Annotated in this window: 51 protein-coding genes, 2 tRNA genes and 1 other RNA gene (1 of these 54 running past the window's edge); 39 read left to right on the plus strand and 15 right to left on the minus strand. The window is 58.7% G+C overall.

The features are described from left to right. Window positions 1-253 precede the first annotated feature (253 nt). From AO388_RS05780 to AO388_RS30190, 3 genes are all read left to right on the plus strand, one after another. Entirely contained in the window at window positions 254-889 is a 636-nt protein-coding gene (locus AO388_RS05780; protein ID WP_153003970.1) for a GNAT family N-acetyltransferase, read from the plus strand. A 211-nt stretch (window positions 890-1,100) separates the two neighbouring features. After that, on the plus strand, window positions 1,101-1,313 hold the full coding sequence (locus tag AO388_RS29565; protein WP_236713900.1) for a hypothetical protein: 213 nt from the start codon (window positions 1,101-1,103) through the stop codon (window positions 1,311-1,313). 74 nt (window positions 1,314-1,387) lie between these two features. Next, a complete protein-coding gene (locus tag AO388_RS30190; protein ID WP_083515772.1) occupies window positions 1,388-1,696 on the plus strand; it encodes an AlpA family phage regulatory protein in 309 nt (102 codons plus the stop codon). 87 nt (window positions 1,697-1,783) lie between these two features. Here the strand turns inward: AO388_RS30190 and ssrA are convergent. From ssrA to smpB, 3 genes are all read right to left on the minus strand, one after another. Then, window positions 1,784-2,175: a transfer-messenger RNA gene (ssrA, locus tag AO388_RS26765) on the minus strand. A 110-nt stretch (window positions 2,176-2,285) separates the two neighbouring features. Further along, window positions 2,286-2,570: a hypothetical protein gene (locus tag AO388_RS05790; protein ID WP_003364180.1), complete on the minus strand. Its 285-nt coding sequence runs from the start codon at window positions 2,568-2,570 to the stop codon at window positions 2,286-2,288. A 306-nt stretch (window positions 2,571-2,876) separates the two neighbouring features. Beyond that, window positions 2,877-3,359, minus strand: coding sequence for an SsrA-binding protein SmpB (smpB, locus tag AO388_RS05795; protein ID WP_003313649.1), 483 nt, complete (start codon window positions 3,357-3,359; stop codon window positions 2,877-2,879). Window positions 3,360-3,472: 113 nt separating this feature from the next. Between smpB and AO388_RS05800 the strand changes: the two genes are divergently transcribed. Genes AO388_RS05800 through AO388_RS05810 form a run of 3 tightly spaced genes read left to right on the plus strand, consistent with a single transcriptional unit; the run spans window position 3,473 to window position 5,625 of the window. Beyond that, on the plus strand, window positions 3,473-4,876 hold the full coding sequence (locus tag AO388_RS05800; RefSeq protein ID WP_024648070.1) for a sodium-dependent transporter: 1,404 nt from the start codon (window positions 3,473-3,475) through the stop codon (window positions 4,874-4,876). A 7-nt stretch (window positions 4,877-4,883) separates the two neighbouring features. Continuing rightward, window positions 4,884-5,318: a type II toxin-antitoxin system RatA family toxin gene (locus tag AO388_RS05805; protein ID WP_003431552.1), complete on the plus strand. Its 435-nt coding sequence runs from the start codon at window positions 4,884-4,886 to the stop codon at window positions 5,316-5,318. Next, window positions 5,311-5,625, plus strand: a complete 315-nt coding sequence (locus AO388_RS05810; RefSeq protein ID WP_054082028.1) for an RnfH family protein — start codon at window positions 5,311-5,313, stop codon at window positions 5,623-5,625. Before AO388_RS05805 ends, AO388_RS05810 begins: the two co-directional genes overlap by 8 nt. Window positions 5,626-5,689: 64 nt before the next feature. On the opposite strand, the gene bamE is transcribed toward AO388_RS05810, so the two are convergent. Beyond that, window positions 5,690-6,211 (minus strand): outer membrane protein assembly factor BamE, encoded by a 522-nt coding sequence (gene bamE / locus AO388_RS05815; RefSeq protein WP_003431549.1) that lies wholly within the window; start codon window positions 6,209-6,211, stop codon window positions 5,690-5,692. A gap of 98 nt (window positions 6,212-6,309) precedes the next feature. On the opposite strand from bamE, the gene fur reads away from it, so the two are divergent. Further along, window positions 6,310-6,717, plus strand: coding sequence for a ferric iron uptake transcriptional regulator (gene fur, locus AO388_RS05820; RefSeq protein ID WP_003313643.1), 408 nt, complete (start codon window positions 6,310-6,312; stop codon window positions 6,715-6,717). A 44-nt stretch (window positions 6,718-6,761) separates the two neighbouring features. On the opposite strand, the gene recN is transcribed toward fur, so the two are convergent. Further along, entirely contained in the window at window positions 6,762-8,435 is a 1,674-nt protein-coding gene (gene recN, locus AO388_RS05825; protein ID WP_003431547.1) for a DNA repair protein RecN, read from the minus strand. Window positions 8,436-8,705: 270 nt separating this feature from the next. Here recN and grpE point away from each other — a divergent pair, with 270 nt between their 5' ends. The 7 genes from grpE (at window position 8,706) to greA (ending at window position 18,775) form a co-directional block, all read left to right on the plus strand. Beyond that, window positions 8,706-9,269 carry a nucleotide exchange factor GrpE gene (gene grpE, locus AO388_RS05830; RefSeq protein ID WP_003313642.1) on the plus strand — a complete coding sequence of 188 codons (564 nt, stop codon included), beginning with the start codon at window positions 8,706-8,708 and terminating at the stop codon, window positions 9,267-9,269. A 111-nt stretch (window positions 9,270-9,380) separates the two neighbouring features. Continuing rightward, a complete protein-coding gene (gene dnaK / locus AO388_RS05835; protein WP_003431542.1) occupies window positions 9,381-11,297 on the plus strand; it encodes a molecular chaperone DnaK in 1,917 nt (638 codons plus the stop codon). Window positions 11,298-11,623: 326 nt separating this feature from the next. Beyond that, entirely contained in the window at window positions 11,624-12,766 is a 1,143-nt protein-coding gene (gene dnaJ, locus AO388_RS05840) for a molecular chaperone DnaJ (RefSeq protein ID WP_003395180.1), read from the plus strand. Window positions 12,767-12,787: 21 nt separating this feature from the next. Next, window positions 12,788-13,591, plus strand: a complete 804-nt coding sequence (gene dapB / locus AO388_RS05845) for a 4-hydroxy-tetrahydrodipicolinate reductase (protein ID WP_003431540.1) — start codon at window positions 12,788-12,790, stop codon at window positions 13,589-13,591. A 216-nt stretch (window positions 13,592-13,807) separates the two neighbouring features. Continuing rightward, window positions 13,808-14,944, plus strand: a complete 1,137-nt coding sequence (gene carA, locus AO388_RS05850; RefSeq protein ID WP_058416179.1) for a glutamine-hydrolyzing carbamoyl-phosphate synthase small subunit — start codon at window positions 13,808-13,810, stop codon at window positions 14,942-14,944. Window positions 14,945-15,080: 136 nt separating this feature from the next. Beyond that, window positions 15,081-18,302, plus strand: coding sequence for a carbamoyl-phosphate synthase large subunit (carB, locus tag AO388_RS05855; protein ID WP_003431538.1), 3,222 nt, complete (start codon window positions 15,081-15,083; stop codon window positions 18,300-18,302). After that, window positions 18,299-18,775, plus strand: coding sequence for a transcription elongation factor GreA (greA, locus tag AO388_RS05860; protein ID WP_003400161.1), 477 nt, complete (start codon window positions 18,299-18,301; stop codon window positions 18,773-18,775). The genes carB and greA overlap by 4 nt, the downstream gene beginning before the upstream one ends. Before the next feature lie 78 nt (window positions 18,776-18,853). Here the strand turns inward: greA and AO388_RS05865 are convergent, their stop codons facing one another. Further along, complete coding sequence (locus tag AO388_RS05865; protein WP_003340569.1) at window positions 18,854-19,165, minus strand: YhbY family RNA-binding protein; 312 nt, start codon at window positions 19,163-19,165, stop codon at window positions 18,854-18,856. 103 nt (window positions 19,166-19,268) lie between these two features. On the opposite strand from AO388_RS05865, the gene rlmE reads away from it, so the two are divergent. The 16 genes from rlmE to AO388_RS05945 all read left to right on the plus strand — a co-directional run bounded on the left by rlmE (window position 19,269) and on the right by AO388_RS05945 (window position 35,268). Then, window positions 19,269-19,919, plus strand: coding sequence for a 23S rRNA (uridine(2552)-2'-O)-methyltransferase RlmE (gene rlmE, locus AO388_RS05870; RefSeq protein WP_003313635.1), 651 nt, complete (start codon window positions 19,269-19,271; stop codon window positions 19,917-19,919). Window positions 19,920-20,112: 193 nt separating this feature from the next. Continuing rightward, window positions 20,113-22,017, plus strand: a complete 1,905-nt coding sequence (gene ftsH, locus AO388_RS05875; protein ID WP_003364143.1) for an ATP-dependent zinc metalloprotease FtsH — start codon at window positions 20,113-20,115, stop codon at window positions 22,015-22,017. A gap of 13 nt (window positions 22,018-22,030) precedes the next feature. Further along, complete coding sequence (gene folP / locus AO388_RS05880) at window positions 22,031-22,864, plus strand: dihydropteroate synthase (protein ID WP_058416180.1); 834 nt, start codon at window positions 22,031-22,033, stop codon at window positions 22,862-22,864. 16 nt (window positions 22,865-22,880) lie between these two features. Then, window positions 22,881-24,224, plus strand: coding sequence for a phosphoglucosamine mutase (gene glmM, locus AO388_RS05885; RefSeq protein WP_058416181.1), 1,344 nt, complete (start codon window positions 22,881-22,883; stop codon window positions 24,222-24,224). Window positions 24,225-24,290: 66 nt separating this feature from the next. Continuing rightward, window positions 24,291-25,046, plus strand: a complete 756-nt coding sequence (gene tpiA, locus AO388_RS05890) for a triose-phosphate isomerase (protein ID WP_003364135.1) — start codon at window positions 24,291-24,293, stop codon at window positions 25,044-25,046. A 4-nt stretch (window positions 25,047-25,050) separates the two neighbouring features. Next, window positions 25,051-25,431: a preprotein translocase subunit SecG gene (gene secG / locus AO388_RS05895; protein ID WP_003313628.1), complete on the plus strand. Its 381-nt coding sequence runs from the start codon at window positions 25,051-25,053 to the stop codon at window positions 25,429-25,431. Window positions 25,432-25,477: 46 nt separating this feature from the next. Beyond that, window positions 25,478-25,563 (plus strand) — tRNA-Leu (locus tag AO388_RS05900). A 96-nt stretch (window positions 25,564-25,659) separates the two neighbouring features. Then, window positions 25,660-25,736: transfer RNA gene (locus AO388_RS05905), tRNA-Met, on the plus strand. Window positions 25,737-25,866: 130 nt separating this feature from the next. After that, window positions 25,867-26,325 carry a ribosome maturation factor RimP gene (gene rimP, locus AO388_RS05910; RefSeq protein ID WP_002555126.1) on the plus strand — a complete coding sequence of 153 codons (459 nt, stop codon included), beginning with the start codon at window positions 25,867-25,869 and terminating at the stop codon, window positions 26,323-26,325. Between the two features lie 59 nt (window positions 26,326-26,384). Then, a complete protein-coding gene (gene nusA / locus AO388_RS05915; RefSeq protein ID WP_003364132.1) occupies window positions 26,385-27,866 on the plus strand; it encodes a transcription termination factor NusA in 1,482 nt (493 codons plus the stop codon). Between the two features lie 27 nt (window positions 27,867-27,893). Then, the gene (gene infB, locus AO388_RS05920; protein WP_003431531.1) at window positions 27,894-30,419 is read left to right on the plus strand and encodes a translation initiation factor IF-2; all 2,526 of its coding nucleotides are present in this window, start codon (window positions 27,894-27,896) and stop codon (window positions 30,417-30,419) included. Between the two features lie 159 nt (window positions 30,420-30,578). Next, on the plus strand, window positions 30,579-30,995 hold the full coding sequence (gene rbfA, locus AO388_RS05925; protein WP_003364128.1) for a 30S ribosome-binding factor RbfA: 417 nt from the start codon (window positions 30,579-30,581) through the stop codon (window positions 30,993-30,995). Window positions 30,996-30,998: 3 nt separating this feature from the next. Then, on the plus strand, window positions 30,999-31,916 hold the full coding sequence (gene truB, locus AO388_RS05930; RefSeq protein WP_003431529.1) for a tRNA pseudouridine(55) synthase TruB: 918 nt from the start codon (window positions 30,999-31,001) through the stop codon (window positions 31,914-31,916). 159 nt (window positions 31,917-32,075) lie between these two features. Next, entirely contained in the window at window positions 32,076-32,345 is a 270-nt protein-coding gene (gene rpsO / locus AO388_RS05935) for a 30S ribosomal protein S15 (RefSeq protein WP_002555121.1), read from the plus strand. 175 nt (window positions 32,346-32,520) lie between these two features. After that, complete coding sequence (pnp, locus tag AO388_RS05940) at window positions 32,521-34,626, plus strand: polyribonucleotide nucleotidyltransferase (RefSeq protein ID WP_003431526.1); 2,106 nt, start codon at window positions 32,521-32,523, stop codon at window positions 34,624-34,626. Window positions 34,627-34,914: 288 nt separating this feature from the next. Further along, the gene (locus tag AO388_RS05945; protein WP_002555119.1) at window positions 34,915-35,268 is read left to right on the plus strand and encodes a BON domain-containing protein; all 354 of its coding nucleotides are present in this window, start codon (window positions 34,915-34,917) and stop codon (window positions 35,266-35,268) included. Between the two features lie 150 nt (window positions 35,269-35,418). On the opposite strand, the gene AO388_RS05950 is transcribed toward AO388_RS05945, so the two are convergent. The 3 genes from AO388_RS05950 to AO388_RS05960 all read right to left on the minus strand — a co-directional run bounded on the left by AO388_RS05950 (window position 35,419) and on the right by AO388_RS05960 (window position 39,878). Beyond that, the gene (locus AO388_RS05950; RefSeq protein WP_003364124.1) at window positions 35,419-35,757 is read right to left on the minus strand and encodes a DUF2845 domain-containing protein; all 339 of its coding nucleotides are present in this window, start codon (window positions 35,755-35,757) and stop codon (window positions 35,419-35,421) included. Beyond that, window positions 35,754-38,738: a DUF748 domain-containing protein gene (locus AO388_RS05955; protein WP_058416182.1), complete on the minus strand. Its 2,985-nt coding sequence runs from the start codon at window positions 38,736-38,738 to the stop codon at window positions 35,754-35,756. Before AO388_RS05955 ends, AO388_RS05950 begins: the two co-directional genes overlap by 4 nt. 123 nt (window positions 38,739-38,861) lie before the next feature. Beyond that, window positions 38,862-39,878 carry a class I SAM-dependent rRNA methyltransferase gene (locus AO388_RS05960; protein WP_058416183.1) on the minus strand — a complete coding sequence of 339 codons (1,017 nt, stop codon included), beginning with the start codon at window positions 39,876-39,878 and terminating at the stop codon, window positions 38,862-38,864. 157 nt (window positions 39,879-40,035) lie between these two features. On the opposite strand from AO388_RS05960, the gene AO388_RS05965 reads away from it, so the two are divergent. Beyond that, window positions 40,036-41,619, plus strand: coding sequence for an alkaline phosphatase D family protein (locus AO388_RS05965; protein WP_003431520.1), 1,584 nt, complete (start codon window positions 40,036-40,038; stop codon window positions 41,617-41,619). A gap of 107 nt (window positions 41,620-41,726) precedes the next feature. Then, window positions 41,727-42,668 (plus strand): AEC family transporter, encoded by a 942-nt coding sequence (locus AO388_RS05970; RefSeq protein WP_058416184.1) that lies wholly within the window; start codon window positions 41,727-41,729, stop codon window positions 42,666-42,668. Here the strand turns inward: AO388_RS05970 and AO388_RS05975 are convergent. The 6 genes from AO388_RS05975 to gatC form a co-directional block, all read right to left on the minus strand. After that, a complete protein-coding gene (locus AO388_RS05975; protein ID WP_044308971.1) occupies window positions 42,665-43,048 on the minus strand; it encodes a carboxymuconolactone decarboxylase family protein in 384 nt (127 codons plus the stop codon). The two genes, AO388_RS05970 and AO388_RS05975, sit on opposite strands and share 4 nt — an antisense overlap. Window positions 43,049-43,081: 33 nt before the next feature. Beyond that, the gene (locus AO388_RS05980; RefSeq protein WP_003364111.1) at window positions 43,082-44,113 is read right to left on the minus strand and encodes a calcium/sodium antiporter; all 1,032 of its coding nucleotides are present in this window, start codon (window positions 44,111-44,113) and stop codon (window positions 43,082-43,084) included. A 78-nt stretch (window positions 44,114-44,191) separates the two neighbouring features. After that, entirely contained in the window at window positions 44,192-44,560 is a 369-nt protein-coding gene (locus AO388_RS05985; protein ID WP_003307318.1) for a septal ring lytic transglycosylase RlpA family protein, read from the minus strand. A gap of 353 nt (window positions 44,561-44,913) precedes the next feature. Continuing rightward, window positions 44,914-46,359, minus strand: coding sequence for an Asp-tRNA(Asn)/Glu-tRNA(Gln) amidotransferase subunit GatB (gene gatB / locus AO388_RS05990; protein ID WP_058416185.1), 1,446 nt, complete (start codon window positions 46,357-46,359; stop codon window positions 44,914-44,916). 10 nt (window positions 46,360-46,369) lie between these two features. Then, complete coding sequence (gene gatA, locus AO388_RS05995) at window positions 46,370-47,821, minus strand: Asp-tRNA(Asn)/Glu-tRNA(Gln) amidotransferase subunit GatA (protein ID WP_058416186.1); 1,452 nt, start codon at window positions 47,819-47,821, stop codon at window positions 46,370-46,372. A 14-nt stretch (window positions 47,822-47,835) separates the two neighbouring features. Further along, window positions 47,836-48,123 (minus strand): Asp-tRNA(Asn)/Glu-tRNA(Gln) amidotransferase subunit GatC, encoded by a 288-nt coding sequence (gatC, locus tag AO388_RS06000; protein ID WP_002555109.1) that lies wholly within the window; start codon window positions 48,121-48,123, stop codon window positions 47,836-47,838. Between the two features lie 205 nt (window positions 48,124-48,328). On the opposite strand from gatC, the gene mreB reads away from it, so the two are divergent. From mreB to AO388_RS06035, 7 genes are all read left to right on the plus strand, one after another. Further along, window positions 48,329-49,366, plus strand: coding sequence for a rod shape-determining protein MreB (gene mreB / locus AO388_RS06005; protein WP_002555108.1), 1,038 nt, complete (start codon window positions 48,329-48,331; stop codon window positions 49,364-49,366). Window positions 49,367-49,597: 231 nt separating this feature from the next. Further along, window positions 49,598-50,665 carry a rod shape-determining protein MreC gene (mreC, locus tag AO388_RS06010; RefSeq protein WP_058416187.1) on the plus strand — a complete coding sequence of 356 codons (1,068 nt, stop codon included), beginning with the start codon at window positions 49,598-49,600 and terminating at the stop codon, window positions 50,663-50,665. Beyond that, on the plus strand, window positions 50,658-51,149 hold the full coding sequence (gene mreD, locus AO388_RS06015) for a rod shape-determining protein MreD (protein WP_003364106.1): 492 nt from the start codon (window positions 50,658-50,660) through the stop codon (window positions 51,147-51,149). The genes mreC and mreD overlap by 8 nt, the downstream gene beginning before the upstream one ends. A gap of 67 nt (window positions 51,150-51,216) precedes the next feature. Continuing rightward, window positions 51,217-51,819 carry a Maf family protein gene (locus tag AO388_RS06020; RefSeq protein ID WP_003431505.1) on the plus strand — a complete coding sequence of 201 codons (603 nt, stop codon included), beginning with the start codon at window positions 51,217-51,219 and terminating at the stop codon, window positions 51,817-51,819. Next, window positions 51,816-53,273: a ribonuclease G gene (rng, locus tag AO388_RS06025; protein ID WP_058416188.1), complete on the plus strand. Its 1,458-nt coding sequence runs from the start codon at window positions 51,816-51,818 to the stop codon at window positions 53,271-53,273. The genes AO388_RS06020 and rng overlap by 4 nt, the downstream gene beginning before the upstream one ends. A 180-nt stretch (window positions 53,274-53,453) precedes the next feature. After that, window positions 53,454-57,269 carry a YhdP family protein gene (locus AO388_RS06030; RefSeq protein WP_058416189.1) on the plus strand — a complete coding sequence of 1,272 codons (3,816 nt, stop codon included), beginning with the start codon at window positions 53,454-53,456 and terminating at the stop codon, window positions 57,267-57,269. A 48-nt stretch (window positions 57,270-57,317) separates the two neighbouring features. Beyond that, window positions 57,318-57,671: the 5' end (the start) of a carbon-nitrogen hydrolase family protein gene (locus tag AO388_RS06035; protein WP_058398011.1), read on the plus strand. The gene runs 492 nt beyond the window's last position; only the first 354 of its 846 coding nucleotides appear in the window; the start codon lies at window positions 57,318-57,320; its stop codon lies beyond the right edge, outside the window.

Consider the following 57,671-nt stretch of genomic DNA (forward strand, 5'->3'; position numbering starts at 1 on the left):
GCTGCAGCGCCAGCCTACGGAGAGCTAAAAAATCCGTATGGTTTCCGAAATTTTCTGGTAAAGATCCGGTCTACACTGCAGATACACTGTCACAACCTGCATGATTTTCTCATTCCTTAGGTCTGAGAGGTCACGCTACCAACGTAAAGAGGCTATAGCATGGCTGCTAAACCAATCATCGAATCTTCGCCTGCACTTTCAGTAGATGAAAGTCGCGTGCTCGTAGCGCGATTGGGCACCGTGGGCCTTACGCATGAACGCAAAGCAACGCTTTGCTCCTATGCGTCAGCTGCTCAAAAAGCTTTTCAAAAGCGAATCGTCGAACGGAATTGACCACTGCGTGAATCTTGATGACTTCATCCTTGCACCTGTTGACGATGTCGATCAAGGTACCTTGGACTGCTTTACCTCGGGCGATGCAGAGCTTGACGTTTTCCTAAGGGATGATGCCAACTCATACGCTAAGCACGGTATAACTTCCACTACGGTCGTTTTTATCGAGCAATGCCTTACTCCTATAGGCTTTTTTAGCCTCTCTTGCGATAGTTTAAGGCTGGAGGGGGTAGAGCTGACTGAGCTGGGTCTTCCGTTCAGCGCTGCGATAGATTTCTTTCCTGCTGTGAAAATTACGAAGCTCGCAGTTGCGGAAGGCTTTCAGTCTCAGGGCATTGGCGAGGCAATCATCAATCTGATCCAAGGCATATCCTTTACGCCGCCATTCTCCGCACGACTTTTGACAGTCAACGCGGTTAACCGTGAAAGGACGCTCAATTTCTATCGCAAGCTTAATTTCTTAGAGAGCAGCCGCAATGCTGCCGCAGCTGGCCAGCGAAAGCGCGGTGAAGAGGCTGCAACAATCTTGATGTATCGAGACTTGTACCAGTCCTGAAGCCCCGCTGTGGTCAGCACGTCACGTGTTCCAAATCCTCATTATCAATCCCTATCCGTCTAACGGTGTTAGCAAAGCCAACCGCTGGATGACAATCGGCAGCTCTCAATCCGCTGCAGTTGGGTTTGCGCTGGACAAATGTCAGCTTCAGCTTCAGCTGCGCGGAGATCAGTTAGAGTCCTAGCCCTGAATGAACACCGGCTTCTTGCTTATGGCTCAATACGGTGTCAAGGCAATCATTCTGTTTGGGCGGGTGTGCGGCGATTGCTTAAGCCGCCCGGCACCGGCGAAACTGAGATTAAAGATAGTGGCCGACGATATCGATCTTCCTTTGAACCAGTCAGACTATAGCCAAGGAGCGGAGAGCGGCGTGGGCCTTCAGGGATCTGGCCGCATATTTGGACGCTCAGCGTGCGAGGGCTAAATCGGAGCAGCGAGGGCAGCCCCTGAGCCTGCTGTGCCTCGCCTGTTTACTCGCCTTCGACGAGAACCGCCGTTTTGCGTGCCTTCGTACCGAGTAAGTCGGCGTCAGCCCTGATCAGGCTACTCAAGGTCGTAAAGCTAACCGGTGTCAGTGCTTCGAAAGTTTATCAAATGATCAGCACTGGCGAGTTTCCTTGCTTGGTCAAGCTAGGAGGTCGAGCGGTTACCTGGGGCAACGGGGGGGGCGGAGTGGCGGCATATACGAATTGCGGCTCGACGCATGGGTCCTTAGCAATTCCTTATTGTAAGACTCCCGCCGCCCTGTTTGCCCTTGGTGGAGAGCATATGCGCAGCACCATAAATCAATACAAAAGCTGTCATTAAGCTGGCATTACCGAGCCAATACGGCACAAAAAGGCACAAAAAAAGCACTTGCGATAAACGCTAAGTGCTTGATTTGTAACGCTTGTATGGTGGAGCCGGGGGGATTTGAACCCCCGTCCGCCAGTACTCCGCTGTCGGTACTACATGCTTAGCCGTGTCTATTAAGTTAACCCTCAGCGACCCGACGGGCAGGGTGCTTTGGGCGAGTTGTGTAAGTTTTAGTCGCTTCGTCCACAACGTACTAGGCGACGATCCTGTTCTATATGACAATCATTTCGGGTTTACAGGCATCCCCTGATGATTGCTGGAGCCGAAGCTACCAGAAGGAAGGCTAGCACCGCTTACGCGGCGAGAGCGTATTCCCCGTAGGTTTCGTCATTGGCAACTATAGAAAGTTGCAACAGTGGATTTACGAGTTCTGTTACCAACTCGGCATGCACCTAAAGTTTCATCACCGGCGTCGAATCCAAATCGGCCCCGAGACTGCTTTCGCAATCGCTGGGGCGCAGTGTACGCCAATTGGCGTGGCACGTCGACCCGTCTGCTGCAATCGTTCAGGCCAGCCTGAGTGGCTGGCCTGCTCGAAGGTTTACTTGGTGCCTTCGCTGCCCGAACCGGTGTTTTTCAGGGAAGTGATGGTCTTGGTGGTGATCTCAACGCACTTTTTCTCGTCATTCTGCGCTTGGGCCGCTTTGGCGTTCTTCACAGTGGTCTCGAGCATAGTCTTGTTTTCGGGACTCAAGTTGGTGCTGGACGAGGTGTTGGCGTTTTCGATGGTCTTGATGTTTGCAGCGCACAAATCATCGGCGGCAAAAACCGGCGAAGCCAACAGGGCGGCGCTGAGGAACAATCCAGTGAGGGCGGTACGCTTCATGTGTGTCTCCTTATAACCTGTGGACTCGGTATGGCCGGTATTTGAGGCCGTCGCCCGAGGGTTTGAAAGCCCGTTTAGCAGTTGGGCCTAAAGGATTGACTGTGGTGTGACGCAGGCGTTCTATTTTATTTTCGGAATACTGCGAAATAGCCACATTGCGCATTCAAGCACCAAAATGAGGCGATCTTCGCTTTGGGGTATCGAACGGGTTGAAGCGGGGGAGTGGAGAGGGGGGAGGGATAAAGGGGTGGATACGAAGTGCCAAATGTCCGGGTCAGGACATTTGGCACACGCCAGCGCCAGGGGCTAGTCTTCCTTGCCTTTGGAGCGCACGGCACGCTGCAGCTCACGGTCCGAATCGCGTTCACGTTCGGTGTGGCGCTTGTCGTATTCCTTCTTGCCTTTACCCAGCGCAATTTCGCACTTCACCAGGTGCTCCTTCCAGTAAACGGAAAGGGCTACGCAGGCATAGCCTTTCTGCTGAACCGAGCTGGTGAGCTTTTCGAGCTCGCGCTTGTTCAGCAGCAGTTTGCGGGTGCGTGTCGGGTCAGCGATGACGTGCGTGCTGGCAGTCTTGAGAGGCGTGATGTGGCAACCCATCAGCCAGGCCTCGCCATCCTTGAGCAGCACATAACTGTCGACCAGCTGTACCTTGGTGGCACGCAGGCTTTTTACTTCCCAGCCAGACAGGACCAGACCGGCCTCGAACTTGTGTTCGATGAAGTAATCGTGACGCGCTTTCTTATTTTGCGCGATGGTCCCTGTAGGGTGTTTCTTGAGCTTAGCCATAGGGGGCGCATTATAGGCAGTTGCATCAATGTCGGCTACGGGAAAGCGCGTGCTTGAGCACAAAGGTTGAATCCCGGACAATGCGCGATCTTTTTTGGCTGGGCGTTTCGATAATGTCGACGGACAAGGTTTCGGTCCACGGTAGCTGGGCAAGTCGCTGGGTGTTCATCCTGGCTGCTACCGGCTCTGCTGTGGGGCTGGGCAGTATCTGGAAATTTCCGTACATGGTCGGTGCCTATGGCGGCGGTGCATTTGTACTGGTTTTTCTGGCGTGCATCGCGCTGATCGGTATTCCGGTCATGATCGCCGAGACGCTGATTGGCCGTCGTTCCCGGCTCAGTCCTGCGAATGCGCTCAAGACGCTGGCGCAGGAAGCCGGGCATTCGCCGCGCTGGTCCTGGGGTGCGTTTGCCGGGATGATCACGGCGCTGCTGATTCTCTCCTTTTATAGTGTGGTGGGCGGTTGGTCGCTGGATTACATCATCGACATGGGGCGCGGCGACTTTCAAGGCGTGTCGCCGGATCAGGTCGGTGCGTATTTCGGTGCGGTGATTGCCGACCCATGGCGTCTGATTCTGTGGCACACCATTTTCATGCTGCTGTCGGCGGTGGTGATCGGCAAGGGTGTCGAGGCCGGGCTGGAGAAAAGCCTGCGCATCATGATGCCGATGCTGTTCCTGCTGATGCTCGCGCTGTTGGGCTATAGCCTGACCACGGGGCATTTCATGGAAGGCGTGCATTTCATGTTCGACTTCAACCCGGAGAAGGTGCTGGATGGCTTGCTGCCCGCGATGGGCCATGCGTTCTTTTCCCTGAGCGTCGGTGTCGGCTCGATCATGGTTTACGGCGCGTACATGACCAAAGGCGCGTCGATCAGCAGTACGGTCGTCGGTATCGCGTTGCTCGATACCTTCGTTTCGCTGCTGGCCGGCCTTGCGCTGTTCCCGATCGTGTTTGCTGCGGGCCTGAACCCAAGCGAGGGGCCGGGCCTTATGTTCGTTACGCTGCCTTACGCGTTCGGCAACGTCGCATTCGGCCAATTGATGGGCATCGTGTTCTTCGTGCTGGTGGCCGTCGCAGCCTGGAGTTCGGCGATTTCGTTGCTAGAGCCAATGGTCGCCTACCTGGTCGAGCGCACCCGTATTCGCCGCGCCTGGGTGACGTTCTGGCTGGCCTTTACCTGCTGGTTTGTGGGCCTCGGCACGGTGTTCTCGTTCAATATCTGGCAAAAAGCCAAGTTTTTCGTGAACGATGGAGGCGCATTCCACCTCTATCAATGGGGCGCATCGACTGGCCTGGACTTCTTCGGAGTTATTGATTTCTTCACTTCGCGGATCATGTTGCCGCTGGGTGGGTTGTGTTTTGTAGTATTCGCTGGTTGGGTGATGGGCCGTGAGACGGTGCGCGACGAATTGTCGATTCGCAGTCCGCTGCTCTTCAACCTGACGTACTTTTTGATGCGCTACGTGGCGCCGCTCGGCATTCTTGTGGTGTTTGCCGCTCAGCTCTGGAAATGACGCTCACATGACTACGCATATACAACGCTCTGCTTTACTGCCTTACCCGGCCGGGTTCCTTTATGACCTGGTCAATGATGTGGCTCGTTATCCCGAGTTCCTGCCGTGGTGTTCGTCCGCTACCGTGGTTGAAGCCAGTGAGGCGCAGATGCGCGCCAGCCTGGAGATCGCCAAGGGCGGTCTGAGCCAGAAGTTCATGACGCGCAACACGCTGGTTCCCGGTGAGTCGATCGTGATGGACCTGGTCGAAGGGCCTTTCGAACAGTTTCACGGCGTCTGGACGTTCAAGCCGCTGGGCGAGAAAGCCTGCAAGATCAGTCTGGATCTGTCTTTCGATTATGCCGGCACCCTCGTTCGCGCCACACTAGGGCCACTGTTCAATCAGGCAGCCAACACGCTGGTGGATGCGTTCTGCCAGCGAGCGAAAGAGCTGCATGGCTGACGCATCGATTCAGATAGAGGTGGTCTACGCCTCTGTACAACGCCAGGCATTGAAGACGATCGATGTCCCGGCCGGATCTTCGGTACGTCAGGCGCTGGCACTCAGCGGTATGGACAAGGAGTTTCCCGAGCTGGATCTTGGTCAGTGTGCCGTGGGTATCTTCGGCAAAGTGGTGGCTGATCCTGCTGCGCGGGTGCTCGAGGCGGGTGAGCGGATAGAGATTTATCGCCCGTTGGTGGCCGACCCCATGGAGATCAGACGCCTGCGTGCCGCCAAGGCGCGTGAGAAAAGAACGCCTCCCGGCTGAACGCTGGCTGAATGGAAGGCACAAAAAAGCCCGGCATGCCGGGCTTTTTGTTGGGCGCTTTGGACTACCGGGTGTTGGTGTCCAGCGGCTCCTGGGTCGGGACCGGTACGGTCTCGACGCTGTCCACGTCCTTCTGGATTGTATCCAGCAACGAACCTGGCTTGGCCGGTTCTTCAGGCTGCTGCACTGGCTGGTTCTCTGCAGGGACAGTGGTGTCGCTGCCCTTGCCGAGAATGGCTTCATCGCGGCTGACGCCGGGCATGAAGTCGCCAGACAGGCTCACAAGCTGGTCATTGCCGTTGAATATAAGGCTGACACGCTCCTGCTGGCGTTCACCGCCACCTGGTTGCAGGCTGTACAGGTAATCCCACCGATCGGAGTGGAAAGTGTCGGTCAACAGGGGGTTGCCCATGATAAACCGTACTTGCCGCCGGGTCATTCCGGGGCGTAACTGGTCTATCATGTCCTGCGTGACGACATTACCCTGCTGGATGTCGATTTTGTAAACCCCGGGGAATGAACAACCGGCGAGTGCGAGCAGTCCCACGAAGGTGAAACTGGTTAGCAAGAGCTTGGTGTTTTGCATCGGTGGGCGACTTCCACTATCTTGGCTGGGACAACGTAAACTCCGATCATACCTGCATTAAGAGAAGCTGCGAAGCAGCGTCTGCGAGAAAGCTGACCATGGTTGAAAATAACGAACTACGTAAAGTAGGACTCAAGGTAACCTTACCGCGGGTCAAAATACTGCAAATGCTCGATTCTGCAGAGCAACGCCACATGAGTGCCGAGGATGTCTACAAGGCTCTGATGGAGGCCAGCGAGGACGTCGGTCTGGCCACGGTTTACCGTGTTCTGACTCAGTTCGAGTCCGCTGGACTGGTGGTGCGCCACAATTTCGATGGCGGTCATGCGGTATTCGAGCTGGCTGATGGCGGCCACCACGACCACATGGTCAACGTGGAGTCGGGTGAGGTGATCGAATTCTTCGACGAAGAAATCGAGAAGCTTCAGAAAGCCATCGTCGAAAGACACGGCTTTGACCTGGTGGACCACAATCTGGTGCTCTACGTCCGCAACAAGAAGGCGTAATCAGCAACAGGGGCGACCGCGGTCGCCTTTGTGCTTTCTATGGCTCAGCTTTTAGCCGTAACGACCATCTTTTTGGCGTGCGCCAGAGATTCCTTGGTCAGGTCGATGCCGCCCAGCATTCGCGCGACTTCCTCTATACGTTCAGTCTTGCTGAGCTTGGACACGGCGGTGCGCGTTGCGTCGTTGTCCCGCACCTTGTGCACGAACAGGTGCTGATGGCCCTGCGCCGCGACCTGCGGCAGGTGAGTGACGGTCATGACCTGACCGCGCTCGCCTAGGCGACGCAGCAGTTGCCCCACGATCTCGGCGGTCGGCCCGCCAATCCCCACATCCACTTCATCGAATACCAGCGTCGGCACCCGAGATGTTTGTGCGGTGATGACCTGAATCGCCAGGCTGATGCGCGACAGTTCGCCACCCGACGCGACTTTCGCCAGCGCTTTCAATGGCTGGCCGGGGTTGGCGCTGACCAGTAGCTCTACCTGCTCCAGGCCGTGAGGCGAGGGTTCTACGCTGGCGTTGGCTTTGAGGTCGATCTGGAAACGGCCGCCGGGCATGCCCAGACGATGAATTTCCTGTTCTACAGCGCTGGCCAGTTTCGTCGCCGAATTGTGGCGCAGGTCGCTCAGCTCCCGGGCTTTATCCTGGTAGTGCCTGGCAAATGCCTGCACTTCATGCTCCAGCCGTTCGATGGATTCGTCGTTGGCATTCAGTGTTTCTATTTCATCCAGCAGCTTTTGTTGCAGTGTCGCGACTTCGCCCGGCTGGATGCGGTGTTTGCGCGCCAGTGTGTAAATGGCATCGAGACGTTCTTCAAGCTGTTGCAGTCTGGCCGGATCGGCATCGAAGTGATCCAGAAAACGATTCAGTTCGCCTACGGCTTCTTCTACCTGTATCTGCGCGCTGGACAGCAGCCCTGTGGCTTCGCTGAGGGCGGAGGGTGAATGGTCGACGCTGCCAAGACGATGCAGGCTGGCGGTCAGGGCATTGAGTACGTTGCCGGAATCGCTTTCGCTGCACTGCTCGACCACTTGTCGGCAAATGCTCAGCAGGCTTTCGGCGTTGGTCAGGTCCTTGTGTTCCTGTTCGAGCTGTTCAAGCTCGTTTTCACCCAGGCTCAGGCTTTCCAGTTCTTCGAGCTGATAGCTCAGCAACTGATGCCGTGCGCGTTGCTCGTCACCCGAGTTGGAGAGGCGTTCGAGCTCCTGCCGCGTCTGCCGCCAGCGCTGTGCAGCGAGATGGACCTGACGGGCCAGATCGGTCGCACCCGCGTATTCGTCGAGCAGGCGTCGATGTGTATCGGTCTTGAGCAGCGACTGGTGCTCATGCTGGCTGTGAATATCGATGAGCAGTTCGCCCAGCGCTTTAAGGTCGCCCTGAGGGCAGGGCGAGCCATTGATATAAGCGCGTGACCGGCCTTCGGCGGTGATGACCCGGCGCAGGATGCAGGGGCCGTCGTTGTCCAGGTCGCGCTCTTTGAGCCAGGTCTGTGCCTCGGGAATGTCGCCCAGGTCGAACGTGGCCAGGATGTCGGCCTTGTCGGCGCCTGGCCGGACCACGCCGCTGTCGGCACGGTCGCCCAGGGTCAGGCCGAGGGCGTCGAGCATGATCGACTTGCCCGCGCCGGTTTCGCCGGTGATGACGCTCATGCCTCGATCCAGTTCAAGGTCAAGGTGTTCGACGATGGCGTAGTTGTGTACGGAAAGGTGCACCAGCATTGAGCGGCTCCCGGGCTGTTTGTCTGGTTATTTATACAGTGTTTTATTTGTGGCTGACAATGCCCTTGCTTAGCTCGATTTGATCGGTCTGTAGTGGTTTTTAGTCCCTCTTGTGTCAAGTCGCCATTTTTTGTTGGGCTGGAATCCGGATTATTTGTCAGGGAATGCGTATCTCGATCACATGAAACCCTTGAAGCCGGAAAATCCGATCCCATATAGGTGGGCAGAAGCGCGAATCGGGATCGCGGACGTCTTTAGAGGAGAACATGTATGGCTGACGAACAGAATCTGGATGCGCAGGCGCAGGATCAGGCTGCCGAAGCGGGCGCGGGTGATGAACTGACAACTCGCGTGCAGGTGCTCGAAGAGCAACTGGCTGCTGCGCAGGACCAATCCCTTCGCGTGGCTGCGGATCTGCAGAATGTCCGCCGCCGTGCCGAACAAGATGTTGAAAAGGCGCACAAGTTTGCGCTGGAAAAATTTGCCGGTGATCTGTTGCCGATCATCGACAGTCTGGAGCGAGGCCTTGATCTGTCCAGTCCGGACGATGAAAGCATTCGCCCGATGCGTGAAGGCATCGAGCTGACCTTGAAGATGTTCCAGGACACCCTCAAGCGTTATCAGTTGGAAGCCATCGATCCACACGGTCAACCGTTCAGTGCCGACCAGCACCAGGCTATGGCCATGCAGGAAAGTGCCGACGTTGAGCCCAATACGGTGCTCAAGGTATTTCAGAAGGGTTATCAGCTTAATGGTCGCCTGCTGCGCCCGGCCATGGTCGTGGTCAGCAAGGCACCGTCGCCTGCAACGCCGTCAATCAACGAGCAGGCTTGAAATCAGCTGTAAGGCCCCCATTTAAAGGTCAAGCGTTTAAGAGCTACCGCACGGTGTAAACGCACTGGCGGCAACCCAATCCAAGTTTTGCAAGTTTCGGGAGAGTCAAAGATGGGCAGAATTATCGGTATCGACCTGGGGACTACCAACTCCTGCGTCTCCATTCTGGAAAACGGTAACGTCAAGGTTATCGAGAACGCCGAAGGTACTCGTACTACACCTTCGATCATTGCTTATGCAAATGATGGCGAGATCCTGGTCGGTCAGTCCGCCAAGCGTCAGGCGGTCACTAACCCGCACAACACCCTCTATGCGGTAAAGCGTCTGATCGGTCGCAAGTTCGAAGAGGAAGTCGTTCAGAAAGACATCCAGATGGTCCCTTACAAGATCGTCAAGGCTGACAACGGTGATGCCTGGGTTGAAGTGAATGGCCAGAAAATGGCGCCTCCTCAGATCTCCGCTGAAATCCTGAAGAAAATGAAGAAGACTGCCGAAGACTATCTCGGTGAAGCGGTTACCGAAGCGGTCATTACCGTTCCGGCCTACTTCAACGACAGTCAGCGTCAGGCTACCAAGGACGCTGGCCGTATCGCCGGTCTGGACGTCAAGCGCATCATCAACGAACCTACCGCAGCTGCACTGGCTTACGGTATGGACAAGGCCAAGGGCGACCACACTGTCATCGTTTATGACCTGGGTGGCGGTACCTTCGACGTCTCGGTCATCGAGATCGCTGAAGTCGATGGCGAGCACCAGTTCGAAGTGTTGGCCACCAACGGCGACACGTTCCTGGGTGGTGAAGACTTCGACATTCGTCTGATCGACTACTTCGTCGACGAATTCAAGAAAGAAAGCGGCATGAACCTCAAGGGTGATCCGCTGGCGATGCAGCGTCTGAAAGAAGCTGCCGAAAAAGCCAAGATCGAGCTGTCTTCCAGCACCCAGACCGAAGTCAATCTGCCGTACATCACTGCAGACGCAACCGGTCCTAAGCACCTGGTAGTGAAGATCTCCCGCTCCAAGCTGGAATCGCTGGTTGAAGACCTGGTTCAGCGCACCATCGAGCCTTGCCGCATGGCGTTGAAAGACGCGGGTATCGATATCAGCAAGATCAACGACGTGATTCTGGTCGGTGGTCAGACGCGTATGCCGCTGGTGCAGAAGCTGGTGACCGAGTTCTTCGGCAAAGAAGCACGTAAAGACGTCAACCCTGACGAAGCCGTTGCCATGGGCGCTGCCATTCAGGGCGCAGTATTGGCCGGTGATGTCAAAGACGTTCTGCTGCTGGACGTCAGCCCGCTGACCCTGGGTATCGAAACCATGGGCGGCGTGATGACTGCGCTGATCGAGAAAAACACCACGATTCCTACCAAGAAATCCCAGGTGTTCTCGACTGCCGATGACAACCAGAACGCGGTAACCATCCACGTCCTGCAGGGCGAGCGTAAGCAAGCCGGTCAGAACAAGTCGCTGGGCAAGTTCGACCTGGCCGAGATTCCACCTGCTCCACGTGGCGTGCCACAGATCGAAGTGACCTTCGACATCGACGCAAACGGCATCCTGCATGTTGGCGCGAAAGACAAGGCCACCGGCAAGCAGCAGTCCATCGTGATCAAGGCCAACTCCGGTCTGTCCGAGGAAGAAATTCAGCAGATGGTTCGTGATGCTGAAGTCAACTCCGAAGAAGATCGCAAGTTCGAAGAGCTGGCCTCTGCCCGTAACCAGGGTGATGCGCTGGTCCACTCGACTCGCAAGATGATCGCTGACGCGGGTGACAAGGTCACTGCTGAAGAGAAGACTGCGGTAGAAGCTGCACTGGTTGCTCTGGAAGCCGCTATCAAAGGCGACGACAAGGCCGCCATTGAAGCCAAGGTTGAAGAGCTGTCCAAGGTTTCCGCGCCAATCGCTCAGAAGATGTACGCCGAGCAGGCTGAAAACCCGGACGCTGCGGCCAAGCCAGCTGAAGAAACTGCCAAGGCTGACGATGTTGTCGACGCCGAGTTTGAAGAAGTAAAAGACCACAAGTAAGCGCAGGCTCACTTGAAAGCCGGTTGACCTCTTTCGAGCGCTGACTGGTAGGATGTCGCCGCGCGGGAGCTTGCTCCCGCGTTGGCGTGTCTGGAACAAGCAAAAATTTCGGCGTGCGGAGTTGCTCCGCAAGCCACGTGGCAAGATCGCGACGCTCCTGCGTGGCGAATCATTCTGCCGCTTTCTCGGCCGGATGCATCTGGCTCTGAACGAAGACCAGGATCGTTGAATCGACGTGAGTTGGGTCCGGGCCTGTATGGGGCTCAACGAGTTTGGTGTGGCTCAGGAGAGCTTTCGCCGAACGTCCTCAAGAGTGCGGAAGAATTATGGCAAAGCGTGATTATTACGAAGTGTTGGGAGTGGAGCGAGGCTCCAGCGAGGCGGACCTGAAGAAGGCTTATCGCCGTCTGGCGATGAAGCATCACCCTGACCGCAACCCTGATGACAAAGCATCGGAAGAGCTGTTCAAAGAGGCCAACGAGGCCTACGAAGTGCTTTCCGACGCCAGCAAACGCGCGGCCTACGATCAGTATGGCCATGCCGGTGTCGACCCGAGCATGGGTGGCGGCGGTGGTTTTGGTGGCGGTGCCGGTGGCGCCAACTTCTCCGATATCTTCGGCGATGTGTTCAGCGACTTCTTTGGCGGCGGCCGTGCCGGTGGCGGCGGTGGTCGTGGCGGCGCTCAGCGCGGCAGCGACCTGCGCTATACGCTGGAGCTGAATCTGGAGGAGGCAGTTCGCGGTACTAACGTGAATATCCGCGTTCCGACGCTGGTCAACTGCAAGCCATGCGACGGCAGCGGTGCCAAGAAGGGTTCTTCGCCTGTCACATGCCCTACGTGCGGTGGTATTGGTCAGGTGCGCATGCAGCAGGGTTTCTTCTCTGTGCAGCAAACCTGCCCGCGCTGCCACGGCCACGGCAAGATCATTTCCGATCCGTGCGATTCCTGCCATGGCGAAGGCCGCGTCGAAGAGTCCAAGACGCTTTCTGTCAAAGTGCCGCCAGGTGTCGATACCGGTGACCGCATTCGTCTGTCTGGCGAAGGCGAGGCGGGTACCCAGGGTGGCCCGACCGGCGACCTGTATGTTGTGATCAATGTGCGCGAACACGCGATCTTCCAGCGTGACGGCAAGCACCTGTTCTGCGAAGTGCCTATCAGCTTCACCGATGCAGCGCTGGGCGGCGAGCTTGAAGTGCCGACGCTCGACGGTCGCGTCAAACTGAAAATCCCCGAAGGCACCCAGACCGGCAAGCAGTTCCGCTTGCGTGGCAAGGGCGTCGCTCCGGTGCGTGGCGGTGGTGCGGGTGACTTGATGTGCCGTGTTGCAGTCGAAACCCCGGTCAACCTGAGCAAGCGCCAGCGCGAGCTGCTTGAAGAGTTCCGCACCTCGCTTGAAAACGACGAGTCTCACTCTCCGAAAGCCAGTGGCTGGTTTGAGGGTGTGAAGCGTTTCTTCGGCGATCTGTAAGGCTATCAACGGGAGCAGGGCATGCGACGTATTGCTGTAGTAGGCGCCGCCGGGCGTATGGGCAAGACCTTGATCGAGGCGGTTCAGCAGGCACCGGGCGCCGGCTTGACCGCTGCTATTGATCGTCCTGACAGCACGCTGGTGGGCGCTGATGCGGGCGAACTGGCTGCGCTGGGTCGTATCGGCGTGCCGCTGTCGGGTGATCTGGCAAAGGTGGCGGACGAGTTCGACGTTTTGATCGACTTCACTCATCCTTCGGTGACGCTGAAAAATCTGGCGTTCTGTCGCAAGGCGGGCAAGGCGATGATTATCGGTACCACCGGTTTCAGCGCGGAAGAAAAGCTGCGTCTGGAAGAGGCGGGTAAAGACATTCCGATCGTCTTTGCTGCCAACTTCAGCGTCGGTGTGAATCTGTGTCTGAAGCTGCTCGACACCGCTGCGCGCGTTCTGGGTGATGAGGTTGATATCGAAATCACCGAGGCGCACCATCGGCACAAGGTCGACGCGCCGTCCGGCACCGCCTTGCGCATGGGTGAAGTGGTTGCCAATGCGCTGGGTCGTGATCTGGAAAAGGTTGCGGTCTACGGTCGTGAGGGGCAGACCGGTGCGCGTGATCGCCAGACCATCGGGTTTGCGACCATTCGTGCCGGTGACGTGGTGGGTGATCACACCGTGCTGTTCGCCGCGGACGGTGAGCGGGTCGAGATCACGCACAAGGCATCCAGTCGCATGACCTTCGCCAAGGGGGCCGTTCGGGCTGCAATGTGGCTCGACGGCAAGGCACCTGGGCTTTATGACATGCAGGATGTGTTGGGTCTGCATTGATTTCATACAGGGCCATTCGTGGCCCTGTCGCATTTCCCCGCATTTCAGGCTCATTGGTGGTAGACCAAAATGGGCCTTTTCTGTAAGCTACAGCTTTAGTGTGTCCACTAAAAGCGCGCAGATGATTCCATAAGAAAGCGGGGTGACGTAACTACGTCATTCCGCTTTTTTGCAGCCTGCGATCGCCCTTTCAGGTTTTATTTACGGGAGGTCTTCTTGACTAAGCCAGCCATACTCGCCCTTGCTGATGGCAGCATTTTTCGCGGCGAAGCCATTGGAGCCGACGGTCAGACCGTTGGTGAGGTGGTGTTCAACACCGCAATGACAGGCTATCAGGAAATTCTTACCGATCCTTCCTACGCCCAGCAGATCGTTACCCTGACTTACCCGCATATCGGCAACACCGGCACCACCCCTGAAGACGCAGAGTCGGATCGCGTCTGGTCCGCCGGCCTGGTCATTCGCGACCTGCCTCTGGTAGCCAGCAACTGGCGTAACAAGCTGTCCCTCGGTGATTACCTGAAAGCCAACAACGTCGTTGCCATCGCTGGCATCGACACGCGTCGCCTGACCCGCATCCTGCGTGAGAAAGGCGCCCAGAACGGCTGCATCCTGGCCGGTGATAACATCACCGAAGAGGCGGCCATTGCCGCTGCTCGCAGCTTTCCGGGCCTCAAGGGCATGGATCTGGCCAAGGAAGTCTGCACCAAGGATACCTACGAGTGGCGCTCCAGCGTCTGGGATCTGAAAACCGACAGCCACCCTGAAATCGCCGCGTCCGAGCTGCCTTATCATGTGGTCGCCTACGATTACGGCGTCAAGGTCAACATCCTGCGCATGCTGGTCGAGCGCGGTTGCCGCGTAACCGTGGTGCCTGCACAAATGCCTGCCAGTGAAGTGCTCGCCTACAAGCCGGACGGCGTTTTCCTGTCCAACGGCCCGGGTGACCCGGAGCCGTGCGATTACGCCATCAAGGCGATCAGGGAAGTGCTGGAAACCGACATTCCGGTGTTCGGCATCTGCCTGGGCCACCAGTTGCTGGCGCTGGCCGCGGGTGCCAAGACCGTGAAGATGGGCCACGGCCACCACGGTGCCAACCATCCGGTCCAGGATCTGGACGCCGGTGTGGTCATGATCACCAGCCAGAACCACGGTTTTGCGGTGGATGAGGCGACCCTGCCGAGCAACGTTCGCGCCATTCACAAGTCGCTGTTCGACGGCACCCTGCAGGGTATCGAGCTGACCGACAAGAGCGCATTCAGCTTCCAGGGTCACCCTGAAGCGAGCCCGGGCCCGAACGACGTCGCGCCTTTGTTCGATCGCTTTATCGAAGCCATGGCCAAGCGCCGCTGACCGGTTGCCTTGAGACGGTAATACGCAGGTGCCCAGGGCGGCCCCGGACTCAATGTCCGGTCGCTGCCGCCCAGGCCACCTCAGACAAATGTTCAAGACGGCTTGCCGACTGACCTGCGGATTTGAGTGACAACCCATGCCAAAACGTACAGATATTAAAAGCATCCTGATTCTCGGCGCCGGCCCCATCGTGATCGGACAGGCCTGTGAATTCGACTACTCCGGCGCCCAGGCCTGCAAGGCTCTGCGCGAAGAGGGTTACCGCGTCATCCTGGTGAACTCCAACCCGGCCACCATCATGACTGACCCGGCCATGGCCGACGCCACCTACATCGAGCCGATCAAGTGGCAGACCGTTGCCAAGATCATCGAAAAAGAGCGTCCTGACGCACTGCTGCCAACCATGGGCGGCCAGACGGCTCTGAACTGCGCACTGGATCTGGAGCGCGAAGGCGTTCTGGAGAAGTTCGGTGTCGAAATGATCGGCGCCAACGCCGACACCATCGACAAGGCAGAAGACCGTTCGCGTTTCGACAAGGCGATGAAGTCCATCGGCCTGGCGTGCCCGCGCTCCGGTATCGCGCACAGCATGGAAGAAGCCAACGCGGTGCTTGAAAAGCTCGGCTTCCCTTGCATCATCCGTCCTTCGTTCACCATGGGTGGTACCGGCGGCGGTATCGCTTACAACCGTGAAGAGTTTGAAGAAATCTGCGCCCGTGGTCTGGACCTGTCGCCAACCAAGGAGCTGCTGATCGACGAATCGCTGATCGGCTGGAAAGAGTACGAAATGGAAGTTGTCCGCGACAAAAAGGACAACTGCATCATCGTCTGCTCGATCGAAAACTTCGACCCGATGGGTGTGCACACCGGTGACTCGATCACCGTGGCGCCTGCACAGACCCTGACCGACAAGGAATACCAGATCCTGCGTAATGCCTCGTTGGCAGTGCTGCGCGAGATCGGCGTTGAAACCGGTGGTTCCAACGTTCAGTTCGGCATCTGCCCGAACACCGGCCGTATGGTCGTGATCGAGATGAACCCGCGTGTATCGCGCTCCTCGGCGCTGGCCTCCAAGGCGACCGGCTTCCCGATCGCCCGCGTTGCCGCCAAGCTGGCCGTCGGCTACACCCTCGACGAGCTGTCGAACGAAATCACTGGCGGCAAGACCCCGGCTTCGTTCGAACCGTCGATCGACTACGTCGTCACCAAGCTGCCGCGCTTTGCCTTCGAGAAATTCGCCAAGGCGGACGCGCGTCTGACCACTCAGATGAAGTCGGTCGGTGAAGTGATGGCCATAGGCCGTACCTTCCAGGAGTCCCTGCAGAAAGCCCTGCGCGGTCTGGAAGTCGGTGTGTGCGGTCTTGATCCGAAACTGGATCTGAGCCATCCGGAAAGCATGAGCACGCTCAAGCGCGAGCTGACCGTGCCGGGCGCCGAGCGTATCTGGTACGTCGCCGATGCCTTCCGCGCCGGTATGACGGTCGAAGAAATCTTCGCCATGAACATGATCGACCCGTGGTTCCTGGTGCAGATCGAAGACCTGATCAAGGACGAAGAGAAGATCAAGACCCTGGGTCTGTCGGCGATCGACCGCGACCTGATGTTCCGTCTCAAGCGCAAGGGCTTCTCTGACGCGCGTCTGGCCAAGCTGCTGGGCGTTACCGAGAAAAACCTGCGGACTCATCGTCACAAGCTGGAAGTGTTCCCGGTCTACAAGCGCGTCGACACCTGTGCCGCCGAGTTCGCAACCGACACCGCGTACCTGTACTCGACCTACGAGGAAGAGTGCGAAGCCAACCCTTCGACGCGTGACAAGATCATGATCCTGGGTGGCGGCCCGAACCGTATCGGCCAGGGTATCGAGTTCGACTACTGCTGCGTGCACGCCGCGCTGGCACTGCGTGAAGACGGTTACGAGACCATCATGGTCAACTGCAACCCGGAAACCGTCTCCACTGACTACGACACCTCGGACCGCCTGTACTTCGAGCCTGTTACCCTGGAAGACGTGCTGGAAATCGTCCGTGTCGAGAAGCCGAAAGGTGTGATCGTCCAGTACGGTGGCCAGACGCCTCTGAAACTGGCGCGGGCTCTTGAGGCCGCCGGCGTACCGATCATCGGTACCAGCCCTGATGCCATCGACCGTGCCGAAGACCGCGAGCGTTTCCAGCACATGGTCGAGCGTCTGAACCTGCGTCAGCCGCCAAACGCCACTGTGCGCAGCGAAGACGAAGCGATTCGTGCCGCAGCGAAGATCGGTTATCCACTGGTGGTGCGTCCGTCCTATGTACTGGGTGGCCGTGCGATGGAAATCGTTTACCAGGAAGACGAACTCAAGCGTTACCTGCGCGAAGCGGTTCAGGTGTCCAACGACAGCCCTGTGCTGCTGGACCACTTCCTGAACTGCGCAATCGAGATGGACGTCGATGCGGTCTGCGACGGTACTGATGTGGTGATCGGCGCGATCATGCAGCACATCGAGCAGGCGGGCGTTCACTCCGGTGACTCCGCGTGCTCGCTGCCGCCTTACTCGCTGCCGGCTCACATCCAGGACGAAATGCGTGAGCAGGTCAAGAAGATGGCGCTGGAACTGGGCGTTGTCGGCCTGATGAACGTGCAGCTGGCGCTTCAGGGCGAAGACATCTACGTCATTGAAGTCAACCCGCGCGCATCGCGTACCGTGCCGTTCGTTTCCAAGTGCATTGGTGTTTCGCTGGCGATGGTCGCTGCCCGCGTGATGGCAGGCAAAACCCTGAAAGAGCTGAACTTCACCAAGGAAATCATTCCGAACTTCTACAGCGTGAAAGAGGCAGTGTTCCCGTTTGCCAAATTCCCTGGCGTTGACCCGATCCTCGGCCCGGAAATGAAATCGACCGGTGAAGTGATGGGTGTGGGTGATACCTTCGGTGAGGCGTTTGCCAAGGCCCAGATGGGCGCGAGCGAAGTGCTGCCAACTGGCGGTACCGCGTTTATCAGCGTACGTGACGATGACAAGCCTCTGGTTGAAGCGGTCGCTCGTGACCTCATCAATCTCGGTTTCGAGATCGTTGCCACCGCAGGCACTGCCAAGCTGATCGAAGCGGCAGGCCTGAAAGTGCGTCGCGTCAACAAGGTGACCGAAGGCCGTCCGCATGTGGTCGATATGATCAAGAATGACGAAGTCACCTTGATCATCAACACCACCGAAGGTCGCCAGTCGATCGCGGATTCCTACTCCATCCGTCGCAACGCCCTGCAGCACAAGATTTATTGCACCACTACCATTGCAGCAGGCGAAGCGATTTGTGAAGCGCTCAAGTTTGGTCCGGAGAAGACCGTACGTCGCTTGCAGGATCTCCATGCAGGATTGAAGGCATGATCAAATACCCAATGACCGTCCAGGGCGCTCGCGCCCTGGAAGAAGAACTGACCCACCTGACCAAGGTGGTCCGTCCCAAGTTGAGCCAGGACATCGGTACTGCGCGCGAACTGGGCGACCTCAAGGAAAACGCCGAATACCATGCTGCCCGCGAGCAGCAGGGGATGGTCGAGGCGCGTATACGTGATATCGAAGGCCGCATGCAGAACGCTGTGATCATCGACGTCACGACTATTCCGCACACCGGCAAGGTGATTTTCGGCACGACAGTCGAAATCGCTAACGTCGAGACTGACGAAAGCGTGGTCTATCAGATCGTGGGTGAGGACGAAGCGGATATCAAGAAAGGCAAGATTTCAGTGGGCTCGCCCATTGCCCGTGCCTTGATTGCCAAGGAAGAAGGTGATGTCGTCGTGGTGAAAACGCCGAGTGGCGTTATCGAGTACGAAATCATCGAAGTACGTCACATCTGATGCTGGCGCCCGTTTTACGGGCGCTTTCAGCGGCAAAAAAGAGTCAGGGCGCGCTTTTGGCGGCCCTGACTTCTGTTTTTATCCGTGTGCGCGGTGGACGTTGGACAGTTGCTTGTTTACCTTTGGGTTCTTGCGATAGATCAGCGCCATTTTGCCGATGACCTGAACCAGGTCGGCAGAACCGGCCTTGCACAGTTCTGCAATGGCACCGAGACGGCTTTCGCGGTCGAGGATGTTGAGCTTGATCTTGATCAGCTCATGATCGCTCAGTGCGCGTTCAAGCTCTGCAAGTACACCTTCAGTCAAACCATTGTCAGCCACGATCAATACCGGTTTCAGATGGTGGCCAATGGATTTGTATTGTTTCTTCTGCTCTGGAGTGAGCGGCATAATCTGACCTCTGCGTCTGATCTTTTAAAAGCGGCGGCCAGTTTACCCGAGCGAGTCCGGGGCCGCCCAGTTAATCACGACTCGTTTATTTTTGAGGTGCCCCGTGGCCCGTTCCAAGACAAGCCATAACTGGCTCAAAGAACACTTCGACGACAAGTACGTCAAAATGGCGCAGAAGGACGGTTACCGTTCGCGTGCCAGTTACAAGCTGCTGGAGATTCAGGAAAAGGACAAGCTCATCCGTCCGGGCATGACCGTGATCGACCTCGGCGCAGCGCCGGGAGGCTGGTCACAGGTGACCAGTCGTCTGATCGGCGGTCAAGGTCGTCTGATCGCTTCCGACATCCTTGAAATGGACAGCATCCCCGATGTGACCTTCATTCAGGGTGATTTTACCGAGGATGCGATTCTTGAGCAGATCCTGGAGGCAGTCGGTAATACGCAGGTAGACCTTGTGATTTCCGATATGGCCCCCAATATGAGTGGATTGAGCGCTGTAGATATGCCGCGTGCAATGTTTCTCTGCGAATTGGCGCTCGATCTTGCTGGTCGGGTACTACGTCCCGGTGGCGATTTTCTGATCAAGGTCTTCCAAGGTGAAGGCTTCGATGTCTACCACAAGGATATTCGCAAGCTGTTCGACAAGGTGCAGATGCGCAAACCGTCGTCGTCCCGCGACAGGTCACGCGAGCAATACCTGCTGGCTCGCGGCTTTCGCGGCATTGATGGCGCAGCCAGCATCGAGCGTTTTTGACAAGGTGCGATAGCTTTTTTCAAATGGCGTTGCCGATGCAGCATGACTGAACATTATGTTGTCAAAGTTTCACAAAGGGTTACAGACGGTGTCTGCCGTATCTGTAGGTTCTGTAGTAAGTTAGGCCGGTGAATATCATGCGAGGCACGCTTGCTGCGTGGAGCTTGCTTCAGAGGGTAGCTAATTGAACGATATGGCAAAGAATTTGATCCTGTGGTTGATCATCGCGGCTGTCCTGGTGACGGTGATGAACAACTTCTCCAGCCCTAACGAGCCGCAGAACCTCAACTATTCCGAGTTCATCCAGCAGGTCAAGGATGGCAAGGTCGAGAAGGTTTCTGTCGACGGCTACGTCATTACGGGCAAGCGCAGCGATGGCGACACCTTCAAGACCATCCGCCCGAACATCCCGGACAATGGCCTGATCGGTGATCTGGTCAGCAACAACGTCGTGATCGAAGGCAAGCAGCCTGAGCAGCAGAGCATCTGGACCCAGTTGCTGGTGGCCAGCTTCCCGATACTGGTGATCATCGCGGTGTTCATGTTCTTCATGCGCCAGATGCAGGGCGGGGCGGGCGGCAAGGGCGGCCCGATGAGCTTCGGCAAGAGCAAGGCGCGTCTGCTGTCCGAAGATCAGGTCAAGACCACCCTGGCTGACGTTGCCGGTTGCGACGAGGCCAAGGAAGAAGTCGGCGAGCTGGTCGAATTCCTCCGTGATCCGGGCAAGTTCCAACGCCTGGGCGGTCGAATCCCGCGCGGTGTGCTGATGGTCGGCCCTCCGGGTACCGGTAAAACGCTGATCGCCAAGGCCATTGCCGGCGAAGCGAAGGTCCCGTTCTTTACGATTTCCGGTTCCGACTTTGTCGAGATGTTCGTGGGTGTCGGTGCGAGCCGCGTTCGCGACATGTTCGAGCAAGCCAAGAAACACGCGCCATGCATCATCTTCATCGACGAAATCGACGCAGTCGGTCGCCATCGCGGTGCCGGCATGGGCGGTGGTCACGACGAGCGCGAGCAAACGCTCAACCAGTTGCTGGTCGAGATGGACGGTTTTGAAATGAATGACGGCATCATCGTCATTGCCGCGACCAACCGTCCTGACGTACTGGACCCGGCGCTGCTGCGTCCAGGTCGTTTCGACCGCCAGGTAGTTGTAGGTCTGCCGGATATTCGTGGCCGCGAGCAGATCCTCAAGGTTCACATGCGCAAGGTTCCGATGGGCGAAGACGTCAACGCAGGCGTTATCGCTCGCGGTACGCCGGGCTTCTCCGGTGCGGATCTGGCCAACCTGGTCAACGAAGCGTCGCTGTTCGCTGCTCGCTCCGGCAAGCGCGTTGTAGAAATGAAAGAGTTCGAACTGGCCAAGGACAAGATCATGATGGGCGCCGAGCGCAAATCGATGGTCATGTCCGATAAGGAAAAGCGCAACACGGCTTACCACGAGGCGGGCCACGCTATCGTTGGGCGCCTGGTGCCAGAGCATGATCCGGTCTACAAGGTCTCCATCATCCCGCGCGGTCGTGCGCTGGGTGTGACGATGTTCCTGCCGGAAGAAGACCGTTACAGCCTGTCCAAGCGTGCGTTGATCAGCCAGATCTGCTCGCTGTACGGTGGTCGTATCGCGGAAGAAATGACCCTTGGCTTCGATGGCGTCACAACCGGTGCCTCCAATGACATCATGCGTGCCAGCCAGATTGCCCGGAACATGGTCACCAAGTGGGGGCTGTCTGAAAAACTCGGCCCGCTGATGTACTCGGAAGACGAGGATGCAGGTTACCTGGGGCGCGGCAGCAGCCAGAACTCCAGTGTTTCCGGCGATACTGCCAAGCTCATCGACTCCGAAGTGCGCAGCATCATCGACCACTGTTACGGCACCGCCAAGCAGCTGTTGACGGATAATCGCGACAAACTGGAAGCGATGGCCGACGCGTTGATGAAGTACGAAACGATTGATGCCGACCAGATCGACGACATCATGACCGGTCGTACTCCGCGTGAGCCGCGTGACTGGGGTGGTGGTTCGGGGACCAATGGTACTCCGATCACGCCTGACCCTCGTCCGGAAACTCCGATTGGCGGCCCTGCTGCCGAGCACTAAGGTCTGACATGACATCTGNCGGTTGCCTTGCGGCAACCGGGTTCTTGATTTGGCCCATACGCATGTAATGGGTATCCTCAATGCAACCCCAGACTCATTTTCCGATGGTGGCCGCTACAGCCAGCGCGATGCTGCGTTGCGTCATGCCGAGGCAATGGTGCAGGCCGGCGCCACGCTTATCGATGTCGGTGGCGAGTCAACCCGGCCGGGTGCGCGTGCTGTCTCTGCGTCGGAAGAGGTCGAGCGTGTGGCTCCGGTGGTCGAGGTCATCGCGCGCGAGCTGGATGTGATCATCTCTGTGGACACCTCCACGCCTGAGGTCATGCTGGCGACGGCTGGGCTGGGTGCCGGGCTCATCAACGACGTTCGCTCGCTGCAGCGCCCTGGCGCGCTTGAGGCGGCCGCAAGCACCGGTTTGCCGGTCTGTCTCATGCACATGCTCGGCGAGCCCGGAACCATGCAGAATGACCCACACTACGAAGACCTGGTGGGCGAGGTTTGTGCCTTCCTGGCTGAGCGGATGAAACAGTGTGTTGCGGCGGGAATCGGTCAGCAGCAGATCATTCTTGATCCGGGCTTTGGCTTTGCCAAGACACTGGAGCACAATCTGAGCCTGTTCAAGCATATGGAAGCGTTGCATGCGCTCGGCCGCCCTTTGCTGGTGGGTGTTTCGCGCAAGAGCATGATCGGTGCTGTGCTGGGGCGTCCCGTCGACCAGCGTCTGTCCGGCGGGCTCGCCCTGGCGGTTCTGGCGATGGCCAAGGGGGCAAGAATTATACGTGTGCATGATGTCGCCGAAACGGCTGACGTGGTGCGCATGATCGCAGCTGTCGAAGCAGCTGAATAACAACAGTGGGGCATCCATGACTACCAGAAAATATTTCGGAACCGACGGCATTCGCGGTCGCGTAGGGCAATTTCCGATCACGCCCGAGTTCATGCTGAAACTGGGCTGGGCGGCGGGCATGGCTTTCCGCAAGATGGGCGCCTGCCGGATTCTCGTCGGCAAGGACACGCGCATCTCCGGCTACATGTTCGAGTCCGCTCTCGAGGCTGGTCTCTCCGCTGCGGGTGCTGACGTTCTCTTGCTGGGGCCGATGCCGACACCGGCCATCGCCTACCTGACACGTACCTTCCATGCCGAGGCTGGCATCGTCATCAGCGCCTCGCATAACCCGCACTACGACAACGGCATCAAGTTCTTCTCCGGTCAGGGCACCAAGCTGCCTGACGAGATCGAAATGATGATCGAAGAGTTGCTCGACGCGCCGATGACCGTGGCCGAGTCCGAGAACCTCGGCAAGGTCTCGCGGATCAACGATGCGGCCGGGCGTTACATCGAATTCTGCAAAAGCAGCGTGCCTACCAGCACCGATTTCGCCGGCCTCAAGGTTGTCATCGACTGCGCCCACGGTGCGACCTACAAGGTGGCACCCAACGTATTTCGTGAACTGGGCGCGCAGGTGGTGGTGCTTTCCGCGCAGCCTGACGGGCTCAACATCAACAAGGACTGTGGCTCCACGCATATGGAAGCCCTGCAGGCGGCCGTGCTTGCCGAGCATGCGGACATGGGCATCGGTTTCGACGGTGATGGCGACCGCGTGTTGATGGTCGATCACACCGGGACCATCGTCGATGGTGATGAATTGCTTTACATCATCGCCCGCGACCTGCACGAGGGGGGACGCTTGCAGGGCGGCGTAGTAGGCACATTGATGAGCAACCTGGGGCTTGAACTGGCCCTGGCTGAACAAGGTATTCCCTTTGTTCGGGCCAATGTCGGTGACCGTTATGTGATCGCCGAGTTGCTCGAGCGCAACTGGCAGATCGGCGGTGAAAACTCCGGTCATATCGTCTGTTTCCAGCACGCCACCACCGGTGATGCGATTATCGCCTCATTGCAGGTGATATTGGCTCTGCGCCGCAGTGGTGTAAGTCTGGCCGAAGCGCGTCTGAAATTGCGCAAATGCCCGCAGATCTTGATCAACGTGCGCTTCGCCGGGTCGGGTGTAGACCCGGTTTCGCATCCGTCGGTCCAGGAAGCCTGCGCCCGCGTCACCGAGCAGATGGCCGGGCGTGGCAGGGTGCTGCTGCGCAAATCGGGTACCGAGCCGCTGGTGCGCGTGATGGTCGAAGGCGAGGACGAAACGCAGGTCAGGGCGTACGCCGAAGAACTCGCAAAACTGGTTACTGAAGTTTGCGCCTGATTTCGGCTTGCCAGTGTCGGAACTGTTGGGTAACATCTGCGCCCACTTTGACCCACGAGGTGTAGCATGCGTCGCCCAATGGTAGCTGGTAACTGGAAAATGCACGGTACCCGCGCCAGCGTCGCTGAGCTGATCGAGGGTTTGTGCAAGCAGTCGTTGCCAGGCAGCGTCGATATCGCCGTGATGCCTGCCAGTCTGTTTACCCATCAGGTGATCGAGGGGCTCAAGGCAACATCGATCATCGTTGGTGCGCAGGATGCAGCCATTCAGGCTGAGCAAGGCGCGCTGACAGGTGAGGTTGCATCGAGTCAGCTGGCTGATGCAGGTTGCAAGCTGGTACTTGTCGGGCACTCCGAGCGTCGTCAGTTGATTGGCGAACAGGATGATGTCTTGAACAAGAAGTTCGCGGCGATCCAGGCGAAAGGTCTGACACCTGTGCTCTGCGTAGGTGAAACGCTTGAAGAGCGCAAGGCGGGGCAAACGCTCGAAGTGGTAGGTCGTCAGCTGGACAGTGTCATCGCCGAGTTTGGTGTCAATGCACTGGTCAATGCTGTCATTGCCTACGAGCCGGTCTGGGCCATTGGCACCGGATTGACTGCTTCGCCTCAGGAAGCGCAGGAAGTGCACGCAGCCATCCGTGCGCAACTGGCAAAAGAGAATGCCGAAGTCGCACAAGGCGTGCGACTTCTCTATGGCGGCAGCGTGAAGGCGGCCAATGCGGTCGAGCTCTTCAGCATGCCGGATATCGATGGGGGGCTCATTGGTGGAGCTTCCCTGAATGCAGATGAGTTCGGTGCGATCTGTCGCGCCGCGGGAAACTGAAAAAATGCTGGAAACAGTCGTAATCGTTTTTCACCTGTTGGGCGCTCTGGGCGTTGTCGCTCTGGTATTGCTGCAGCAGGGTAAAGGTGCTGACGCAGGCGCGTCGTTCGGAGCAGGTGCATCAAATACTGTCTTCGGAGGTCAAGGAACCTCTACCTTTCTCAGTAAGTTTACTGCTATACTTGCCGCATGTTTTTTCATAACCAGCTTGGGGTTAGGTTACTTTGCTAAAGAGAAAGCTCAACAGCTGACTCAAGTAGGTTTGCCAGACCCTGCAGTACTGGAAGTGAAGCAAAAACCGGCAGCAGATGATGTACCGGTTCTCGAAGGGCAAAAGCCAGCCGCTGTTCCAGCTGACGTACCTCAAGCCCCAGAGAAGAAGTAAGACAGAATTCGGCGATGTTCGTGAGGTCGCCAAAAAGAGTTGTAATGCCGAGGTGGTGGAATTGGTAGACACGCAACCTTGAGGTGGTTGTGCCCATAGGGTGTAGGGGTTCGAGTCCCCTTCTCGGTACCAATTAAGCAGGAGAGCCCGCACTAGCGGGCTTTCTTGTAGGTGGATGTTGGATTGACCCAGCAATGGATCGGTCGTATACTTCTGCCCCAGCTTTGTCGCGGGGTGGAGCAGTTTGGTAGCTCGTCGGGCTCATAACCCGAAGGTCGTTGGTTCAAATCCAGCCCCCGCAACCAGTTTTAGCGGAGCCCCTTTTAAGGGGCTTTTTGTTAGCTGGACAGTACATGACGTCGATGTTCAGCGGCGTTTTCAGGGATGGGCTTTTGCCCATTTTTTTATTTCTAAAGCATGCACGAGGGGGTTCAGGTGTCGAGCAAGCTAGAACAGTTGCAGGACTTGTTGGCCCCAGTGGTCGTGGCCCTTGGCTATCAGTGCTGGGGAATTGATTTCAGTTCCCAGGGCAAGCATTCGGTGCTGCGCATTTATATCGACAAGGAAGGGGGCGTTCTGGTCGACGACTGCGCAATCGTCAGTCGCCAGATCAGCGGTGTGTTGGACGTAGAAGATCCAATCAGCACCGAGTACACCCTTGAAGTATCTTCTCCTGGCATGGAGCGCCCGCTGTTCACTATTGAGCAGTTTGCTTCGTACGCCGGGGAACAAGTGAAAATAAAGCTGCGTTCACCTTTCGAAGGTCGACGCAACTTTCAAGGCCTTCTCCGCGGGGTGGAGGAGCAGGATGTCGTGGTGCAGGTTGAAGACCATGAGTTCCTGTTGCCGATCGACATGATCGACAAGGCCAACATTATTCCCACGTTTGACTGAGACGTGCCGGTTACTGCGGATCCCGCGGATCCAATGGCTTGCGAAAGGCGAGGCGTACGATGAGCAAAGAAGTACTGCTGGTTGTTGAGTCGGTGTCCAATGAAAAGGGCGTTCCGGCAAGTGTAATTTTTGAAGCGCTGGAGCTGGCTCTTGCCACCGCTACCAAGAAACGTTTTGAAGATGAAGTAGAACTGCGCGTAGAGATCAATCGCCAGACAGGCAACTACGAGACTTTCCGTCGCTGGACAGTTGTCGAAGACGAAGATCTGGACGATCCTGCGCACGAATTTGCTGTGGATCAGGCCCAGGCGAAAAAGCCGGGTGCTGTTGCCGGCGACCTGATCGAAGAAAAAATCGAATCCATCGAATTCGGTCGTATCGCTGCGCAGACCGCCAAGCAAGTCATTGTGCAGAAAGTTCGCGAAGCCGAGCGTGCTCAGGTGGTCGATGCCTACCGTGAGCGTCTGGGTGAAATCATTTCTGGTACTGTTAAAAAGGTTACACGTGACAATGTCATCGTTGACTTGGGTAACAATGCCGAAGCCTTGCTGGCTCGTGAAGACATCATTTCCCGGGAAACTTTCCGGGTCGGTGTTCGCGTCCGTGCTTTGCTGAAGGAAATTCGTACTGAAAACCGTGGTCCTCAGCTGATTCTGTCGCGTACTGCGCCAGAGATGCTGATCGAGCTTTTCCGCATTGAAGTTCCGGAAATTGCCGAAGGTCTCATCGAGGTGATGGCTGCCTCCCGTGACCCGGGTTCTCGTGCGAAAATCGCTGTTCGCTCCAAGGATAAACGAATCGATCCGCAAGGTGCCTGTATCGGCATGCGCGGTTCGCGAGTTCAGGCTGTTTCCGGCGAGCTGGGTGGCGAGCGTGTGGATATCGTTCTTTGGGACGATAACCCGGCGCAGTTCGTGATCAATGCAATGTCTCCTGCAGAAGTAGCGGCAATCATCGTAGATGAAGACGCGCATGCAATGGACATCGCAGTGGGAGCGGACAACCTGGCCCAGGCTATTGGTCGTGGCGGTCAGAACGTGCGTCTGGCGAGCCAGTTGACTGGCTGGACCCTGAACGTAATGACCGAATCGGACATCCAGGCCAAGCAGCAAGCTGAAACCGGTGACATCCTGCGCAATTTCATCGAAGAACTCCAAGTCGAGGAAGAATTGGCGCAGGTGCTGGTTGATGAAGGCTTCACCAGCCTGGAAGAGATTGCCTACGTACCGTTGGAAGAAATGCTCAACATCGACGGCTTTGACGAAGAAATCGTCAACGAGCTTCGCGCTCGTGCCAAGGATTGTTTGTTGACTAAAGCCATCGCTACAGAGGAAAAGCTGGCAGACGCCCATCCGGCCGAAGACCTGCTCTCGCTTGAGGGTATGGACAAGGATTTGGCGATGGAACTGGCGGTGCGCGGCGTAATTACCCGCGAAGACCTGGCCGAGCAGTCTATAGATGACCTGCTCGACATCGACGGCATTGACGATGATCGTGCCGGCAAGTTGATCATGGCCGCCCGAGCCCACTGGTTCGAGTAATTGGGCGCGGCCTGAGGAGAGAAGTGCATGACGCAAGTCACGGTGAAAGAACTGGCCAAAGTGGTCGACACACCGGTAGAGCGCCTGTTACAGCAGATGCGTGAGGCAGGTCTGCCGCACACCGCCGCCGAGCAAGTTGTGACCGATAACGAAAAACAAGCCTTGTTGACGCACCTGAAAAGCGGTCACAAGGCCAAGGTGGAAGAGCCTCGCAAGATTACCTTGCAGCGCAAGACCACCAGCACCCTGCGCGTTGCTGGCAGCAAGAGCATCAGCGTTGAAGTGCGCAAGAAGAAAGTCTTTGTGCAGCGTAGCCCGGAAGAGATCGAAGCCGAGCGCAAGCGCGAGATGGACGAACGCCGTGCGGTAGAAAATGCCGCTCGTCAAAAGGCTGAAGAAGAAGCCAAGCGTCGCGCTGAAGAAGATGCGCGCAATCAGCCTGCTGCAAGCCAGCCCGCTTCGGCTGCTGCCGAGCCTGTTGTCGCCGCCGAGCCTGTGCGTGAAGCATCGCCAGCCGCTGCTCCGGCACCGGCAAGCGCAGCGCCTTCTGCCGATGCTCGCAAGCGTGACGAACAACGTCGCCCTGACAAGCCTCGTGCTGACGACCGCAACGCCCGTGGCGGCGACGGCGAGCGTAAAAACGCTCCGCATCGCGCTTCGGTCAAGGAGAAGGCTCCGGCCCCTCGCGTTGCTCCTCGCACTACCGACGAAGAAAGCGACAGCTTCCGTCGCGGTGGCCGTGGCAAGTCCAAGCTGAAGAAGCGCAATGCTCACGGTTTCCAGAGCCCTACCGGCCCCGTCATCCGTGACGTTGCCATTGGCGAGACCATCACTGTCGGCGAATTGTCGGCACAGATGTCGGTCAAGGCTGCGGAAGTCATCAAGTTCATGTTCAAGATGGGCACCCCGGTGACCATCAATCAGGTACTGGATCAGGAAACTGCCCAGTTGATCGCCGAAGAGCTGGGCCACAAGGTCACGCTGGTCAGCGACAACGCCCTGGAAGATTCCCTGGCCGAATCGCTGAAGTTCGAAGGTGAGTCGTTCTCCCGTGCACCGGTTGTGACCGTAATGGGCCACGTCGACCACGGTAAGACCTCGCTGCTCGACTACATTCGTCGTGCCAAGGTTGCAGCTGGCGAAGCCGGCGGCATCACCCAGCACATCGGTGCCTACCACGTTGAAACCGAACGCGGCATGGTCACGTTCCTCGACACCCCTGGTCACGCCGCGTTTACCGCCATGCGTGCCCGTGGTGCCAAGGCAACGGATATCGTGATTCTGGTGGTTGCAGCTGACGACGGCGTGATGCCTCAGACCATCGAAGCTGTTCAGCATGCTGTTGCGGCTGGCGTTCCGCTGGTTGTTGCGGTGAACAAGATCGACAAGCCTGGTGCTGACCTCGATCGTATCCGCAGCGAGCTGTCGGTCCATGGCGTGACGTCCGAAGAGTGGGGCGGTGATACGCCTTTCGTTTCGGTCTCCGCGAAAATGGGTACTGGCGTCGACGAGCTGCTGGAAGCTGTTCTGCTGCAGGCCGAAGTCCTGGAACTCAAGGCAACCCCGTCGGCCCCGGGTCGTGGTGTTGTTGTCGAGTCCCGTCTGGACAAGGGCCGTGGTCCGGTCGCTACTGTTCTGGTTCAGGACGGTACGCTGCGTCAGGGCGACATGGTGCTGGTCGGTTCGAACTTCGGCCGCATCCGCGCCATGCTCGACGAGAACGGCAAGCCGGTCAAAGAAGCAGGTCCTTCGATTCCGGTCGAAATCCTGGGTCTTGACGGTACTCCGGATGCTGGCGACGAAATGTCGGTGCTGGCTGACGAGAAGAAAGCCCGTGAAGTCGCACTGTTCCGCCAGGGCAAGTTCCGCGAGGTCAAACTGGCTCGCGCTCATGCCGGCAAGCTGGAGAACATCTTCGAGAACATGGGTCAGGAAGAGAAGAAGACGCTTAACATCGTCCTCAAGTCCGACGTCCGCGGTTCTCTGGAAGCATTGCAGGGCGCCCTTGGCGGCCTGGGTAACGACGAAGTGCAAGTGCGCGTAGTGGGCGGCGGTGTCGGTGGTATCACCGAGAGCGACGCCAACCTGGCACTGGCCTCCAACGCTGTACTGTTTGGCTTCAACGTGCGTGCCGATGCTGGCGCGCGCAAGATCGTCGAGCAGGAAGGTCTGGACATGCGTTACTACAACGTGATCTACGACATCATCGAAGACGTCAAGAAAGCCCTTACCGGCATGCTTGGCAGCGACGTCCGGGAGAATATCCTGGGTATCGCCGAAGTCCGCGATGTGTTCCGTTCGCCGAAATTCGGCGCGATCGCAGGGTGTATGGTTCTGGAAGGCACTGTCTACCGTAACCGTCCGATTCGTGTTCTGCGCGAAGACATCGTTATCTTTGAAGGCGAGCTGGAATCCCTGCGCCGCTTCAAGGACGACGCTGCCGAAGTACGTGCAGGCATGGAATGCGGTATCGGCGTCAAGAGCTACAACGACGTCAAGGTTGGTGACAAGATCGAAGTCTTCGAGAAGGTCCAAGTGGCTCGCAGCCTCTAAATCGCGAGCTTCAGGAGTCATGGTGGGAGCCTCGCATGCAAATGCCCTGCTTTCCCCATGGGCTCTAAACGCAACGCCCGGTCTGGCAATTGTCAGGCCGGGCGTTTGCCGCTTTCAGACTGTCAGGGTTTGGTCCCGGATCAGTAACAGGTAACAAGCATGGCAAAAGAATACAGCCGTACCCAACGTATCGGCGATCAGATGCAGCGCGAACTGGCGCAGCTGATCCGTCGCGAAATCAAGGACCCGCGTGTGGGTCTGGTCACCATCACCGCCGTAGACGTCAGCCGTGACGTGGGTCATGCGAAGATTTTCATGACCGTCATGGGCCAGGACAGCGCGGAAGAAATCGCGCAGACCATCAAGGTGCTCAACGCTGCCGCAGGCTTCCTGCGCATGCAGTTGGCCCGCGAAATGAAGCTGCGCAGCGTACCGCAACTGCACTTCCACTATGACGAAAGCGTCGTGCGTGGCGCGCATCTCTCGGCACTGATCGAGCGTGCCGTTGCAGAAGACGGTCAGCATCAGGAAGGCCCCGCATCGACGGATGCAAAGCCTGAAAGTACCGAGGAATAAAGAGTGGCTCAGGTCAAGCGTATACGCCGCAATGTCAGCGGGATCATCCTGCTCGACAAGCCACTGGGTTTCACGTCCAACGCCGCTCTGCAAAAGGTTCGCTGGCTGCTCAATGCCGAGAAAGCCGGGCATACCGGCAGCCTTGATCCTCTGGCAACGGGTGTTCTGCCGTTGTGTTTTGGTGAAGCGACCAAGTTCTCTCAGTACCTGCTCGATTCGGACAAGTCCTACGAGACCCTGGCGCAACTGGGCAAGACCACGACCACTGCCGATTCTGAAGGCGAGGTTTTGCTCACGCGTCCGGTGACCGTTGGTCGCGACGATATCGAAGCGGCTCTACCGCATTTTCGCGGACAAATCAGCCAGATACCTCCCATGTACTCGGCCCTCAAGCGTGATGGCCAGCCACTTTACAAGCTGGCGCGTGCAGGGGAAGTAGTGGAGCGCGAGCCCCGTTCTGTTACTATTACGCGCCTGGAATTACTTGATTGCGAAGGCGACACAGCACGTCTGTCCGTCGATTGCAGCAAAGGCACCTATATCCGCACGCTGGTCGAGGATATCGGTGAGAAGCTCGGTTGTGGTGCTTATGTCGCAGAATTGCGTCGTACCCAGGCCGGGCCTTTCACGCTGGCTCAGACAGTGACGCTGGAAGAGCTCGAGCAGGTGCATGCCGATGGCGGCAATGAAGCGGTCGACCGTTTCCTGATGCCATCGGACAGCGGTCTGCTGGACTGGCCGCTGTTGAAGTTTTCGGAACACAGTTCGTTTTACTGGTTGCATGGTCAGCCAGTACGCGCGCCGGACGCACCGAAATTCGGTATGGTTCGCGTGCAGGATCACGAAGGTCGCTTCATCGGTATCGGTGAAGTCGCCGAAGACGGGCGCATTGCGCCGCGTCGCTTGATTCGGTCAGAGTGACCGAAACCAGTCCAGGCGTCGGCTTGCCGGCGAGTGGGGTGGAACGAGGATGGCTGTCAACAGGCACGGTCATACCTCATTTTTTAATACGAGGATCTGTCCTCGGCCTGTTGGAAACGTTTCTCCGGAAGCGCTTCCTTGCACAAAAGGATTGCCCACATGGCACTCAGCGTTGAAGAAAAAGCTCAGATCGTAACCGACTACCAGCAAGCTGTTGGTGACACTGGTTCGCCAGAAGTGCAAGTTGCACTGCTGACCGCCAACATCAACAAACTGCAAGGCCACTTCAAGGCCAACGGTAAGGACCACCACTCGCGTCGTGGTCTGATCCGTATGGTAAACCAGCGTCGCAAGCTGCTGGATTACCTGAAAGGTAAGGACGTTAGCCGTTACAGCGCCCTGATCGGTCGTCTGGGTCTGCGTCGCTAATAACGACGTTGCTAGAGGTTGGTTGTCTGTCACGATCCGTCGGGTTTGCCCGGTGGTTCTGGCAGGCTCCCAGCCTCAAGTTTTATCTGGGCTGTGGAAGGGGCCGATTCCCCACGCTGCCCAAGAATTCGCAAGAAACCAGTTCCCCAAGAGCCACAAAGAAAGGTAGGAAACCGTGAACCCGGTAATCAAAAAGTTTCAGTTCGGTCAATCGACCGTAACCCTCGAGACAGGCCGTATCGCCCGTCAAGCCTCTGGTGCAGTATTGGTCACCGTTGACGACGACGTCAGCGTACTCGTGACTGTGGTCGGCGCCAAACAGGCTGACGCTGGCAAAGGCTTCTTCCCTCTGTCCGTGCACTATCAGGAAAAAACCTACGCTGCCGGCAAGATCCCTGGCGGTTTCTTCAAGCGTGAAGGCCGTCCTTCCGAGAAAGAAACCCTGACTTCGCGCCTGATCGACCGCCCGATCCGCCCGTTGTTTCCAGAAGGCTTCATGAACGAAGTGCAGGTTGTCTGCACCGTCGTCTCCACCAGCAAGAAAACCGATCCGGACATCGCTGCGATGATCGGTACTTCGGCTGCCCTGGCCATCTCCGGTATCCCGTTTGACGGTCCGGTTGGTGCTGCCCGCGTTGCTTTCCACGAAAGCACCGGCTACCTGTTGAACCCGACTTACGAGCAGCTGCAGGCTTCGAGCCTGGACATGGTCGTTGCCGGTACTTCCGAAGCCGTCCTGATGGTTGAATCGGAAGCCAAAGAGCTGACCGAAGACCAGATGCTGGGCGCTGTGCTGTTCGCGCATGACGAGTTCCAGGTCGTGATCAACGCCATCAAGGAACTGGCTGCCGAAGCCGCCAAGCCTACCTGGGCCTGGCAGCCTAAGCCTGAAGCGACTGAACTGCTGAGCGCTATCCGCTCCGAGTTCGGCGAAGCGATCTCCCAGGCTTACACCATCACCGTCAAAGCCGACCGTTATGCGCGTCTGGGCGAGCTGAAAGATCAGATCGTTGCCAAACTGGCTGTGGAAGAAGGCAGCCCGTCTGCCAGCGAAGTCAAAGCCGCTTTCGGTGAAATCGAATACCGCACCGTTCGCGAAAACATCGTTAACGGCAAGCCGCGTATCGATGGCCGTGACACGCGCACCGTACGTCCTCTGAACATCGAAGTCGGTGTTCTGCCAAAGACCCACGGTTCGGCACTGTTCACCCGTGGCGAAACTCAGGCGCTGGTTGTTGCCACGCTGGGTACTGCACGTGACGCACAGCTGCTCGATACGCTCGAAGGCGAGAAAAAAGACCCCTTCATGCTGCACTACAACTTCCCTCCGTTCTCGGTGGGCGAGTGTGGCCGCATGGGCGGCGCAGGTCGTCGTGAAATCGGTCACGGCCGTCTGGCCCGTCGCAGTGTCCAGGCCATGCTGCCAGGCGCAGACGTGTTCCCGTACACCATCCGTGTTGTGTCGGAAATCACCGAGTCCAACGGCTCCAGCTCCATGGCTTCGGTCTGTGGTGCTTCCCTGGCTCTGATGGACGCTGGTGTGCCGATGAAGGCGCCGGTTGCCGGTATCGCCATGGGCCTGGTCAAGGAAGGCGAGAAGTTCGCGATTCTGACCGACATCCTGGGTGACGAAGACCACTTGGGCGACATGGACTTCAAGGTAGCCGGTACCTCCAAAGGTGTTACCGCGCTGCAGATGGACATCAAGATCAAAGGCATCACCGAAGAAATCATGGAGATCGCCCTGGGCCAGGCCCTTGAAGCTCGCCTGAACATCCTCGGTCAGATGAACCAGATCATCGGTCAGTCGCGTAACGAACTGTCGGCCAACGCTCCGACCATGATTGCGATGAAGATCGACACCGACAAGATCCGTGACGTGATCGGCAAGGGTGGCGCAACCATCCGTGCCATCTGCGAAGAGACCAAGGCTTCGATCGACATCGAAGACGACGGCTCGATCAAGATCTTCGGCGAGTCCAAGGAAGCGGCTGAGGCAGCACGTCAGCGCGTTCTGGGTATCACCGCAGAAGCGGAAATCGGCAAGATCTACGTCGGTAAGGTTGAGCGCATCGTCGATTTCGGCGCATTCGTCAACATCCTGCCGGGCAAGGATGGTCTGGTTCACATCTCGATGCTGAGCGATGCTCGCGTAGAGAAAGTGACCGATATCCTCAAGGAAGGTCAGGAAGTCGAAGTACTGGTACTGGACGTGGATAACCGCGGCCGTATCAAGCTGTCGATCAAGGACGTAGCCGCAGCGAAAGCGTCGGGCGTCTGATTGATCTGAGCTGCAGATGAAAAAGGACTCTTCGGAGTCCTTTTTTTATGAGCGCAATTAGAGGCTTACACATGGAGCATGCAAACTGCTCGGTACAAACATGCATCTTGCAAGCCCGGGTTTGGACGAACGGGCAATCTGCACGACTCAGCAAAACAAAGAAAAACATAAACAATTGATTTTAAAGGCTATTTTAACTGTCTCGTTTTTGGCACACCGCTTGCGATATACCTGTTAACCCTGCCACCACATGCTGGTGCAGATTTTGAGAAAAACAGGAGTTATCGTATGAAGAAGTTCGCTATTGCCGCTGCTACCGCTACTGCCCTGACTCTGACCATGGCCAACGCTGCTTTCGCACAGACCTCGGCTCAAGCGCCAATGGTTCTGGCAGCTAACACCACTACTCAAGAAGTCAAAGAAGACACTTCTGACACCTGGATCACCACCAAAGTCAAAGCTGATCTGCTGACTGAAAAAGGCATCCCAGGTTCGGACATCAAGGTTGAGACCAACAAAGGCGTGGTTTCCCTGTCCTCCATGGTAAAAGTTACCGAAGCTCAGAAAAACACTGCCGTCGCTATCACCAAGAAAATCAAAGGTGTTAAAGACGTATCGGCTGCTGGCCTGAAAGCCGAGTAATCGAATACTGCTCATGAACACCCGCAGTCATTGATTGATGGAAGGTTCATGCGAGGCTACAAGGATGTAGCCATTAAAGGCCCCGACTGAAGAGTCGGGGCCTTTTCTATGGGCGCTACGAAACACATGAAGGGAAGGGGAGCCGGGGGATCAGTTGCGGCGTTTGCTCTCGATGCCTACCAGGCGACCGCCTTCAAAGCGCAGGTACTGATACATGCCGTTATCAGGACCGTAGATCCATTCCTCGATCTTCACGGCTTCTGACCTTCGATAATTACTACTAAAGGTTTCCCGAGTGCCGAGTACTTCCTGGCTGACCGGTTCGCCGCATTTCTGCTGGACCTCGAACGTCCGGTCGCCGGTGCTGACCAGCTGGCTGCCGCAACGCAGGGTCGAGGTGGCATACGCTGATGCGACAACTGACCCGGCCATGGCGGCGAGGGTCAGGTTGATCAGCCGTTTGATTCGGGTGTGTGCCAATGGCTTCATTCGCTGTCGAGGTGGAGGGGGCTGATGACTTTACCATCCGGTTGGGCCTGACCCAGTTGCGCGTCGACGAAGTACACGCGAGCGTCTTCTAGCTTGCCCTTGTCCACCAGGTAATCCTTGATGCTGCTGGCTCTGCTCTGGCCCAGTTCGCGCAGCAGCACCTCATTGCTGCTCCAGAACTTGAGTACGGCGGCACGCATCTGGGCAGCACGCTGCTCCTTGCCCAGACTGGCCCACTCAGCGGGCGGTTGCTGTTTCAGGCGTGTCCTGTAGATGCCTTCGAGCATAGGCGCCTTTTCCTCTTCCGGGACCTCTATCAAACCGGCCCTGGCTGGAACCTTGTCGCCGCGCCGCTGGAGGATCTTGTAGTACGTGTACTGGTATTCGCGTTCCAGTCTTTGCTGAGCGATCAATGGACCGTCACTGCTGGCGGCGCTGGTGCCTTCGATCTCCAGCTTCAGGTCCGGACGTTCCTTGAGCGCCACCGAGAGCTTGTCCAGGGCATTTTGCGCCTCTGCCGACAAGTCACTGGAGCCTGGCGCGAAACTTACGCTGCCGAGGTCCTCGGAGCTTCCACCGGCAACCAGCCCGCCGAGCATCTTGAACGGGGCCTGTGCTGCACGCAGCACCAGGTTACGCAGGGTCTGCCAGACAATCGGCATGACGCTGAACTGCGGGTTGTTCAAGTCGCCTTCGATGGGCAGCTCCAGGGAAATGCGCCCCTGGGTATCCTTGAGCAGCGCGACCGCCAGACGAATAGGCAGGTCCAGCGCATCCGGGCTGTCGACCCGTTCACCCAGCTGCAGCTGCTCCACCAGCACCTTGTTCTGGGCCTTGAGCTGGCCCTTGGTAATCAGGTAGTGCAGGTCGAGATTGAGCCGGCCCTTGCGGATCCGGAAACCTGCGAACTTGCCGGAGTAGGGGGTCAGGTTGGTCAACTCGACGCGCTTGAAGCTGGTGGTGATATCCAGACTGGCCATCGGGTCGAACGGGTTGAGGCTGCCCTTGATGGTGACCGGCGCATAGCGGTCGACCTTGCCCTCGATATTCACGGGGGCCGGTGTAGGCTTGCGATTGTCGATGGTGCCGATACGCCCATTGAGTTGCTGCACGGCGGTGGCGAAGTTGGGGGTCAGGGTCATGTCGGCAAAGTTTGCCGAGCCATCGTTGATATTCACTTCACCCACGTAGATCGCCAGCGGGTTTTCCTTCTTGCCTGCCGCTTGCGTTCTGGCTGCCTTTGGCTGGCTGGCGGTTTTGCCGGCAGCCGCATCGGCTGGCTGCGGGATCAATAGATCATCGATGTTGGTGGTCCGGTCCTCATTGATCATGAAGCGCGCGTAGGGCTGATCCATGTTCACTTTGGCAATCGACAGGCCCTGGCCGTGCTGGTAGTCCAGCCCCTCGAGCGCCAATTGCTGCCACTTCAGGAAGTCGCGCTGCTTGAGCGTATCCAGCGTGTGCAACTGATTGACCTGTGCTTTACCGGTGACGCTGAACGCCAGTGGCTCGGTGCTTTTCAGGTCGACCGCCAGATCGCTGCCGAGCATGCCACTGCGCAGCTCCAGACGAATGAACGGGCTGATGTAGGCCTGAGCGAGGCGCAGGTCGATGTCGCGGGTGGTTACGTTGAGTCGTGCGCTGACCGGGTTGAGGTTCACGTCACCGGCGGCAGTGAGATTGCCCTGTTTGCCCAGCCCGGTATCCAGCTTGAGCGTGAAGGGCGCCTTGTTCAGGCTGTCGAAGTTCTGGATGTCCAGATTCAGTGGGCCAACGTCCAGCGCGACCGGCTCTTGAGGTACGCGATCTGCCAGATGGACCATGTAGTTGCGCAACTGCACATCCCGCAACAGGACTTGCCAGGGTTTGCTCTGCGCCACGGGTTTATCGCTGGCTTTGGCTGAGGCCTCGGTGGCAGGCGCCGGCTCGGCGGCTTTTTCGTCCACCGCTGGCGTGTGCGTTGCTGCGGGCTTGCCAGGTTGGCTGGCAAACAGTTTTTGCCAGTCCAGTTGCCCGTCGGTTTCACGTGCGGCCCAGGTTTCCAGCTTCTGGCTGCGGACCTTGCCTACGGTAACCAGCTGCTTTGCGAGGTCGACCGATGTTTCGCTGACGTCCAGGCGTTGCAGGCGTACCAACGGGCGACCGTCGGGAGCGTTGAGCGCGAAAGGCGCGACACTGGCCGAGACGTTGGTCAACTTGAGCTCGGTCTTCTTGGACAGGTTCAGTGTGTAGGCCGTGCTGAAATTCAGCACGCCGTCCTCAAGCGCCAGCGGCAAGGCATCACGTACGTAAGGCCACCACAGTTTCATCTTGCTGTCGGTGACCTTCAGCGTGCCCTCGGAGGTGATCGGGATCAGGCTGATGCGGCCGACCCAGTCGATCTGCCCACCGTCCGGACCCGCCGCGACCAGGGTCATGTCGGCATTGTCTTCAGGCAGTGTGCTGAGGTTCTTGAGCTCGAAATCCAGCGCGTCGTAGAGAAACTCGATGGGCTGGCTGGGGCGCAGGTCCTGGAAGTGAACGTAGCCTCCCGCCAGTTTGATTTCGTCGATACGCAGCGGGAATGGCTTGGTGGCGGGTTCGTCCTTTGTCGGTTCGCTGGCGGGCAGCTTGAACAGCTGTGCCAGATTGAGCTTGCCCTGTTTGTCGAACAGCAACTCGGTGCGTGGTTTGATCAGCTCGACGCGTTGCAGATGCAGGGCCCGCGTCCACAGGCTGTTGATTTGCAGATTGGCATAAAGCTTTTCAAACGCCACCTGCTCCTTGCCTGGCGTGCCGATGTTCAGGCCCCAGAGCGTCAGCTCCAGCGTGAAGGGGTTGAATTCCAGGCGTTCGAGCTTTGCCGGCACTGTGGCGTAATTGGCCAGTTGCTGGTTCGCGATCCGCAGAGCGACGCCGGGAAGAATGAAAAAACCCAGCAAACTGTAGAGCGCGATCACAGCCAGCAGGGAGCCAAGTGTGCGTTTCAATCCTCTGGACATGGGCAGCGGCGTCTCTCTCTTTTGGAAGCCCTTGGAGTATGGCATGCCTGTTCGGTTCCGAAGGCACTGCCGTCGCGGCTTGTAGGAACTTTCCGGTTGTACGTTAAGCTATCGAGCGCCGGATCAGAGTTGCAGAATCAGCGTTTTCAGCGGCGGTTGATTGTCCTGAGACGGGAAGTCTGCAGCGGGACGCATCTCCTGGCAGTCGCGCACCGGACGCCCGGCCTTGGTGGCACAGCGCAGTACCTGCTCACGCCAGTCCTGCATGCTGACTTTCGCCAGATTGTTGCAGCAGATCAGCACGCCATCGTCTGCCGTGGTCAACAGCGCAGGTTTGAGCAGGCTTTGATAGTCGCGCAGCAGGTCAACGGTGCCGAACGCGCTCTTGGCCCATGCGGGTGGATCAAGCAGGACCAGATCATATTGGCGCTGTTGCAGTTTCACGTAGCTGGGCAATTGCTGGCTGCGGCGTGCGGCAATGGGCAGCCCGGCCAACTGGCGGATTGCCGGAAAATAATCCGACTGGATGAATTGCATCGGCGGCAGTTGCGGATTGAGCGCGCCATTCTCGCGACCCACCGCCAGATTGCCTTCGGCGAAGTCCAGATTGCACACTTCACTCGCGCCACCGGCCGCAGCACTGAGGCCGACGCCGCAGGTGTAGGCGAACAGATTCAGCACGCTTTTCCCGGCGCTGTGCTGCTTGACCCAGCCGCGGGCGTTGCGCAGGTCGAGAAACAACAGCGGGTCCTGGCCTGCATGCCGGCCGCGGACCCGGTAATTGAGCCCCCATTCGTGGCCGACATGATCGGCCAGAGCCGCTTCTTCAGCCTTGTACACGGTGTCATGGCGATCCACGCGCGAGTTGCCTTGCGAGCGATCGTTATAGACCAGCAGGGTATCCAGGCCCAGACGCGTGTTGGCCTGTTCATACAGTGCCAGCAGGGCATCGCGATCCAGGCGGGTATGAAAGCTCTGCACCAGCAATTGCGGGCCGTAGCGGTCGATGGTCAGCCCGCTGGCGCCCTCCTGGCTGCCGTGAAACAGTCGATAGCAGTCCGTCCCCTGCCCATGCAATTGGTCAAGCAACGCCTGGCGATTATCGAGGGCGACGCTGAGCGCCTGATTCAAGGAAGACATGCTGAGCGCCTCGGGCTGGAATAAGGCGCGGGAGTTTACCAGTTACCGGACGCCGGGGGGTTTTGAAGTCTGCCATGCGCTTGATCTCCTGCGTTGTCATACAGCGCCAATATTCCCCTGCTACGGTGCTTTTTTGCCTGTCAGCGAGGGGATAACCGTGAGCCAGTTCGATCTCAAGCGTCGCCGTGTCATCCAGGCCGTTGGAACGGTAGGTGCCGGTCTGCTGTTACCGGGTGTTGCGCCGGCGGTCATCGCCTCGGTGCAGGATCGTCCGAAGATGATGGATGGCGTGCAGTCCGGCGATGTGTTCGGCGACAAGGCGATCGTCTGGAGCCGAAGCGACCGGCCTTCGCGCATGGTCGTCGAGTGGGACACGCGCAGCATGTTCACCCAGCCACGCCGCGTGGTGTCGGCGCTGGCCGATCAGCGTAGCGACTTTACCGCGCGGGTCGAGTTGAGCGGGCTGCCGGTCGATCAGGCGATTTTCTACCGGGTGTCTTTCGAGGATGCGCAGAGCGGTGTCGTCAGTGAACCGTGGTTCGGCCATTTGCGCAGCACACCGCAGCAGCGCCGCGACATCCGCTTCGTCTGGAGCGGCGATACGGTCGGGCAGGGCTTTGGCATCAACCCCGATATTGGCGGCATGCGTATTTATGAAGCCATGCGTTTGCGCTTGCCGGACTTTTTTATCCACAGCGGTGACACCATCTACGCCGACAGCCCGGTGCCGGAGCAGCTCACCACGGAGGACGGGCGTATCTGGCGCAACATCACCACCGAGGCGAAGAGCAAGGTGGCGGAGACCCTTGACGAATACCGGGGCAATTACCGCTACAACCTGATGGATGAAAACCTGCGTCGCTTCAACGCCGAAGTACCGCAGATCTGGCAGTGGGATGATCACGAAGTCACCAACAACTGGTCGCCCAGCAAACAGCTCGATGATCGCTACAAGGTCAAGGACATCAGCCTGCTGTCCTCGCGTGCCCGCCAGGCTTATCTGGAATACGCGCCATTACGCTTGCAGGAAGCCGACAACGGCGGACGCATTTATCGCAAGATCCCTTACGGTCCGATGCTCGACGTCTTCGTCCTCGACATGCGCAGCTATCGCGCCGGCAACGATGCCAACCTGGCTGACAAACCGGGTCCGACCACTGCGTTTCTGGGCCGTGAGCAACTGGACTGGCTCAAGCGCGAGCTCAATGCGTCGCGCGCGCAGTGGAAAGTCATCGCGGCGGACATGCCCATCGGCCTGGGCGTTCCGGATGGTGAGGTCAGCCCCGGCGTACAGCGTTGGGAGGCCATCGCCAACGGCAATGACGGGCCGGCGTCGGGGCGCGAGCTGGAGGTCGCCGAATTGCTGGCGTACCTGCGCGCGCAGAAGATTCGCGATTGTGTCTGGCTGACGGCCGACGTGCATTACTGCGCTGCGCATCATTATCAGCCGGATCTGGCCGAGTTTCAGGACTTCGACCCGTTTTGGGAGTTCGTCGCCGGGCCGTTGAATGCCGGTAGCTATGGTCCCAATGTGCTGGACAAGACCTTTGGCCCCGAGCTGGTGTTCCAGAAGGCGCCTCCTGCGCAGAACACCTCGCCATTTGCGGGTTTTCAGTTCTTTGGTGAAGTGAATATCGACGGACAGACCGGTGAGATGACCGTGACGCTGCGCGATCTCGACGGGGTCTCGGTCTTCGAGCGCAAGCTCCAGCCTGAGAAGGCAGTCAGCCGCATCGTCTGATAAACAACCGCTGTGGCGGGTTGATCAGGGCTTCGGAAATTCCGTGCAACATGCTTGTCGTCGGTGGCCTATCATGAGCTACCTAACGACGGGACCGGATGCGTTGCATGCTGGCTATTTTTCTCGAAACCCTGAACATCACCGCCCCGGTGTTTGCCATGCTGTTTCTGGGCGTGTTCCTCAGGCGTATCGGCGCGATCAATGATGGTTTCATCGTTGCGGCTTCCGGGCTGGTGTTCAACGTCACCATGCCTGCGCTGTTGTTTCTGGGCATTATTCACGCCGACCTGCGCACCGCATTGCAGCCCAAACTGCTGATTTTTTTCAGCGTTGCGACGCTCCTGAGTTTCGCGTTCGCCTGGGGATGGGCGATCTGGCGTTGCCCGCACGAAGAGCGCGGGATCTACGTCCAGGGCGCGTTTCGTGGCAATAACGGGGTCATCGGTCTGGCCCTGGCGGCCAGCATGTACGGGCCTGATGGCATTTCACTGGGCGCCATTCTCGCCGCGTTGGTCATCGTCTTTTACAACACGTTATCGACGGTGGTATTGGCGGTTTACAGCCCGGTGATCAAGTCCGACCCCTGGAGCATCTTCAAAAGCGTGCTGGCCAACCCGCTGATCATCAGTGTGATCATCGCCTCGCCCTTCGCTTACTTCGCCATCGGCTTGCCCAAATGGCTGGAAACCTCCGGCAGCTATCTTGCCCAGATGACCCTGCCGCTGGCACTGATCTGCATCGGTGGCACGCTGTCGCTGGCGTCGTTGCGCAAGAGTGGAAAACTGGCTGTCAGCGCCAGCGTCATGAAGATGATCACGCTGCCAGTGCTGTGCACGCTGGCCGCCTGGCTGGCCGGTTTTCGCGGCGCTGAACTGGGGATTCTGTTCCTGTATTTCGGCAGCCCGACAGCGGCTGCCAGCTACATCATGGCGCGCACGGCCAACGGCAATTACGAGCTGGCCGCTGCGATCATCGTCATCACAACGCTGGCTGCCGCGGTCACGACCAACGTGGGGATTTTCATCCTGCAATGGGGCGGCTGGATCTAATCGGTTTTGACGTAGCTGTCGATCACTTCCTGGGCCGCCCGAAACGCATCGATGGCCGCTGGCACGCCGGCGTACACCGCGCAGTGCAGCAGGGCTTCACGAATCTCCTCGACCGTGCAGCCATTGTTCAGTGCGCCACGAACGTGGCCCTTCAGTTCTTGTGGGCATTTCAGGGCGGTGAGGGCGGCCAGGGTGATCAGGCTGCGGGTTTTCAGCGGCAGACCTTCGCGACTCCAGACGCTGCCCCAGGCGTGCTCGTTGACGAAATCCTGCAGCGGCTGGCTGAAATCGGTGGCGTTCCCCAGCGCACGGTCGACGAAGACATCGCCCATCACCTGGCGACGGATCTGTTCGCCATCGCTGATCGTTTTGTCTGTCATGGCCTTGCTCCTTGTATCGATACGGGTTGGAGGTCAGTGCTGGCGTCGCCACGCGCGGATCGTGCCCCAGACAACCACGGCACCCAGCACAGGCAATACCAGCGTGAGCATTTTGCTTTCAAGCCGTTCGGCCAGCGCCATGCCGGTGCTGATCGACAGGATATGCAGCCCGTAGGTCAGGTACAACGACAGCAGAAACAGGCCTTCCAGACGGTCTATCCGGTATCCGGAATAGAACAGCGGCACGCACAACAGCGAGACGCCGAGCATGATCGGCAGGTCGAACACCAGCGCATTTGGCGAGATCGTCAGCGGCACCGGGGCGATCAGTGCGGTCAGCCCCAGTACGCCCAGCAGGTTGAACAGATTGCTGCCGATGACGTTACCCACGGCAATATCGCGTTCACCACGGAACGCTGCGATCAGCGAGGTCATCAGTGCCGGCAATGATGTGCCGATGGCAATGATGGTCAGGCCGACGATGCGCTCGGAAAGCCCCAGATGGATGGCAATCACCACTGAAGCGTCGACCAGCAGGTGTCCGCCAGCGGTCAGCAGCAGCAAGCCCGTGGCAAGCATGAGCATGCGTGTGAAGGTACGAGGTTTTTCGGCTGTCTCGGCATGCCCGTGGCGCGGCGCATGACCACCCTGACGGATGATGATAATGAGGCAGGCCAGCAACCCGGTAAGCAGCAGTGCGCCGTCCAGTTTGCTGAATTCGCCGTTCCACGAAAGACCGATAGCCAGCAGGCAGGCACCGATCATCAACGGAATATCGATGTGCAGTACCTGACGGGCAACGCGTAGCGGAATGATCAGCGCGCAGAGGCCAAGGATCACCAGTACATTGAAAATGTTGCCGCCGATGACACTGCCCACGGCGATGTCGGTGTTATCGGCAAACGCGGCTTGCAGGCTGACTGCCATCTGCGGCGCACTGGTGCCCATCGCCACGACGGTCAGACCGACGATCAGTGGCCGGACCTTGAAAATCGCCGCCAGATGTACCGCTGCACGCACTGACAGTTCCGCCCCGATCAGCAGCAATAACAAGCCACTGAGCATTTGGATAAGCGCGGGGGCGGGCAGGGCCGATAGCTGGAGAATACGAGTGTCCTTGTCGGAGGTGATCGGAGGTTGGGGTTAATCCAGGGCCTGCACGCGGACTGGCGCTGTCCCGCTGCGCAGCATACCCAGTTGTTCGGCCGCTTCGCGAGAGACATCGATCAGACGGCCGCGCGTGTGAGGGCCGCGATCGTTGACGCGTACGACTACCGACCTGTCGTTGTCCAGGTTGGTGACCTTGACGCGCGTGCCGAAAGGCAGTTGTCGGTGCGCAGCGGTCAGCGCATTCTGATTGAACGGCTCGCCGCTGGCAGTGCGGTTGCCATGATGGCGGGCGCCGTAATAGGCGGCGGTGCCAGTCTCGTCGTAACCATGGGGGTCGATGATGTGATTGGCGCACCCTGCCAGTAAGGTCAGCAGGCTGCAGGCAAAAATAAGGCGGCGCATGGGGTGGGTTCCTGAGTGCCGGAGTAGTTGTGGTTGACGCTCGTGCCAATCCTCCATGCTGGCATGCATTTCGTGACGTTCCGCGTACTCAACAGCGGACGCAGAGCGTCCGGAACTGCATTCCCACGCGGAGCGCTCAGCGTTATACATAAGTCATGAAGAGCCCAGAAGGCGGGGTCTTTGACCGCAATCGCGGTGAATAAAGATCTCCGTGGGCGTGAGCTTGCTCACGAAGACCTTGGTCCAAACGCCCTGTCTCTAGAGGCTGTACCGGCCTATTCGCGAGTAAGCTCGCTCCCACAAGACTCGTGTATAACGCTGGTCGCATAGCATGGGAACGTGAGTGACGAGGATCAGCCCTCCAGCTTGGTCTTCAGCAGTTCGTTGACCTGCTGCGGGTTGGCTTTGCCTTTGGAAGCTTTCATCGCCTGACCAACGAAGAAACCGAACATCTTGCCGCGCTTGGCTTCATCGGCGGCGCGATATTGTTCGACCTGCTCCGCGTTGGCTGCCAGCACCTCGTCGAGCATCGATTCAATGGCACCGCTGTCGGTGACCTGCTTCAGGCCGCGCTTTTCGATGATTTCATCGGCGCTGCCTTCAGCATTGGCCATCGCCTCGAAGACCATTTTCGCGATCTTGCCGGAAATGGTGTTGTCGGTGATGCGCTTGAGCATGCCGCCCAACTGCTCGGCACTGACCGGCGACTGGTCGATCTCCAGGCCCTGCTTGTTGAGCAGGCTGCCCAGCTCGACCATGACCCAGTTGGCTGCCAGTTTGGCGTCACCACTGATGCTCACCACCTGTTCGAAGTAGTCAGCCTGCTCGCGGCTCGAAGCCAGCACGCTGGCGTCGTAGGTCGAGAGGCCGAACTGGCTCTGGAAGCGTTCGCGTTTCTGTGGTGGCAGCTCCGGCAAGGTGGCGCGGGTTTCTTCGAGGAAAGAATCCTCGATGATCACCGGCAACAGATCCGGGTCGGGGAAGTAACGGTAGTCGTTGGCTTCCTCCTTGCTGCGCATGGCGCGGGTTTCGTTGGTGTTCGGGTCATACAGGCGCGTTTGCTGGATAACCTTGCCACCGTCTTCGATCAGATCGATCTGGCGCTGAATCTCGCTGTTGATCGCCTTTTCGATAAAGCGGAACGAGTTGACGTTCTTGATCTCGCAGCGCGTGCCGAACTCGACCTGGCCCTTCGGACGAATCGATACGTTGCAGTCGCAGCGCAGCGAACCTTCGGCCATGTTGCCATCACAGATGCCCAGGTAGCGCACGATCGCGTGGATGGCCTTGACGTAAGCCACGGCTTCCTTGGCGCTGCGCATGTCCGGCTCGGAAACGATCTCCAGCAGCGGCGTGCCAGCACGGTTCAGGTCGATACCGGTCATGCCCTGGAAGTCTTCGTGCAGGCTCTTGCCTGCATCCTCTTCCAGGTGCGCACGGGTGATGCCGATGCGCTTGACCGTGCCGTCTTCAAGGGGGATGTCCAGGTGGCCCTTGCCGACGATCGGCAGCTCCATCTGGCTGATCTGATAGCCCTTGGGCAAGTCCGGGTAGAAGTAGTTCTTGCGGGCGAACACGTTGTGCTGGCCGATTTCGGCGTTGACGGCCAGGCCGAACTTGACGGCCATGCGCACGGCTTCCTTGTTCAGCACCGGCAATACGCCAGGCATGCCCAGATCGACGAGGCTGGCCTGCGTGTTGGGCTCGGAGCCGAACGTGGTCGCGCTACCGGAAAAAATCTTTGATTGGGTCGAAAGCTGGGTATGAATCTCCAGCCCGATGACGACTTCCCATTGCATGTGTTTCTCCTCAGAAGCCTTCAGGTGCGCGAGTGTGCCAGTCGGTGACTTGCTGATACTGATGCGCCACATTCAAGAGACGGCCTTCCTGGAAATACGGAGCGAGCAGTTGCACGCCGACCGGTAGACCGTCGACGAAGCCTGCAGGCATGGACAAGCCGGGCAGGCCCGCCAGGTTGGCGGTGATGGTGTAGAAGTCTTCCAGGTATTCGGCAATCGGATCGTTGGTCTTGGCGCCGATCTTCCAGGCCGGGTTGGGCGTGGTCGGGCCAAGAATCACGTCGACATCGGCGAACGCGCTCATGAAGTCGTTCTTGATCAGGCGACGGATTTTCTGCGCCTGCAGGTAATAGGCGTCGTAGTAACCCGCCGACAGCGCGTAGGCGCCGACCATGATGCGTCGCTGGACTTCCGGGCCGAAGCCTTCGGCGCGCGAGCGCTTGTACAGGTCGGTCAGGTCTTTCGGGTCTTCGCAGCGGTAGCCGAAACGCACACCGTCAAAGCGCGACAGGTTGGACGAGGCTTCAGCCGGGGCGATGACGTAGTAGGCCGGGATCGCGTGCTGCAGGTTCGGCAGGCTGATTTCCTTGACGATCGCGCCGAGCTTTTCCAGCTCCTTGACGCTTTCATGCACCAGCTGCGCGATGCGCGGGTCCAGACCTGCGCTGAAATACTCTTTCGGCACACCGATACGCAGGCCCTTGAGCGAGGTATTGAGGCTGGCGGAGTAGTCCGGAACCGGCTCGTCGATACTGGTCGAGTCCTGCGGATCGAAACCGGCCATGCCTTGCAGCAGCAGTGCGCAGTCTTCGGCCGTGCGTGCCATCGGCCCCGCCTGATCGAGGCTGGAGGCGTAGGCAATCATGCCCCAGCGCGATACGCGGCCGTAGGTCGGCTTGAGGCCCGTGAGGTTGGTCAGTGCCGCAGGTTGGCGAATCGAGCCGCCCGTGTCGGTGCCGGTCGCGGCGGGCAACAGGCGTGCAGCGACAGCGGCTGCCGAACCACCCGAAGAACCGCCAGGAACGCATTCCAGGTTCCACGGGTTTTTCACCGCGCCGTAATGGCTGGATTCGTTGGCCGAACCCATGGCGAATTCGTCCATGTTGGTCTTGCCCAGTGTCACAGTACCGGCCGTTGCCAGACGCGAAACAACCGTGGCGTCGTACGGTGCCTTGAAATTGTCGAGCATCAGCGAGCCGCAACTGGTGCGGATGCCCTGGGTGCAGAACAGGTCCTTGTGCGCCAGCGGAGCGCCGAGCAGCGGGCCGTTTTCACCAGCGGCGCGGCGCGCGTCTGCCGCCTGCGCCTGGGTGATGGCCAGGTCTTCAGTAAGGCTGATGAAGCTGTTGAGCTGCGGGTCGAGCGTCGCGATGCGCGACAGCAGAACGCGAGTCAGCTCTTCGGAAGAAAACTTTTTATCGGCGAGTCCGCGAGCGATCTCGGCCAGAGTCATTTGATGCATGCAGGCGCTTTCCCTTACTCGATGACTTTCGGAACCAGATAGAGGCCGTCTTGGACCGCTGGTGCGATGGCTTGGTAAGTGTCACGACGATTTCGCTCGGTGACGGCGTCTTCGCGCAGGCGCTGGGTGGCTTCCAGCGGGTGAGCCAGCGGCTCGATGCCAGTGGTGTCGACTGCTTGCATCTGATCGACCAGCCCAAGAATGCTGTTAAGTGCTTCGGTGGTACGCGGGATATCGGCGTCATTGAGACCCAGTCGGGCCAGATGAGCGATCTTTTCCACGTCGGAGCGTTCAAGCGCCATGGGGTATCTCCAGTGGAATGCTTATGGATTTGCTTTGTTGCCAATTGCGGAACACTATCGCGTTATTACTGTCTCAAGCCGCTAACGTCGAGGGTGGTGTTCGGAAAACCGCCAATTTAGCATATTGGCTCCTTGCCCAAAATCCCTGTCGTTGTTAGAGTTTGCCGCACTTTTTTTACCACGCGTTCCCTAGGGTCCCTTTCCCATGTTCAAGAAACTGCGTGGCATGTTTTCCAGTGATCTATCCATCGACCTGGGCACTGCCAACACCCTTATTTACGTGCGTGAGCGCGGTATCGTTCTGAATGAACCCTCTGTCGTTGCCATTCGTACTCACGGCAACCAGAAGAGTGTCGTGGCCGTCGGTACCGAAGCCAAGCGCATGCTGGGCCGTACTCCAGGCAACATCGCAGCCATTCGTCCAATGAAAGACGGCGTTATCGCCGACTTCAGCGTCTGCGAAAAAATGTTGCAGTACTTCATCAACAAGGTTCATGAAAACAGCTTTCTGCAGCCCAGCCCTCGTGTGCTGATCTGCGTTCCGTGCAAATCCACCCAGGTTGAGCGTCGCGCGATTCGCGAGTCGGCCCTGGGTGCAGGCGCACGCGAAGTCTTCCTGATCGAAGAGCCGATGGCCGCAGCAATCGGTGCCGGTCTGCCGGTGGAAGAAGCTCGCGGCTCGATGGTTGTCGACATCGGCGGCGGCACCACCGAAATCGCCCTGATCTCCCTGAACGGTGTGGTGTATGCCGAATCCGTACGGGTTGGCGGTGACCGTTTCGACGAAGCGATCATCACCTATGTGCGCCGCAACTACGGCAGCCTGATCGGCGAATCCACTGCCGAGCGCATCAAGCAGGAAATCGGTACTGCCTATCCGGGCGGTGAAGTGCGTGAAGTCGACGTCCGTGGCCGTAACTTGGCTGAAGGCGTTCCGCGTGCGTTCACGCTGAACTCCAACGAAGTTCTCGAAGCACTGCAGGAGTCGCTGGCGACCATCGTTCAGGCGGTCAAGAGCGCTCTGGAGCAATCGCCTCCGGAACTGGCCTCGGACATCGCCGAGCGTGGTCTGGTCCTGACCGGTGGTGGTGCGTTGCTGCGTGATCTGGACAAGTTGCTGGCGCAGGAAACCGGCCTGCCGGTCATCGTTGCCGAAGATCCGCTGACCTGTGTAGCGCGTGGCGGTGGCCGTGCGCTGGAAATGATGGATAAGCACACCATGGATCTGCTCTCCAGCGAATAATTCGCCGGGGTGCCTTTCACGGAGTCTTTTGTATGCAGGTAGCGGATATGCTACCTGTATGCTTCAGGCTGACGCCGAAACAGGGTGCCTATCTCTTTCATTTGTCCGGGCCGGTTACATACCGCATGAATAATTGCCAATCGAAGTTCGATCCAACGATCGCATGCCCCGGAGGAGCGGCCCATTAAACCGCTTTTCTCAAAAGGCCCTTCGCTGGGCGTACGTCTGCTGGTGCTCGCCGTTCTGTCGGTTGCGTTGATGGTTGTCGACGCCCGCTTTACGATCCTCAAGCCCGTGCGCAGCCAGATGTCGATGGTGCTCATGCAGTCCTACTGGATCGTCGACCTGCCACAGCGTCTGTATCAAGGCGTCGCCAGTCAGTTCGGCAGCCGCACAGAGCTGATCGCCGAAAACGAAAAACTCAAGACCGAAGCCCTGCTCCTGCAAGGTCGCCTGCAAAAGCTGGCGGCACTGACCGAGCAGAACGTCCGGCTGCGTGAGTTGCTGAACTCCTCGGCGCTGGTCAACGAAAAGGTCGAGGTCGCCGAGCTGATCGGCATGGACCCGAACCCCTTCACCCATCGCATCATCATCAACAAGGGCGAACGCGACGGCGTGGTGCTCGGTCAGCCTGTGCTCGATGCACGCGGCCTGATGGGGCAGGTGGTCGAGTTGATGCCCTATACCTCACGCGTCTTGTTGCTGACCGACACCACCCACAGCATCCCGGTGCAGGTCAACCGCAACGGTCTGCGTGCCATCGCCAGCGGCACCGGTAATCCGGAACGTCTGGAGCTTCGGCATGTGGCGGACACCGCAGACATCAAGGAAGGCGACCTGCTGGTTAGCTCGGGCCTTGGCCAGCGATTCCCGGCCGGCTACCCGGTGGCAACGGTCAAGGAAGTGATTCACGACTCCGGCCAGCCGTTCGCGATCGTTCGGGCAGTGCCCACCGCTGCGTTGAATCGCAGTCGCTATCTGTTGCTGGTGTTCTCTGACGGCCGCTCGCCGGAAGAGCGCGCTGCCGATGCGGCGCAAGCGCAGGAATCCCTCGACAAGGGCATCGAGCCTTCCGTGATGGCGACGTTGCCTCCGCCGACACCCGCCTTCCCGATGTGGCCACAGGCAGTCGTTCCGGTCTTTCCGGGCAGTACGCTGACGCACAAGCCGGCGTCGCAATCGACAACCCCTGCACCGGCGGCAACGCCTGCGACACCGGCAAGACCTGCCTCCCGGCCTGCGGCGTCACAGCCGCCTGCCTCAAGATCTTCCACCGCTCGGGAGCCTATCGATGGTTAGTCATGTTTCCGGGCGCAATGGCTGGGTGGTCTGGCTGACGTTTGCGATCGGTCTGTTGCTGAGCGTTTCGCCGCTGCCGCAATTCATGGAAATTTTCCGCCCGCTGTGGCTGGCCCTGCTGCTGACCTTCTGGGTTCTGGCGCTGCCGCACAAATACGGTATGACCACCGCGTGGATACTGGGCCTGATGGAGGATGTGCTGTACGGCACACTGCTCGGCCAGAATGCCCTGATCCTCAGCCTGATTACCTTTTTGGTGATGTCCCTGCAGCAGCGCCTGCGCATGTTTCCCATGTGGCAACAGTGCCTGGTGCTGTTGGTGGTATTCGGTCTGGCGCAGCTTGCGCAACTCTGGCTGAGCGCATTGACCGGCAACCGTCAGCCTACGCTGGCGCTGGTGCTGCCCGCGTTGGTCAGCGCTCTGTTGTGGCCCTGGATCAGTTATGGCCTGCGTGGATTGCGCAAACGTTTGAAAATCAATTAAGCGCAAGGTGAGCGCGACGCCCCGCTGCGTCCCTCGCGCTCACCCGCACAGACACGGAGATGTCCTTATGCCCTCGCTTTATCTGGCTTCTGGCTCGCCGCGCCGCCGCGAACTTCTGACTCAGATCGGTGTGCCGTTTACCGTACTGAGCGCTCAGATCGACGAAACCCCCTTCGACCATGAAACCCCCGCTGCCTATGTCGAGCGTCTTGCGCTGGGCAAGGCTCAGGCCGGGCTGTCCGTGCTGCCAGCCGAACACCAGGCCTGCGTGATGGGGGCCGACACGGCGGTGGTGCTCGATGGACGCATTCTTGGCAAGCCGGTCGATGAGTCAGATGCCTTGGCGATGTTGATGGCCCTGTCCGGGCGCGAGCATGACGTGCTGACGGCTGTCGCGCTCAGTGATCGGCAACGCAGCGAAACCCGTATTGTTACCAGTCGTGTGCGCTTTCGCCCGATTCAAACCCATGAAGCCCACGCCTACTGGACCAGTGGCGAGCCCGCCGACAAGGCCGGCGGCTATGCCATCCAGGGGTTGGCAGCGATTTTCGTCGAGGGTCTGCAAGGCAGCTATTCTGGGGTGGTGGGGCTGCCCCTGTGCGAAACCGCAGAACTGCTCGGCCATTTCGGCATACCCTGCTGGCAATGCCTGGAAGGTGACAAGTCATGAGTGAAGAGATTCTGATCAACATCACGCCGATGGAATCGCGCGTGGCAGTGGTGGAAAACGGGGTTCTGCAAGAGGTGCACGTCGAGCGCACCCAACGTCGCGGCATTGTCGGCAATATCTACAAAGGCAAGGTTGTGCGGGTGCTTCCCGGCATGCAGGCGGCGTTCATCGACATTGGTCTGGACCGCGCGGCGTTCATTCATGCGTCGGAAATCTCCATGCGGGAAGGGCCAGCGGTCGAGAGCATTGCGTCGCTGGTACATGATGGCCAGAGCCTTGTCGTGCAAGTCACCAAAGACCCGATCGGCAGCAAGGGCGCACGGCTGACCACGCAACTCTCCATTCCGTCACGTTATCTGGTGTACATGCCGCGCACTGCGCATGTGGGCATCTCGCTGAAAATCGAGGACGAAGCCGAGCGCGAACGACTCAAGAAAGTGGTCAGCGATTGTGTTGCCCAGGAAGGTATCAAGGAAGCCGGAGGTTTCATTCTGCGCACCGCTGCGGAAGGCGCCGGTGCCGACGAAATCCTCATGGACATCCGCTATCTGCGCAGGCTCTGGGATCAGATCGGCGAGCAGATCAAGACCGTCAGTCCGCCCACGGTGATTTACGAAGACCTGGGCCTGGCGCTGCGCACCTTGCGCGATCTGGTCAGCCCGCGCATCGAGAAGATCCGTATCGACTCGCGGGAGACCTTTCAGAAAACCACCCAGTTCGTGGCCGAGCTGATGCCGGAAATTGCCGACAGGCTTGAGCACTATCCGGGCGAGCGGCCGATCTTCGACCTCTATGGGGTCGAGGACGAAATCCAGAAGGCCCTCGAGCGCAAGGTGCCGCTCAAGTCGGGTGGCTATCTGGTAATCGACCCGGCCGAAGCGATGAGCACCATCGACATCAATACCGGCGCGTTCGTGGGGCATCGCAACCTCGAAGAAACCATCTTCAAGACCAATCTGGAAGCCGCCACGGCCATCGCCCGGCAGCTGCGCCTGCGCAATCTGGGCGGCATCATCATCATTGATTTCATCGACATGGAAGACGGTGAGCATCAGCGTCAGGTGCTGCGCACGCTGGAGAAACAACTGGAACGCGATCACGCCAAGACCAACATCATCGGTATCACTGAGCTGGGTCTGGTGCAGATGACGCGCAAGCGCACCCGCGAAAGCCTCGAGCAGGTGCTGTGCGAACCGTGTCATTGCTGCGCAGGGCGGGGCAAGCTGAAGACCCCCGAGACCATCTGCTACGAAATCTTCCGGGAAATCCTGCGCGAGGCCAGGGCCTATCAGGCAGTGGGCTATCGCGTTCTGGCCAATCAGCGCGTGGTGGATCGCCTGCTTGACGAAGAGTCCGGCAACGTGGCTGAGCTGGAGAGCTTTATTGGCCGCACTATCCGTTTTCAGGTAGAAACCATGTACTCGCAGGAACAATACGACGTGGTGCTGCTCTGAGGGTGCTGATCGTTTGAAATATATGAAAAGTGCCCTACGGGTTTCTGGCAGGTATGCCGTTTTATCGAGAATGATGCGTGGCGAATGAGCAAAACCTGTACCTGACCGCACCTGCACCTCCGAGCCGGAATCCGTTCGCCGATTCCGCTCCTCGCACCCCGCAGTGGAGGGCTTCCTGAGATGGGACGTCTTCCTCGCCTTGTCGCAACCCTGACCCGCTGGGGGCTGAGCCTGTGCGCACTGATTCTGGTGCTTGCGGCGCTGTACGTGAGTCTCGGCCGTCAATTGACGCCGCTGGTTGCCGAATACCGTGTTGATGTGGAAACCCGTGCCAGCAGCGCGTTGGGTATACCGTTGAGCATCGGCAGCCTGGAAGGCAGCTGGAGCCGCTTTGCTCCGGTGTTGCTGGCCAACGATGTGATGGTCGGCGAGGGCACCAGTGCCCTGCGTCTGGATCGTGTAAGGGTTGTTCCCGACCTTTGGGAAAGCCTGCTGGCGCGTGACGTGCGCATCGCTCATCTTGAAGTGGACGGCCTGCAGTTCAGCCTCAGGCAGGACAAGGACGGCGCATGGTCGGTTCAGGGCTTGCCGGTGCACAACGACAGCCCCTTCGACCCCGAGCAGGTGCTCAGGCAGATGCAGATGGTCGCGCATTTGTCGCTGCTCGACAGCCAGGTCACGGTGCAACCGTTTGACGCCGCGCCGCTGACCCTCACCTATGTAAACCTCAGCCTGGACACCGGCAGCTATGCCCAGCGACTTGACGCACGCCTGACCCTGCCGGATGGTCAGCCGGTCGCGCTCAACGTGCGTTCGCGCATTCAGGCCAGTCAGTGGAAGGACGGCGAGGCCGATGTCTACGCCAGCCTGCCGCAAAGCGACTGGGCCAAGTGGCTGCCGAAAAGTCTCACGCGCGAATGGACACTGTCGAAGCTGCAGGCCGGGGGCGAGGTCTGGTTGAATTGGGGCAAGGGCACCGTGCAAAGCGCGACGACGCGCCTCAATGCACCGCAGGTCAAAGGCGTTTATGCCGGTCGCAAACCGGCGACGATCGATAATCTCGCGCTGAACGCATGGTTTGCACGGACTGAAACAGGTTTCGACCTGAACCTCGATTCACTGGCGATGAGCCTTGGCGACACGCGCTGGGAAAGCCGTGTGCAACTGACGCAAACCGCCGCGACGCCCGACAGCGAAGAGCTCTGGCACGTACAGGCTGATCGTCTGGACCTGACTCCCGTCACGCCGCTGATCGACTCCCTCGCGCCCCTGCCTGACAAGGCCATGGCAGTGGTCGATGGCCTCAAAGTGACAGGCGGGCTGCATAACGTGCTGCTCGACTACCGGCCACAGGCAGTGGGCGACAAGCGCCTGAGCTTTGCCGCCAATCTGGACAAGGTGGGTTTCAACGCGTATCGCGGCGCTCCGGCGGCCGGAAACGTCACCGGTGCCATCAGCGGCGATCTGGGGCAGGGCGAGCTGCGCCTCGACACCGATGATTTCATGCTGCACCTGGACCCGATCTTCGCCAAACCCTGGCGTTACCAGAAGGCCAATGCCCGTCTGACCTGGAAACTGGATGATCAGGCGTTCACGCTGATCGCCCCGTATATCAAGGTGCTTGGCGACGAAGGCAAGATTGCGGCGGACTTTCTGATCAAGATTCATCTCAGTCATGATCAGGAAGATTACATGGACCTGCGGGTCGGCATGGTTGACGGCGATGGCCGTTACACCAGCAAGTACCTGCCGACAGCGCTCAGTCCGGAGCTTGATCACTGGTTGCGCACCGCGGTGGTAAGTGGCGCGGTCAAGCAGGGGTTCTTCCAGTATCAAGGGTCGCTGAACAAGAATTCGCCCGATACGGCGCGTGTCATCAGTCTGTTCTTCGATGTCAGTAACGCAACGCTGGCGTTCCAGCCGGGCTGGCCGTCGCTGACCGGGGTGGATGGCAAGGTCTACGTCGAAAACAGCGGTGTACGTGTCAAGGCGAGCAAAGGCCAGTTGCTCGATACCAAGGTCAGCAACGTGCTGGTCAATATTCCTCATGTGCCGTCAGGTCAGGACAGTCACCTGCTGGTGGACGGTAATTTCTCCGGAAACCTGATCGACGGCCTGAAGATTCTCCAGCAGGCGCCCATTGGCACGGGCAGCACATTTGCCGGATGGCAGGGCGAAGGCCCGCTGGACGGCAAACTGAAGCTGGATATCCCGCTGGCCAAGGGCGTCGAGCCAAAGGTCGTGGTGGATTTCAGCACCGACAATGCGCGTCTGAAACTGGCTGACCCGGTGCTGGAGCTGACTCGCCTGAAGGGCGATTTCCGTTTCGACAGCGCCAGTGGCCTGAGTGGCAAAGGCATCAAGGCCCAGGCATTCGATCGTCCTGTGACCGCAGAAATCGCCGCCGAGGGCAAGCCAGGCGACAACGTGACACGCATTGTGGCGAACGGGCAAATCACCGTGAAGCGGCTGACCGACTGGCTGAACGTGACCCAGCCGCTGCCGGTCTCCGGTGACCTGCCGTATCAGTTGCAGTTGATTCTGGACAGCAAGGACAGCCCGCTGGTAATCAACTCCACGCTCAAGGGCGTGGCGATCGATTTGCCCGCACCGTTTGGCAAAACCGCCGAACAGGAGCGTCCCAGCGAGTTCCGCATGACTCTGCAAGGCGCGGAGCGCAGGCTCGGCGCGGCGTATAACGATCAGGCCAACTTTGCTTTCGCTGCACCGAATGGCAAGTTTGCCGAAGGTCGAGGCGAACTCTATCTGGGGCGCGGCGGGGCGATCGTGCCGGACGCCAAAGGCTTGCGGATCCGTGGCGAGTTGTCCGAGCTGGATATCGCGCCCTGGCAGGAACTGGCCGCGCGTTACACCGGGAATGATCCGGGCGGCAACGCGAAGCAACTGCTTAACAGCGTTGACCTGCAGATCGGCAAGCTGACCGCGATGGGCACCACACTCAATGACGTGCGTGTTCAATTGCAGCGCAACGCGGCAGCCTGGGCCCTGTCGCTGGACAGCGCGCTGGCCAAGGGCACGGCAACGCTGCCCGACGCCAAGTCTGCCCCGATCGGCATCAACATGCTCTACGTTCGACTGCCTGCATCCGATCCGACAGCGACCGTGGTGGAAAACGCACCTGACCCTCTGGCGGATATCGACCCGCACAATATCCCTGCGCTGGACGTGAAGATCTCCCAACTGTTTCAGGGCGATCAGTTGCTGGGGGCCTGGGCGTTGAAATCCCGGCCGACGCCTGCCGGCATGCGCATGTCGGACATGAGCCTGGGGCTCAAAGGCATCCTGCTGGAGGGTGACGCTACCTGGGAGGGCACGCCCGGGGCCAGCAGCAGTTCGTTCAAAGGCCGCCTGGCGGGCAAGAACCTGGCGGATGTGCTCAAGGCGTGGAACTTCGCCCCCACCGTCACCAGTGAACGCTTCGAGATGAACGTGGACGGACGCTGGCCGGGTTCGCCTGCCTGGGTCGGTCTGAAGCGCTATTCCGGCAGTCTGGATGCCACGCTCAACAGAGGCCAGTTTGTCGAAGTCGAGGGCGGTGCTCAGGCGTTGCGGGTATTCGGGCTGTTGAACTTCAACTCCATCGGCCGGCGTCTGCGCCTGGACTTCTCCGACCTGCTGGGCAAAGGCCTGAGTTACGACCGGGTCAAAGGGCTGCTGGTCGCCAGCGACGGTGTCTATGTGACGCGCAACCCGATCACCCTGACCGGGCCTTCGAGTAATCTGGAGCTCAACGGTACCCTGGACATGGTTCGTGATCGCGTCGATGCGAAGCTGCTGGTGACCTTGCCGGTCACCAACAACCTGCCTATCGCTGCTTTGATTGTCGGCGCCCCCGCCATTGGCGGGGCGCTGTTTCTGGTCGACAAGCTGCTGGGCGACCGGGTTGCGCGTTTCGCCAGCGTTCAATACAAGGTCGAAGGGCCTTGGAAAGAGCCGAAGATCACGTTCGACAAGCCATTTGAAAAGCCTCAATAGCGTCTCATGGAGTACAGTGGTGGCCATGTCATTCAGGAGCGGGTTGCCATGTCTTTCGCGGTGATTCAGATGGTCAGCCAAAGCGATGTAATGGCTAATCTGGGCAGTGCTCGGCGTTTGCTGGAACAGGCGGCTGAAGGTGGCGCGCGGTTGGCGGTACTGCCCGAAAACTTCGTCGCGATGGGGCGCCGTGACGTTGCCGATATCGGTCGTGCCGAGGCTCAGGGGCACGGACCGATCCTGCCATGGTTGAAACTGGCCGCTCGCGACCTCAAGTTATGGATTGTTGCCGGAACCTTGCCACTGCCGCCGGATGATCGGCCGGATGGCAAGGTGACGGCGTGTTCGCTGTTGATCGACGAGCACGGTGAGCAGGTGGCCCGTTATGACAAACTGCATCTG

This window comes from Pseudomonas sp. ICMP 10191 (assembly GCF_001467335.1).
Taxonomy (GTDB): domain Bacteria; phylum Pseudomonadota; class Gammaproteobacteria; order Pseudomonadales; family Pseudomonadaceae; genus Aquipseudomonas; species Aquipseudomonas cerasi.

Excerpts from the sequence above, each read along its gene's own strand:
- AO388_RS05780 (WP_153003970.1), top strand. The coding sequence starts at position 254 with ATGAACGCAAAGCAACGCTTTGCTCCTATGCGTCAGCTGCTCAAAAAG.
- AO388_RS29565 (WP_236713900.1), top strand. The coding sequence starts at position 1,101 with ATGGCTCAATACGGTGTCAAGGCAATCATTCTGTTTGGGCGGGTGTGC.
- AO388_RS05790 (WP_003364180.1), bottom strand. The coding sequence starts at position 2,570 with ATGAAGCGTACCGCCCTCACTGGATTGTTCCTCAGCGCCGCCCTGTTG.
- smpB (WP_003313649.1), bottom strand. The coding sequence starts at position 3,359 with ATGGCTAAGCTCAAGAAACACCCTACAGGGACCATCGCGCAAAATAAG.
- AO388_RS05800 (WP_024648070.1), top strand. The coding sequence starts at position 3,473 with ATGTCGACGGACAAGGTTTCGGTCCACGGTAGCTGGGCAAGTCGCTGG.
- AO388_RS05805 (WP_003431552.1), top strand. The coding sequence starts at position 4,884 with ATGACTACGCATATACAACGCTCTGCTTTACTGCCTTACCCGGCCGGG.
- AO388_RS05810 (WP_054082028.1), top strand. The coding sequence starts at position 5,311 with ATGGCTGACGCATCGATTCAGATAGAGGTGGTCTACGCCTCTGTACAA.
- bamE (WP_003431549.1), bottom strand. The coding sequence starts at position 6,211 with ATGCAAAACACCAAGCTCTTGCTAACCAGTTTCACCTTCGTGGGACTG.
- fur (WP_003313643.1), top strand. The coding sequence starts at position 6,310 with ATGGTTGAAAATAACGAACTACGTAAAGTAGGACTCAAGGTAACCTTA.
- recN (WP_003431547.1), bottom strand. The coding sequence starts at position 8,435 with ATGCTGGTGCACCTTTCCGTACACAACTACGCCATCGTCGAACACCTT.
- grpE (WP_003313642.1), top strand. The coding sequence starts at position 8,706 with ATGGCTGACGAACAGAATCTGGATGCGCAGGCGCAGGATCAGGCTGCC.
- dnaK (WP_003431542.1), top strand. The coding sequence starts at position 9,381 with ATGGGCAGAATTATCGGTATCGACCTGGGGACTACCAACTCCTGCGTC.
- dnaJ (WP_003395180.1), top strand. The coding sequence starts at position 11,624 with ATGGCAAAGCGTGATTATTACGAAGTGTTGGGAGTGGAGCGAGGCTCC.
- dapB (WP_003431540.1), top strand. The coding sequence starts at position 12,788 with ATGCGACGTATTGCTGTAGTAGGCGCCGCCGGGCGTATGGGCAAGACC.
- carB (WP_003431538.1), top strand. The coding sequence starts at position 15,081 with ATGCCAAAACGTACAGATATTAAAAGCATCCTGATTCTCGGCGCCGGC.
- greA (WP_003400161.1), top strand. The coding sequence starts at position 18,299 with ATGATCAAATACCCAATGACCGTCCAGGGCGCTCGCGCCCTGGAAGAA.
- AO388_RS05865 (WP_003340569.1), bottom strand. The coding sequence starts at position 19,165 with ATGCCGCTCACTCCAGAGCAGAAGAAACAATACAAATCCATTGGCCAC.
- ftsH (WP_003364143.1), top strand. The coding sequence starts at position 20,113 with ATGGCAAAGAATTTGATCCTGTGGTTGATCATCGCGGCTGTCCTGGTG.
- glmM (WP_058416181.1), top strand. The coding sequence starts at position 22,881 with ATGACTACCAGAAAATATTTCGGAACCGACGGCATTCGCGGTCGCGTA.
- tpiA (WP_003364135.1), top strand. The coding sequence starts at position 24,291 with ATGCGTCGCCCAATGGTAGCTGGTAACTGGAAAATGCACGGTACCCGC.
- secG (WP_003313628.1), top strand. The coding sequence starts at position 25,051 with ATGCTGGAAACAGTCGTAATCGTTTTTCACCTGTTGGGCGCTCTGGGC.
- nusA (WP_003364132.1), top strand. The coding sequence starts at position 26,385 with ATGAGCAAAGAAGTACTGCTGGTTGTTGAGTCGGTGTCCAATGAAAAG.
- infB (WP_003431531.1), top strand. The coding sequence starts at position 27,894 with ATGACGCAAGTCACGGTGAAAGAACTGGCCAAAGTGGTCGACACACCG.
- rbfA (WP_003364128.1), top strand. The coding sequence starts at position 30,579 with ATGGCAAAAGAATACAGCCGTACCCAACGTATCGGCGATCAGATGCAG.
- rpsO (WP_002555121.1), top strand. The coding sequence starts at position 32,076 with ATGGCACTCAGCGTTGAAGAAAAAGCTCAGATCGTAACCGACTACCAG.
- AO388_RS05945 (WP_002555119.1), top strand. The coding sequence starts at position 34,915 with ATGAAGAAGTTCGCTATTGCCGCTGCTACCGCTACTGCCCTGACTCTG.
- AO388_RS05950 (WP_003364124.1), bottom strand. The coding sequence starts at position 35,757 with ATGAAGCCATTGGCACACACCCGAATCAAACGGCTGATCAACCTGACC.
- AO388_RS05955 (WP_058416182.1), bottom strand. The coding sequence starts at position 38,738 with ATGTCCAGAGGATTGAAACGCACACTTGGCTCCCTGCTGGCTGTGATC.
- AO388_RS05960 (WP_058416183.1), bottom strand. The coding sequence starts at position 39,878 with ATGTCTTCCTTGAATCAGGCGCTCAGCGTCGCCCTCGATAATCGCCAG.
- AO388_RS05970 (WP_058416184.1), top strand. The coding sequence starts at position 41,727 with ATGCTGGCTATTTTTCTCGAAACCCTGAACATCACCGCCCCGGTGTTT.
- AO388_RS05975 (WP_044308971.1), bottom strand. The coding sequence starts at position 43,048 with ATGACAGACAAAACGATCAGCGATGGCGAACAGATCCGTCGCCAGGTG.
- AO388_RS05980 (WP_003364111.1), bottom strand. The coding sequence starts at position 44,113 with ATGCTCAGTGGCTTGTTATTGCTGCTGATCGGGGCGGAACTGTCAGTG.
- AO388_RS05985 (WP_003307318.1), bottom strand. The coding sequence starts at position 44,560 with ATGCGCCGCCTTATTTTTGCCTGCAGCCTGCTGACCTTACTGGCAGGG.
- gatB (WP_058416185.1), bottom strand. The coding sequence starts at position 46,359 with ATGCAATGGGAAGTCGTCATCGGGCTGGAGATTCATACCCAGCTTTCG.
- gatA (WP_058416186.1), bottom strand. The coding sequence starts at position 47,821 with ATGCATCAAATGACTCTGGCCGAGATCGCTCGCGGACTCGCCGATAAA.
- gatC (WP_002555109.1), bottom strand. The coding sequence starts at position 48,123 with ATGGCGCTTGAACGCTCCGACGTGGAAAAGATCGCTCATCTGGCCCGA.
- mreB (WP_002555108.1), top strand. The coding sequence starts at position 48,329 with ATGTTCAAGAAACTGCGTGGCATGTTTTCCAGTGATCTATCCATCGAC.
- mreD (WP_003364106.1), top strand. The coding sequence starts at position 50,658 with ATGGTTAGTCATGTTTCCGGGCGCAATGGCTGGGTGGTCTGGCTGACG.
- AO388_RS06020 (WP_003431505.1), top strand. The coding sequence starts at position 51,217 with ATGCCCTCGCTTTATCTGGCTTCTGGCTCGCCGCGCCGCCGCGAACTT.
- rng (WP_058416188.1), top strand. The coding sequence starts at position 51,816 with ATGAGTGAAGAGATTCTGATCAACATCACGCCGATGGAATCGCGCGTG.
- AO388_RS06030 (WP_058416189.1), top strand. The coding sequence starts at position 53,454 with ATGGGACGTCTTCCTCGCCTTGTCGCAACCCTGACCCGCTGGGGGCTG.